Annotated in this window: 36 protein-coding genes and 1 pseudogene; 28 read left to right on the forward strand and 9 right to left on the reverse strand. The window is 38.2% G+C overall.

Going from position 1 to position 42,372, the window contains the following annotated elements:
- The 8 genes from obgE to Q0L68_RS00710 form a co-directional block, all read left to right on the forward strand.
- A partial coding sequence (gene obgE, locus Q0L68_RS00675; RefSeq protein WP_296697939.1) for a GTPase ObgE occupies positions 1-920 on the forward strand: 920 nt, incomplete at its 5' end.
- Between the two features lie 75 nt (positions 921-995).
- A complete protein-coding gene (locus Q0L68_RS00680) occupies positions 996-1,562 on the forward strand; it encodes a nucleotide exchange factor GrpE (RefSeq protein WP_296697942.1) in 567 nt (188 codons plus the stop codon).
- 6 nt (positions 1,563-1,568) lie between these two features.
- Positions 1,569-2,681: a molecular chaperone DnaJ gene (dnaJ, locus tag Q0L68_RS00685; RefSeq protein WP_296697945.1), complete on the forward strand. Its 1,113-nt coding sequence runs from the start codon at positions 1,569-1,571 to the stop codon at positions 2,679-2,681.
- Positions 2,682-2,762: 81 nt separating this feature from the next.
- Positions 2,763-3,650, forward strand: coding sequence for a hypothetical protein (locus Q0L68_RS00690; RefSeq protein WP_296697948.1), 888 nt, complete (start codon positions 2,763-2,765; stop codon positions 3,648-3,650).
- A 12-nt stretch (positions 3,651-3,662) separates the two neighbouring features.
- Entirely contained in the window at positions 3,663-4,556 is an 894-nt protein-coding gene (locus Q0L68_RS00695; protein WP_296697953.1) for an ABC transporter ATP-binding protein, read from the forward strand.
- Complete coding sequence (locus Q0L68_RS00700; protein ID WP_296697956.1) at positions 4,549-5,856, forward strand: ABC transporter permease; 1,308 nt, start codon at positions 4,549-4,551, stop codon at positions 5,854-5,856. The genes Q0L68_RS00695 and Q0L68_RS00700 overlap by 8 nt, the downstream gene beginning before the upstream one ends.
- Before the next feature lie 226 nt (positions 5,857-6,082).
- Positions 6,083-7,318 carry an ATP-binding protein gene (locus Q0L68_RS00705; protein WP_296697958.1) on the forward strand — a complete coding sequence of 412 codons (1,236 nt, stop codon included), beginning with the start codon at positions 6,083-6,085 and terminating at the stop codon, positions 7,316-7,318.
- A 208-nt stretch (positions 7,319-7,526) separates the two neighbouring features.
- The gene (locus Q0L68_RS00710) at positions 7,527-9,107 is read left to right on the forward strand and encodes a peptide chain release factor 3 (RefSeq protein WP_296697960.1); all 1,581 of its coding nucleotides are present in this window, start codon (positions 7,527-7,529) and stop codon (positions 9,105-9,107) included.
- 38 nt (positions 9,108-9,145) lie between these two features.
- On the opposite strand, the gene ade is transcribed toward Q0L68_RS00710, so the two are convergent.
- Entirely contained in the window at positions 9,146-10,771 is a 1,626-nt protein-coding gene (gene ade, locus Q0L68_RS00715; RefSeq protein ID WP_296697963.1) for an adenine deaminase, read from the reverse strand.
- Positions 10,772-10,902: 131 nt separating this feature from the next.
- Between ade and cmk the strand changes: the two genes are divergently transcribed.
- The 9 genes from cmk to Q0L68_RS00760 all read left to right on the forward strand — a co-directional run bounded on the left by cmk (position 10,903) and on the right by Q0L68_RS00760 (position 18,671).
- A complete protein-coding gene (gene cmk, locus Q0L68_RS00720) occupies positions 10,903-11,610 on the forward strand; it encodes a (d)CMP kinase (RefSeq protein ID WP_296698032.1) in 708 nt (235 codons plus the stop codon).
- On the forward strand, positions 11,591-12,487 hold the full coding sequence (locus Q0L68_RS00725; protein ID WP_296698035.1) for a 4-hydroxy-3-methylbut-2-enyl diphosphate reductase: 897 nt from the start codon (positions 11,591-11,593) through the stop codon (positions 12,485-12,487). Before cmk ends, Q0L68_RS00725 begins: the two co-directional genes overlap by 20 nt.
- Before the next feature lie 137 nt (positions 12,488-12,624).
- Entirely contained in the window at positions 12,625-13,977 is a 1,353-nt protein-coding gene (locus tag Q0L68_RS00730; protein ID WP_296697965.1) for a Na(+)-translocating NADH-quinone reductase subunit A, read from the forward strand.
- Between the two features lie 5 nt (positions 13,978-13,982).
- The gene (locus Q0L68_RS00735) at positions 13,983-15,200 is read left to right on the forward strand and encodes an NADH:ubiquinone reductase (Na(+)-transporting) subunit B (RefSeq protein WP_296697968.1); all 1,218 of its coding nucleotides are present in this window, start codon (positions 13,983-13,985) and stop codon (positions 15,198-15,200) included.
- Positions 15,187-15,951, forward strand: a complete 765-nt coding sequence (gene nqrC, locus Q0L68_RS00740; protein ID WP_296697973.1) for an NADH:ubiquinone reductase (Na(+)-transporting) subunit C — start codon at positions 15,187-15,189, stop codon at positions 15,949-15,951. The genes Q0L68_RS00735 and nqrC overlap by 14 nt, the downstream gene beginning before the upstream one ends.
- Before the next feature lie 30 nt (positions 15,952-15,981).
- On the forward strand, positions 15,982-16,665 hold the full coding sequence (locus Q0L68_RS00745; RefSeq protein WP_296697976.1) for an NADH:ubiquinone reductase (Na(+)-transporting) subunit D: 684 nt from the start codon (positions 15,982-15,984) through the stop codon (positions 16,663-16,665).
- 16 nt (positions 16,666-16,681) lie between these two features.
- Positions 16,682-17,293, forward strand: coding sequence for an NADH:ubiquinone reductase (Na(+)-transporting) subunit E (nqrE, locus tag Q0L68_RS00750; RefSeq protein ID WP_296697979.1), 612 nt, complete (start codon positions 16,682-16,684; stop codon positions 17,291-17,293).
- A gap of 122 nt (positions 17,294-17,415) precedes the next feature.
- Positions 17,416-18,039, forward strand: coding sequence for a DUF1080 domain-containing protein (locus tag Q0L68_RS00755; RefSeq protein ID WP_296697981.1), 624 nt, complete (start codon positions 17,416-17,418; stop codon positions 18,037-18,039).
- A 77-nt stretch (positions 18,040-18,116) separates the two neighbouring features.
- Positions 18,117-18,671, forward strand: a complete 555-nt coding sequence (locus Q0L68_RS00760) for a DUF502 domain-containing protein (RefSeq protein ID WP_296697984.1) — start codon at positions 18,117-18,119, stop codon at positions 18,669-18,671.
- A 35-nt stretch (positions 18,672-18,706) separates the two neighbouring features.
- On the opposite strand, the gene selD is transcribed toward Q0L68_RS00760, so the two are convergent.
- From selD to Q0L68_RS00795, 7 genes are all read right to left on the reverse strand, one after another.
- Entirely contained in the window at positions 18,707-19,747 is a 1,041-nt protein-coding gene (gene selD, locus Q0L68_RS00765) for a selenide, water dikinase SelD (protein WP_296697986.1), read from the reverse strand.
- A complete protein-coding gene (mnmH, locus tag Q0L68_RS00770; protein ID WP_296697989.1) occupies positions 19,719-20,774 on the reverse strand; it encodes a tRNA 2-selenouridine(34) synthase MnmH in 1,056 nt (351 codons plus the stop codon). The genes selD and mnmH overlap by 29 nt, the downstream gene beginning before the upstream one ends.
- Before the next feature lie 65 nt (positions 20,775-20,839).
- Complete coding sequence (trxA, locus tag Q0L68_RS00775; RefSeq protein ID WP_296697990.1) at positions 20,840-21,160, reverse strand: thioredoxin; 321 nt, start codon at positions 21,158-21,160, stop codon at positions 20,840-20,842.
- Between the two features lie 129 nt (positions 21,161-21,289).
- A complete protein-coding gene (dnaE, locus tag Q0L68_RS00780) occupies positions 21,290-25,576 on the reverse strand; it encodes a DNA polymerase III subunit alpha (protein ID WP_296697992.1) in 4,287 nt (1,428 codons plus the stop codon).
- Between the two features lie 215 nt (positions 25,577-25,791).
- On the reverse strand, positions 25,792-26,436 hold the full coding sequence (gene rsmG / locus Q0L68_RS00785; protein WP_296697993.1) for a 16S rRNA (guanine(527)-N(7))-methyltransferase RsmG: 645 nt from the start codon (positions 26,434-26,436) through the stop codon (positions 25,792-25,794).
- Entirely contained in the window at positions 26,436-27,047 is a 612-nt protein-coding gene (locus tag Q0L68_RS00790; RefSeq protein ID WP_296697995.1) for a sigma-70 family RNA polymerase sigma factor, read from the reverse strand. The genes rsmG and Q0L68_RS00790 overlap by 1 nt, the downstream gene beginning before the upstream one ends.
- Entirely contained in the window at positions 27,038-28,174 is a 1,137-nt protein-coding gene (locus Q0L68_RS00795; RefSeq protein ID WP_296697998.1) for a glycosyltransferase, read from the reverse strand. Before Q0L68_RS00795 ends, Q0L68_RS00790 begins: the two co-directional genes overlap by 10 nt.
- A gap of 122 nt (positions 28,175-28,296) precedes the next feature.
- On the opposite strand from Q0L68_RS00795, the gene tgt reads away from it, so the two are divergent.
- From tgt to Q0L68_RS00810, 3 genes are read left to right on the forward strand one after another with little or no spacing between them, the layout of a single operon-like run.
- Entirely contained in the window at positions 28,297-29,427 is a 1,131-nt protein-coding gene (gene tgt, locus Q0L68_RS00800; protein ID WP_296698000.1) for a tRNA guanosine(34) transglycosylase Tgt, read from the forward strand.
- Positions 29,428-29,430: 3 nt separating this feature from the next.
- On the forward strand, positions 29,431-30,504 hold the full coding sequence (locus Q0L68_RS00805) for an LptF/LptG family permease (RefSeq protein ID WP_296698002.1): 1,074 nt from the start codon (positions 29,431-29,433) through the stop codon (positions 30,502-30,504).
- Entirely contained in the window at positions 30,505-31,419 is a 915-nt protein-coding gene (locus Q0L68_RS00810; protein ID WP_296698005.1) for an EamA family transporter, read from the forward strand.
- Positions 31,420-31,432: 13 nt separating this feature from the next.
- Here Q0L68_RS00810 and ispE read toward each other — a convergent pair whose 3' ends face one another.
- The gene (ispE, locus tag Q0L68_RS00815) at positions 31,433-32,242 is read right to left on the reverse strand and encodes a 4-(cytidine 5'-diphospho)-2-C-methyl-D-erythritol kinase (protein WP_296698008.1); all 810 of its coding nucleotides are present in this window, start codon (positions 32,240-32,242) and stop codon (positions 31,433-31,435) included.
- A gap of 528 nt (positions 32,243-32,770) precedes the next feature.
- Between ispE and ilvD the strand changes: the two genes are divergently transcribed.
- The 8 genes and pseudogenes from ilvD to Q0L68_RS00855 all read left to right on the forward strand — a co-directional run.
- Entirely contained in the window at positions 32,771-34,450 is a 1,680-nt protein-coding gene (gene ilvD, locus Q0L68_RS00820; protein WP_296698011.1) for a dihydroxy-acid dehydratase, read from the forward strand.
- Positions 34,451-34,454: 4 nt separating this feature from the next.
- Positions 34,455-36,149: a biosynthetic-type acetolactate synthase large subunit gene (ilvB, locus tag Q0L68_RS00825; RefSeq protein WP_296698014.1), complete on the forward strand. Its 1,695-nt coding sequence runs from the start codon at positions 34,455-34,457 to the stop codon at positions 36,147-36,149.
- 9 nt (positions 36,150-36,158) lie between these two features.
- A complete protein-coding gene (gene ilvN / locus Q0L68_RS00830; RefSeq protein ID WP_296698018.1) occupies positions 36,159-36,659 on the forward strand; it encodes an acetolactate synthase small subunit in 501 nt (166 codons plus the stop codon).
- A gap of 180 nt (positions 36,660-36,839) precedes the next feature.
- Positions 36,840-37,883 (forward strand): ketol-acid reductoisomerase, encoded by a 1,044-nt coding sequence (gene ilvC / locus Q0L68_RS00835; RefSeq protein ID WP_296698021.1) that lies wholly within the window; start codon positions 36,840-36,842, stop codon positions 37,881-37,883.
- Between the two features lie 18 nt (positions 37,884-37,901).
- A complete protein-coding gene (locus Q0L68_RS00840; RefSeq protein ID WP_296698023.1) occupies positions 37,902-39,410 on the forward strand; it encodes a 2-isopropylmalate synthase in 1,509 nt (502 codons plus the stop codon).
- 4 nt (positions 39,411-39,414) lie between these two features.
- Positions 39,415-40,821, forward strand: a complete 1,407-nt coding sequence (gene leuC, locus Q0L68_RS00845) for a 3-isopropylmalate dehydratase large subunit (protein WP_296698026.1) — start codon at positions 39,415-39,417, stop codon at positions 40,819-40,821.
- Between the two features lie 12 nt (positions 40,822-40,833).
- Positions 40,834-41,424, forward strand: a complete 591-nt coding sequence (gene leuD, locus Q0L68_RS00850; RefSeq protein WP_296698029.1) for a 3-isopropylmalate dehydratase small subunit — start codon at positions 40,834-40,836, stop codon at positions 41,422-41,424.
- Between the two features lie 6 nt (positions 41,425-41,430).
- Positions 41,431-42,372: pseudogene (locus Q0L68_RS00855) on the forward strand (2-isopropylmalate synthase); the annotation flags it as partial.

Raw genomic sequence — 42,372 nt, forward strand, 5'->3', positions numbered from 1 at the left:
TCAGGAGAGAGAAGCATGTACCTAAAGGTGGTCCCGATGGTGGTGATGGTGGTCGAGGTGGTCATATCATACTTCGAGGTAATTCCCAACATTGGACTTTACTGCATTTGAAATATAAAAAGCATGTAATTGCTGATTCGGGAAAAGGGGGGGAAGGTGGCAGAAGATCGGGGGCAGATGGAAAAGATATGATTCTGGATGTACCATTGGGGACAGTAGCTAAAGATGCCGAAACTGGTGAAAAGCGATGTGAAATCACAGAAGATGGGCAGGAAGTGATTTTAACTAAAGGAGGGAGAGGTGGTTTAGGTAATGACCATTTCAAAACTTCAACAAATCAAGCCCCTCATTATGCTCAACCAGGAGAAGAAGGTATTGAAGAATGGATCATCCTTGAATTAAAACTTCTGGCGGATGTTGGATTGGTAGGTTTTCCAAATGCTGGTAAAAGCACTTTACTTTCATCTATTTCAGCAGCAAAACCGGAAATCGGAGACTATCCGTTTACAACATTGGTTCCTAATCTTGGTGTGGTCAGTTATAGAGACGATATGTCTTTTGTTATGGCAGATATCCCGGGAATTATAGAAGGGGCTTCGGAAGGAAAAGGACTTGGAATTCGCTTTTTAAGACATATTGAAAGAAATTCTATTTTATTATTTATGATTCCAGCAGATGCGCCAAGTATTAGAGAACAATATTCTGTTTTGCTTGCGGAACTTGAAAAATACAATCCCGAATTATTAGATAAGCAAAGATTGCTGGCAGTTTCAAAAGTGGACATGTTAGATGAGGAATTAATGAAAGAAATGGAGGCCGACTTGCCAGAAGGAATTCCAAGTGTGTTTATTTCTTCTGTCAGTCAATATAACTTAGACAAATTGAAAGATCTTATTTGGCAGGCAATCCACCGTTCCTAAGGTGTCAGATTGTCAGTTAGATCAGGATGGCAAAAATATTGTTGAAAGGGTTATGCCAACTATCGAAAAGCTAAAATGAAAAATAAAAACGAAGTGGATAAGGAATTAGACCAAACTGAGGAGCAATTAGTCCAAGATACTCCTGAGGCTACAGAAACTATGGATGAATCTATTAAAGAGGAAGAGGTTTCTGCCGAAGAGAAACTTGCTCGAGAAGTTGCTGATCTAAAAGAAAAATATTTGCGATTATATTCTGATTTCGAAAATTTCAGAAAAAGGAGTTCGAGAGAAAGATTAGATCTAATTACGACCGCTTCAGAAGAAGTTCTAAGAGATTTGATTCCAGTAGTCGATGATTTTGAAAGAGCGATCAAAGTAAGTGAAAATCAAGAACAGGGAGAGAAAAATAAAGAGGGGAATCTACTGATTTTTCATAAATTATTAAGAATTCTTGAAAGCAAAGGACTTAAGCAGATGGATGACCTAATCGGGAAACCATTTGATGCAGATACTCAAGAAGCTATCACACAAGTTCCTGCTCCGAGTGATGAGTTGAAAGGAAAGGTAATAGATGTTGTAGAAAAAGGTTATACGCTAGGTGATAAAGTAGTGCGTTATGCCAAAGTAGTAACAGGAGCTTAAAGAATTATGGCAAAAAGAGATTATTACGAAGTATTGGGTGTTTCAAAATCTGCTTCTGCAGAAGAGATTAAGAAAGCATATAGAAAGCTTGCTATTAAATACCATCCGGATAAAAACCCTGATAATGCTGAAGCAGAAGATAAATTTAAAGAGGCAGCTGAAGCCTATGAAGTCTTAAGTAACCAAGAAAAACGTCAAAGATATGATCAGTTCGGTCATCAGGGCATGTCTGGAAACGGAGGCTTTGGAGGAGGCGGTATGAACATGGAAGATATCTTCTCTCAATTTGGTGATATTTTTGGAGGAGGTGGCTTTGGTTCATTCTTTGGCGGAGCTGGTGGAGGCGGAGGCCGAAGAACTAAAAAAGGAACAAACCTTCGCGTAAAACTTAAATTGTCTCTTGCTGAAGTTGCCAACGGAGTTGAAAAGAAAATCAAAGTAAAAAGACATGTAGTAGCTGCTGGGGTAACTTTCAAAAATTGCTCAACCTGTCAGGGATCTGGGCAAATTAAGAAGGTAGTAAATACGATGCTTGGTCAAATGGTATCCGCGAGTACTTGTTCAGTTTGCGGGGGCAGCGGTCAAATAGTCGATAAAAAGCCTGCTGAAGCAGATGCTAGGGGTTTAGTTATAAAAGAAGAAGTCATTTCTATTAATATCCCAGGAGGTGTTGCTGAGGGAATGCAATTGAGCATGTCTGGAAAAGGCAATGAAATTCCTGGAGGAATAGCTGGAGACCTTTTGATTGTAATAGAGGAGATCGAAGATGAAATACTTCAAAGAGACGGTAATAATGTCATATTTGACTTATTTGTTTCTTTCGTAGATGCTGCTTTAGGATCTTCCATTGAAGTTCCGACTATCGATGGTAAAGTAAAAATAAAAATTGATCCAGGAACACAGAGTGGCAAGATGCTTCGCTTGAAAGGAAAAGGAATTAAAGATATTAACGGTTACAGTAAAGGTGATCAATTAATTATGGTCAATGTTTGGACACCAACTCAATTGTCCCGAGATGAGAGAGAAACACTGGAGAGCCTAAGAGAATCTGATAACTTTAGACCCGATCCAGGGAAATCAGACAAATCTTTCTTCGATAAAATGAAAGAGTTTTTCTAAAATTATAAATTAGCCGGAATCAATTCTGGCTTTTTTTATATTTTTAAAAACCTTTTTAAAGTCGCCTCGTAACCTATCGGTATGCTTAGAAAATTGTGTCTACTGTTTCTGGGAGTTATTGGATGTGTAGGTGTGAGTAAGGCACAGCTGGTGAAAGAGTTCAAAATAAGTGAGAAAAAGGGGTATGAGGTCGTACATCTCATGTTTTCTTCTTACAAAAGTACAACTCTGGTCAAGCGAATTAGATCCATGGAACCACTATATGTTCATGGTCACCTTCAAAAAACAAATATCCTCCCAGTATTTTCTTATGAGATAAAAAATAATATTCTTGAATCTACCTTAGAGCATAAAAATGTAGAATCAGATAATCTGGGAAAAAGTATTACTTCTAAAATCTTCTCTGGAAATAGTTCTGATTTTGACCATACCTGGGATTTGGGTTTAGCTTCAAATTTTGTTTATAACCTGGATTTCAATTTGGGTATGGGTAAAACTGAAATAGATTTAGCCCAGTTACCAATAAGTAATCTTAAGGTTCATAGTGCCAGTGCTGATATCCTGATTAATTATGGATCTAAAGATCCGAATCAAGTTCAAATGGATACTTTATTGGTAACCCTCAATATGGGTACCATTGAGATCGATGATGCCAATTACACCAATGCTTCAAAGATGATTTTTGAAGTCAATTATGGCTCCCTTAATTTAAATTTTTCAGACGGAATGCCATCCATGTGTCATGTCATTGCAGCTGTAGGAGCAGGGTCTCTTAATTTGAACTTACCTGATGAATCTTATCCGATCAAGATTCGAATGAAAACTACGGCCATGTGTAGGACAACTCTACCGAAATATCTCAAAACTATCGACAAACACACTTATATTACCAAAGGATATAAAGAATCTGACCCTAGATTGCTAGAACTTATTCTGGATGTAGGAGTCGGTTCTTTGACGATAGAATAGTTTTTTGGCTCTATGCTTCAAATAAAGAACCTCAATAAATCTTACGGACCAAATAAAGCACTTAGTCAAATTGACTTAGATGTGCCAAAAGGAGTGATCTTTGGATTGTTAGGTCCTAATGGTGCGGGTAAGACAACTTTGATCAGAATAATCAATCAAATTATTGAAGGGGATTCAGGTGAGATTTATTTAAATAACGAAGTTTTAAACCCTTCTCATATTTCCAAAATTGGATATTTGCCCGAAGAAAGGGGCTTATATAAAAAAATGAAGGTCTGGGATCAGTTGATTTATTTTGCCAGGCTCAAAGGTCTGAGTCATTCAGAAGCAAAAGCTAAAATAAATTATTGGTTAGAAAAACTGGAAATAAGTTCCTGGAAGGAAAAAAAGATTGAGGATCTATCGAAAGGAATGGCTCAAAAGGTTCAGTTTATCTCTACCGTCATCCATGAACCTCCCTTACTTATTTTGGATGAACCTTTTTCTGGTTTTGATCCAGTAAATGCTGAATTAATAAAAAATGAAATTCTGGAATTAAAAGAAACCGGAACTACGGTAATTTTAAGTACACACCGGATGGAGTCAGTAGAGCTTCTTTGTGATCAAGTGGCAATGATTAATCGGTCAAAAAAAATCTTGGATGGAACAATTCGTCAAGTAAAGAAAAGCTTTAGACCAGAGGTATACTGCGTCACATTGGGCGATCTGAAACAGTTAATTCCACAAGAGTGGATTGCAAAAGAAGATGAAGATAATTATACGTTTACTTTGCCATTGAGTGGCAAAAGCCCAAATGAATTGCTAAGTGAATTGATGCAATATGGAGAAGTGAAGCAATTTAAAGAAGTGGTACCAACAATGGAGGAAATTTTTATTCATCAAGTTAAGAACAACCAAAATGGATAAAATTTGGCTGGTTATTCAAAGGGAATACTTGGCAAGGGTTAAAAAGAAGTCATTTCTGTTAGCCACTTTGATCACTCCTTTAATATTTCCCGCAATCATGGGAGTATTTGTTTGGATTTCTTTGGAAGATAAGAGCTCTCAGGCTTTGAGAATTATTGAAGTTGTGGATGAAAACAAAATGTTTTTCCTAGAAAGCTCCGAGCAATATGCCTTCTCTTTTTCTGATACCAACTTGGAAGAAGGTAAAAAGATGGTACTAGATGGGAATCGATATGGATTTCTTTACATCCCTGAATTTAATTTGGAGGATCCTTCCGGGATAGTTTTTTACGGAGAGGATAATCCAAGCATCAACTTAATCTCCTATTTGGAAAATAATCTCGGGAAGAAGATTGAAGAACAGCGTTTATTTGAGAGTGGAATAGATCCGAAAATCATTAATGAAGTTCGTACGAGGGTGGGAATAAAGTCTATCACATTAGATGATCAAGGTGAGGAAACAGTTAATGACGCTACAGTAAATTATGCGCTAGGCTTTCTCACCGGTATTTTGATTTACATTTTCATTTTCGTTTATGGTAATCAAATCATGCAGGGTGTGATTGAAGAGAAATCTAGCAGGATTGTGGAAATTCTTGTCTCCTCATTGAAACCTTTTCAACTGATGCTTGGGAAAATTGTTGGAATTGGAGCAGTGGGATTAACTCAATTTTTGATTTGGGTTTTATTGATAGGAACACTTTCAACAATTGTCATTGGATATCTTGGGATGCAAATGCCACAACAAACAGCGATGGAAATGGCAAACCCTGAATTCACCAATAGTATGCCTCAAAGTGATGTTTCAGAAATATTACAGGTTATTTCGGGTATAGATTTTTTGGGACTAGTACTAAGTTTCTTGTTTTATTTCCTTGGAGGCTATCTTCTTTATGGAGCTTTATTTGCAGCTATCGGTTCGGCAGTGGAGGCTCCTTCTGAAGCGCAGCAATTTATGTTTCCGGTCACTATTCCATTAATTGTTGCATATATGGGGTTATTTGTTTTTGTTTTAAACGACCCAGATAGCAACACATCATTTTGGCTTTCTGTGATCCCCTTAACATCCCCAATTGCGATGATGGGAAGAATCAGCTATGGGGTTCCTTGGACTGATTTAGCCCTTTCCATGTCCTTGTTGATCGGAGGGTTTTTATTTACGACATGGATGGCTGGGAAAATTTATAGAATTGGTATCCTGATGCATGGAACAAAACCTTCCTACAAGGTCCTTTGGAAATGGATAAGAACAAGCCAATAAGCAATAATGAATCAAAAAACCTCTTATAGTATTAAAAAAAATGAGGTTTTTTTAGAGCAAAATTACTTTCAGTATTGATTCCGATGAAAGTCCATTTTTTTAGCTTGATGTATTAAAGCTTAAATTGAAAAATAGACTAATTTAGGTGCCAGTGTATTATTTGATTGAAAGGACTATACGATCTTTCAGTTTGCGCAGTTGGTAACTTTAGTACTTTATTTAAAGAATGAAAAATCGTTTCCAAGATCTAACTACACTTGACCTTTATAAGAACAGAAAACAAGTAAAATGGCTTGTGGTTTTTGTTTCGATTATAATTGGAGGCGGATCTATATTGTATACCAATATTCTTGTGGAGGAACTTAGAGAGCGGGAGAGGCGACAAATTGAGTTACTTTCATCCGCTTTGGAGTATGCTGCATCAACCGCTGAAAACCTCACTTTTATTAATCAGGAAATTATTCAGCAAAATTATTCCATACCAATCATTATGGTGGATGCAGCCGGAGAACCTATTGAATTCAGAAATATTATTTTCAAAGCAAATGCAAATAATGAGGACTCGGTTAAAACCTTAACTTCAGAGTTAGCTGAAATGATGGAAGAATACGAGCCAATACTTCTTCGTGAGGCAGATATACAAGTTTATTATAGAAATTCAGAACTGCTTACAAATTTGAAATACTACCCCTATGTTCAATTAGCAGTTATATTGTTATTTGGGGTATTAGCTTATACTCTTTTTAATCAAAGTAAAATTTCAGAGCAAAATCGCGTTTGGGCAGGTCTTACGAAAGAAACTGCCCATCAATTGGGTACTCCAATTGCTTCCTTGATGGCTTGGATTGACTATTTGAGAAACTCTCCTGTTTGGGAAGAAAACAAGGAAATCATCTCAGAAATGGATAAAGATGTGGTGAAACTGAGGATGGTAACGGAGCGTTTTAGCAGTATTGGAAGTAAGCCGGTAATACAGCCTGAAAACCTCTTTTATAGTCTGGAAGAGACCGTCAATTACCTACGGCCCAGGATTTCTACCAAAGTTGATATGAAAATCAATTCCGATTCCAAAGATTTGGAGGCTATGATGAACAAACCACTCTTTGAATGGGTCATCGAAAATATCTGCAAGAATGCCGTTGATGCCATGAAAGGCAAAGGTTCTATAAGCATTGACGTAATTCAGGATTCGGATAAGTTTGTGATTGTAGATATCACAGATACCGGCAAAGGAATGGAGAAGAAAATGTACAAGAAAGTCTTTAATCCTGGATTTTCTACTCGTCAGCGGGGTTGGGGCTTAGGTTTAACTCTTGCCAAAAGAATAATCGAAGGATATCATGGAGGTAAAATTTTCGTCAAGCACTCAGAACTAGGTGTTGGGACAACATTCCGAATCGTCTTGCATAGTACTATTGAAGGTGCTTCACAGTTTGTGACAGAAGGAATCTTGGAATATTAAGGATTTACGATTTCGGATCTACGATTTACGAAATCTTTGATAGAGTTAACCAACAACTATTATCCTGAGCTTTTTGAAGAAATCGAATAAAGATAATATTAAAGGCAAAGATTGAGGTGCCAATTGAACTCGTAAATCCAAATTCGTAATTCGTGAATTCTTTCCACCTATTTTTTCCCTACCTTTGCCCCCTAATTTGACACCTCCGATGAGTTTGAAAGAAGAAATCCAGAAGCGTAGAACCTTTGCTATTATTGCTCACCCTGATGCAGGAAAGACTACTTTGACTGAAAAGTTGTTGCTTTTTGGTGGAGCAATCCAAACAGCCGGCGCAGTGAAATCGAATAAAATCGATACTGCAACCAAATCAGATTGGATGGCAATTGAGAAGCAAAGAGGTATTTCTGTAGCTACCTCGGTGATGGGTTTCGAATACAAAGACGTTAAAATCAATTTACTTGATACTCCTGGTCACCAGGACTTTGCGGAAGATACTTACAGGACTTTGACCGCGGTCGATTCAGTAATTATGGTAATCGACTGTGTGAAAGGGGTGGAGATGCAGACAGAAAAACTAATGGAAGTTTGCCGGATGAGAAATACACCTGTCATCTGTTTTATCAACAAATTAGATAGAGAAGGTCGAGATCCCTACGAACTGATTGAAGAAGTGGAGCAGAAGTTGAATATTCAATGTCATCCACTTTCTTGGCCAATTGGGATGGGGAAAAGTTTCAAAGGTGTTTATAATCTATTCGATCATAAGCTCAATCTTTTTACTCCTTCCCAAAGAAAGCTGAGCGATGTACGTCAAGAATTTGAAGATGTTCAAGATCCAGCGTTGGATGAGTTGATTGGGAAGAGCTTTGCAAATCAGCTTCGTGAAGATGTGGAATTGATTGAAGGAGTTTATCCTGAATTTGATACGAGGGAGTATTTGGAAGGAAAAGTTGCTCCAGTTTTCTTTGGCTCCGCTGTGAATAATTTCGGGATCAATGAGATGCTGGATACCTTTATCAAAATTGCTCCAGCTCCAAAAAGTAGAAATACTGAAGATCGTGAAGTGATGCCGGATGAAAAGAAATTCTCTGGCTTTATTTTTAAGATCCACGCCAATATGGATCCAAATCACCGAAATAGAATTGCATTCTTAAGAATCTGTTCTGGGAAATTTGAAAGAAATAAACCTTACAATCACGTTCGTGGGCCAAAGCCTTTGCGCTTCTCCAATGTAACCCAGTTTATGGCTCAAGATAAAGAAATGATCGACGAGGCATTTCCTGGTGATATTGTAGGTCTTTACGATACCGGGAATCTGAAAATAGGCGATACGCTGACAGAAGGAGAAAATATGCAGTTTGTTGGTATTCCTAGTTTCTCACCGGAAATTTTCCGGGAAGTGGTAAACAAAGATGCTATGAAAACCAAGCAATTGGAAAAAGGTCTTCAGCAATTGATGGAGGAAGGAGTAGCGCAATTGTTCACCTTCGATATGGGTTCCAGAAAAGTGGTTGGGACAGTCGGGCAACTTCAGTTTGAAGTAATCCAGTTCCGATTGAAAAACGAATACAATGCTACCGTAGAGTTTCACCCGATGAACCTGTACAAAGCTTGCTGGATCACAAGCAAGGACAAAAAGCAACTGGAAGAATTTGTCCGCTCCAAAAACCGTCACATCGCTCATGACAAAGATGGCAAGCTGGTCTTTATGGCTGAGTCAAAAGCTTGGCTTCAGATGGTCATGGATAATTATCCTGAGATAGAGTTCCATTTCACTTCGGATATTTGATAATGAACCCTCCATGTTTTCAAGATCTGGAGGGTTTTTTACTTGTAGAAAATATCCGCAAACTCAAACCTCTGCCCATTAAACAATCCCTTATCACTCAATTTCAAATCAGGAATCACCAGCAGAGCCATAAAGCTCAACGTCATAAAAGGGGAGTTCAGGGTCGAACCCATACTTTTGGCAAGTCTATCGATTCGCGTGTAGGCTGAAGCTACTTCATATCCATCCGAATCAGACATGATTCCTCCTACTGGAAGTGGAAGGATTTCTTCATGATCTCCATATACAGCAGATACGCCTCCTTTTGCTTCAATGATTAAATTGACCGCTATGCAGATGGACTCATCGTCGATTCCTACGGCAATGATATTATGAGAGTCATGTCCGACAGAGGAGGCGATGGCTCCAGTCTTCAGCCCAAAGTTTTTGATAAATGCCACAGCGGGTGGCGCGTCCTGATAGCGGTTCACCACAGTGATTTTCAAGATATCTTCTGCAGGATTTGATGTTGCAAATCTATCTTTGATCAGGATTTTTCCTGAGATTTCTGGTGTGATCAATTGCCCGTCCAAAGCTTCGATGACTCTTATTTTGGAGCTGGTTGCTTTGAGCTGAAAGTCTTGAGGTTTCTTAAGTGAAGTATGGAAATTGTTGATGACCTCATTTTTAATAGACTTTATCAACGTCTTTCCATTCTCAGCTACTTTCTCACCTTCAATAAATGTGTTGATGACTTGAAAATCTTTCAAGTCTTTCACCAAAATAAAATCAGCAGCATCGCCTTCTCTCAATTGCCCAACTTCTAAAGAATAATGTTCGATAGGAGTCAAGCAAGCTGCTTTCAATACATTAAAAACATTTTTACCCTTTGCGACAGCCCTCGAAGCCAACTCATTGATATGGGAAACAGCCAGATTGTCGGGATGCTTATCATCCGAACAAAACATAATCAGCTCAGGAAACTCATCGATTAAATCGATCAGAGCGTCAAAGTTTTTAGCTGCGGAACCTTCACGGATAGCGATTTTCATTCCTAGCTTAAGTTTTCCTAAAGCTTCCTCATAGGTAAAACATTCATGATCTGTACTTGGACCAGCACTGACATATTTCTCTGCTAAATCACCTTTGAGCCCTGGAGCATGTCCGTCTATAGGTTTGCCGTATTTCTTAGAGATTCGAATCTTCTCCATCACAAGTTCATCCCGATTTACCGTCCCCGGCCAATTCATCATTTCTGCCAAGTAATGAATCTCGGGGCGAGACATCAAATTTTCGATTTCAGTAGTATTGATTTCTCCCCCGGCCGTTTCAAAAGGTGTTGCAGGAACGCAGGAAGGTGCTCCGAAGTAGAATTTGAATGGAACTTGCTTCCCGTTTTCTATCATATATTCCACGCCTTGCATGCCACAAACATTGGCTATTTCATGTGGATCAGAGACTGTTGCTACAGTTCCATGAACAACAGCAAGCCTTGCGAATTCCGAAGGAACAAGCATTGAACTCTCCACATGTACGTGAGCATCGATAAACCCGGGCATTAGGAAAGGAAGATTTTCATCTTTCTCTATTGGATTGATTTTTAGAATCTTTCCTTCTTTAATTTCTATTGAGGCTGTATAAATGGAATTTTTGGGGATGTCAACTAGCTGACCTATGATAATCATGGAATGGATTTTAAAAATTCCTCAAAAGAACCTTACAATTCTAGAGGACTTTGGGCATCTGAGGATTCGTTTAGATTAAAACTACTATATTTGTGCCTGAAATAAAAAGCGGAATTAAGCAAGTTTTTTGGATGGGTAAAATCGTCATTGCAATTGATGGATATTCAGGATGTGGTAAGAGTTCGACCGCTAAGGCAGTTGCTAAAGATCTCGGGTACACTTATATTGATTCTGGAGCAATGTATAGAGCTGTCACTCTACATTTTTTAAATAATCTTGTAACTCTTTCTAATCCAAAAGAAATTGAAAAGGCTTTGAAGAGTTTGGAAATCTCCTTTCATATAAATCCAGATTCAGGTAAACAAGAGACCTATTTAAATGGTTTGAATGTTGAAGAAGAGATAAGAAAGATGAAAATTTCATCAAAAGTAAGTGAGGTTGCAGCGGTCAAAGAAGTTCGTAAGGAATTAGTTGCTCAGCAGCAGCGTTTGGGAAAAAATAAGGCAGTGGTGATGGATGGTAGAGATATTGGTTCAGTTGTGTTTCCCAGTGCAGAATTAAAAGTATTTATGAGTGCAGATTTACTTACCCGAGCAGGAAGAAGACAACAAGAACTTCAGGAAAAGGGGGAGATAGTCGATTTAGAAGAAATAAAAAATAACCTGTCGGAAAGAGATCGTATAGATTCGTCCCGTAAAGAAAGCCCATTGATCAAAGTTTCCGATGCCATCGAAATTGACACGAGTAATTTAACATTTAAAGATCAAGTTGCCCAAATAGTCAATAAGGCGAAGCAAATCATTGAAAAAGAAAAAAGCTATGCAGGTAACCATCGATAAAAATTCAGGTTATTGTTTCGGAGTAGAATTCGCCATTAAAATGGCTGAAGATGAAATGGAGCAGAGCGAAAAGTTGTATTGCCTTGGTGATATTGTTCATAACGATATGGAGGTAAAACGCTTAAGTGAAAAAGGTCTAATTGTGATCGATAGGGAGAAATTGCAAGAATTAAATGATTGCAAAGTCTTGATTCGTGCCCATGGTGAGCCACCTGAAACTTACAAAACTGCAATAGAAAATAATATCGAGTTGATCGATGCTTCTTGTCCAGTTGTATTAAAGCTACAGCATAGAGTGAAAACGGCATTTGACCGAATGGAAAGAGAAAATGGGCAGATAGTTATTTACGGCAAGAAAGGGCATGCGGAAGTAATAGGTCTAACAGGTCAAACATTAGAGAAGGCAGTAGTCGTGATGGAAGAAAGTGATTTAGATAAAATTGACTACCATAAACCTGTCACTTTATTCAGTCAGACAACAAAAAGTACGAAAGGATTTTATGAATTATCCGGGAAAATTGAAGAAAGACTCAAAAATTCTAATTCGGATTTAGAAGAAGTATCATTTAATGCAAATGATTCTATTTGTCGCCAAGTTTCGAATAGAGAACCTCAGCTACAAAAATTTGCACAGGAAAATGATGTAATACTTTTTGTCTCTGGCAAAAAGAGTTCAAATGGAAAGGCTTTATATCAAGTTTGTTTAAATGAGAATAAAAGAAGTTATTTTATTGAAAATGAGACAGAAATAAATCCTGATTGGTTTCTACCAGAAGATAATGTTGGTGTTTGTGGTGCCACTTCAACGCCAATGTGGTTGATGGAACAAGTCAAATCTCATTTAGAATCAATTGAAAAAAATGCTTTGCCGATCTGATTCATATATTGCCTTCAGAAATAATTGGCAACCATTCTATTAAAAAGTGAAACATAATATCTCAGATACCCCCTAAATAAAAATTGTATTTATTAGATTTGGGGCGTTTTTCAAAGGCTCATAGTTCAAAAACAGATATGTCTAAAATAGTGAAGCTTAAGAAGGGTTTTGATATCAAACTGGTGGGAAAGGCTAATCAGGAGTTAGCTGATTTCGCTCCAGCTCAAACCTTCGCAATTAAGCCGACGGACTTTATTGGTCTTCAAAGACCTAAAGTACTTGTCAACGAAGGAGATACCGTAAAGGCCGGTACTCCCATCATGTTCGATAAAGCCATGGATCAGGTTATCTATGCTTCTCCAGTATCTGGTGAGGTGGTAGAAATCAAAAGAGGTGAAAAAAGAAAGCTTCTTGAAATAAAGATTCTTGCAGATCAAACTGTTTCTCATGAAAATCTTGGTAAAGCGGACTTAACATCCCTTGATAGAGATGCATTAGTCTCAAAAATTGCCTCAAGTGGTATTTGGCCTAACATAATCCAAAGACCATTTGGTATCGTGGCCAATCCAGAAGATACTCCTAAGGCGATTTTCGTATCCGGTTTTGATACACATCCATTAGCTCCGGATTTTGGCTTTGCTCTTAAAGGTGAAGAAAAATACTTTCAGGCAGGTATTGATGCTCTTGCAAAACTAACTACTGGTAAAGTACATCTTAATTTAGATGGAGAAATACCAGCACCGTCAGTATTTGCAAATGTCAATAATGCTGAGATAAATAAATTTTTTGGTCCGCATCCAGCTGGAAACGTAGGTGTACAAATTCATCACTTAGACCCTATTAATAAGGGGGAGCTCGTTTGGACTGTTAATCCTTTTGGTGTTGTTCAAATAGGGAAGCTTCTTTTGGAAGGTGTTTATGATTCCTCAAAATTGGTTGCTTTAACTGGTTCAGAACTGACGAAAGCAGCTTATGTGAAAACGTACTCAGGAGCTTGTGTTTCTTCTTTTGTTAAAGGAAATCTAAACTCAGGTCATGTGAGAGTGGTTTCTGGGAATGTTTTAACGGGAGAGAAAATTTCGTTGGATGGATTCCTCGGATTCTATCATCACCAGATCACTGTGATTCCTGAAGGAGATTATTATGAGTTCTTAGGTTGGGCCTTACCTAGCAAAAGATTGAGCTTTCACAGAGCACTTGGATTATTGTCATTCTTGAATCCTAAAAAGGAGCATGTGATGGATTCAAATGCACGAGGTGAAGAAAGAGCATTTGTACAAACTGGTGTTTTTGAATCAGTAACACCAATGGATATTCTCCCTGTTTATTTATTGAAAGCCATTATGGCTGAAGATTTCGATGAAATGGAAGAGTTGGGTATCTATGAGATTGTAGAAGAAGATTTGGCACTTTGTGAATTTGTGGATGTTTCTAAACACCCAGTGCAGCAAATGGTTAGAAAAGGTATAGAATTAATCCAATACAGTTAATCCATATGAAGTTTCTAAGAGATTTGATGGACAAGCAGAAACCTCTTTTTCAAAAAGGGGGAAAGCTTGAAAACCTATATTATTTATTTGAGGCTGGCGAGACATTTCTTTTCAGTCCAAATCACACGACAGGAATCAAAGGAGCACAAGTTAAAGATGCCATTGACCTGAAGCGAATGATGATCACAGTTGTGATCGCTATGATCCCTTGTTTGTTATTTGGGATGTATAATACCGGACACCAACATTTGCTTGCCACTGGTGGTACTGCAGGTTTATGGGAGAATTTTGGAGAAAAATTAGGGACCGGAGCATTATTGGTTCTGCCGATAGTTATTGTTGCTTATGCAGCAGGAGGTTTGGTAGAAGCTATTTTTGCTGTAATCAGAAAACATCCCATTAACGAAGGTTTCTTAGTTACAGGAATGTTGATTCCTTTAGTAGTGCCTGCTACCACACCTTTATGGCAAGTTGCATTAGCCACAGTGTTTGCTGTGGTTATAGCAAAGGAAGTATTTGGTGGTACAGGAATGAACGTTTTGAACGTAGCAATGACCGCAAGAGCATTCTTGTACTTTGCATATCCAGCACAAATTTCCGGAGACCAAGTATGGACTTACTTAGGTGATGCCGCAGCAGTGGATGGTTTTTCTGGAGCAACAGCTCTTTCTGTAGCTTACACAGCTGGTGTAGAAGGTACTCAAACAGTAGTACAGGCTCTGGCCGCTCACAACACGGCATTAGGAGCAGATTTATTCAGCTTTGGTAATATGTTTATCGGATGGATCCCAGGATCTATTGGGGAAACTTCTACTTTGATGGCATTGGTGGGAGCTTTGATTTTGATTGCTACTGGAGTTGCTAGTTGGAAAATTATTGTATCTGGATTTGCAGGAGCTTACATCATGGGAGCTGTGATGAATCTTTTGGCAGTAAATGAATATATGGCAATGCCACCTCAGTATCACTGGGTAATGGGTGGTTTAGCATTCGGTATCGTCTTTATGGCAACTGACCCTGTATCCGCTGCACAAACAGAAACTGGAAAGTGGATTTATGGATTATTGATTGGTTTCCTGACCGTAATAATAAGAGTAACAAATCCAGCCTATCCAGAAGGAATCATGCTTGCAGTACTGTTTATGAATGTATTTGCTCCGCTGATTGATTATTATGTAGTAAAAGCTAACAAAACAAGGAGGTTACAACGTGCAACAGTCTAACGCTTATATCATTACTTTTTCTGTTATCCTAACAGTAGTTTTAGGTTTATTGCTTTCTGGTACAGCTCAATTGCTAGGACCAAGACAGCAAGAGGCCATTGCTTTGGATAAGAAAAAGCAAATTCTTGGAGCTGTAATCAGTGGTGATGAAATTGCTGCTATGTCTCCTCAAGAAGTAAATGACTACTATGGTAGCCATATTGGTGCTACTGTGGTTGATATCAATGGAAAAGAAGTTACTGAACAAGGCGGTGTAGCAGTGTCTGCAGAAAATGTAGATGTGGCTAAGAATTATAAAAAACCAGCTGAAGAAAGACTTTATCCTGTTTTTATTTACCATGAAGAAGGTGATGCTTCTGCTGTGAAATCATACATTTTACCACTTTATGGTGCAGGACTTTGGGATGCAATCTGGGGCTACCTAGCTTTGGATACAGACATGAATACTGTAGGAGGTGTAACTTTTGCACACGCTGGTGAAACTCCTGGATTAGGAGCTAGGATTACAACACCTGAAGTTCAAGCTAGATACCAAGGAAAAGAAATCTTTGATGACTCTGGTGAGCTGATAGGAGTACAGATGCAAAAAGGAGAAGGAAAAGATTATTCTTCTGAGCCTCATAAAATTGACGGTATGTCCGGAGCAACTATTACTGGCACAGGAGTTAATAACATGGTAAAAAACTACCTAAGTCATTATAAGGCTTACATAGAGTCTAAAAAATCTTCTTCGGCAGTAGCCGCACTTTAACCGAAACTCAACTCACTGAAATTAATCAATATGAGTGCTGAAACATTAGAAAAGGCAATTGAAAAGAAACCCGCTGAGGCATTACTTTCCAAACGCCGAAAAAAATTAGTCACTGATCCACTAGTAGATGAAAATCCAATTACCATTCAGGTTTTGGGAATTTGTTCTGCTTTAGCAGTAACGACACAGATGAAGCCAACTTTGGTAATGGCTATCTCTGTTATATTCGTTGTTGCAATGTCAAACTTCGTGATCTCTGTCATGAGGAATACCATTCCTTCACGGGTACGTATCATTGTTCAACTTGCAGTAGTAGCCACATTGGTAACTCTTGTAAGTGAGGTCTTGAAAGCTTTTGCTTATGATATGTACAAAGAACTTTCGGTATTCGTTGGATTGATCATTACCAACTGTATTGTAATGGGTAGACTTGAGGCATTTGCATTAGGAAATAAACCTTACGATTCTGTTTTAGATGGTTTAGGATCTGCCTTAGGTTATTCTTGGATAATCTTAGCAGTAGCTTTTTTCAGAGAACTTTGGGGATCAGGGTCTGTATTCGGTATTCCTGTATTTGACACCATTTCAGGTATTTTCGGTCCCGATTTCAAATTGGCTACTAATGGCCTAATGGTTTCTCCGGTAGGTGCATTTATCATCTTAGGTCTGATCATTTGGGTACAGCGTACCAAGACAGGATATGTAGAACACTAAAAACCAGCATAGAAAAATGGAATTATTTAGTTTAGGAATTCGGTCGATCTTTATCGACAATATGGTTTTCGCTTACTTCCTTGGAATGTGTTCTTTCCTTGCAGTTTCGAAAAAAGTAAGTACAGCCATCGGTTTGGGTGCTGCAGTTATCTTCGTTTTGACTGTTACCGTTCCGGTAAACTGGTTATTGAATGAATATGTATTGAAAGAAGGAGCTCTATCTTGGGCGATGGCAGATCTAGCATCTGTGGATCTTTCTTTCTTAAGATTCATCATGTTTATTGCAATTATTGCTGCTATGGTACAGTTGGTGGAAATGGTTGTTGAGAAATTTGCTCCAGCACTTTATGGCGCATTGGGTATTTTCCTTCCATTGATCGCTGTAAACTGTGCGATTTTGGGTGGATCTTTATTCATGGCTCAGAGAGATTATACGTTAGCAGAAGCTAGTGTCTATGGTTTTGGATCTGGAACTGGTTTTTGTTTAGCTATTGTAGCTCTTGCTGCGATCAGAGAAAAATTGAAGTACTCAAATGTCCCTAATGGATTGAAAGGGCTTGGTATAACTATGCTTTTGACTGGACTTATGGGAATCGCGTTTATGTCCTTCATGGGAATTGATTTATAATGGCCTGTCGTTTATATTATAAAAAACCCGAAGAAGTAATTCTTCGGGTTTTTGTTTTTAGTTAATAGTGTTTTTTAAGGAATAGAATTAAATTTCAATTATAACCCATAAATACTGTTACTATGAAAAATATATTTTCACTAATTGCCTGTTTTTTTGTTTCCTTATCGCTTTCAGCCCAAAGTGGAGAATGGATAGAACTTTTCAACGGAAAGAATTTTGAGGGATGGAAAATTTCTGAAAACCCAGCATCCTTTTCGATCGCAGACGGGGTTCTAAAAGTTAATGGTCCCAGAGGCCACATGTTTTACGAAGGCGCAGTAGGTGATCATGATTTTAATAATTTTGAATTGCAAGTGGAATTGAAAACCATGCCTCAGGCCAATTCCGGGATTTTTATTCATACCGCATTTCAGGAAAATGGATGGCCAAGTATCGGTCATGAAATTCAAGTAAACCAGAGTCATGGTGACTGGAGAAAGACTGGAAGTGTTTATTCTTTCAAGGATGTAAGAGAAACTTTTGTTAATGATGATGAATGGTACACGGAAACGATTATTGTAAAAGGTGATCAAGTGACTGTGCTGATAAATGGAAAAGTAATCAATGAATATGATGAAAGTGAAGATAGAGAAGGTGACCTTGGCACCAAAAAATTAGATCATGGTACGGTTGCTCTTCAGGCTCATGACCCTAATTCCGTGGTTTACTACAAAAGCGTAAAAGTTAAAATCCTTCCTGACTAATTATCTCTTAAAAATTTCTTCTGGTAGCAAAATCCTGATTATAATTGAGCAATAATCAGGATTTTAAATTTATACCTATGGCTTTCACATACAAGCGTATTCTCTCTTATTTCTTGAGAGGTCTATTATTTGTTACCCCAGTAGTGGTGACCATTTATATTATTTTCCAGACCATTCTTTTTTTAGATAACCTGATACCTGTTCCGATTCCTGGAATTGGGATTTTGATGGTCTTGGCCCTGATTACTTTTGTTGGATATTTGGCAAGCTTGTTCTTCGCAAAACCTCTTTTTGATTGGCTGGAAAGAGGCTTAATCAAGATTCCTTTGGTGAATCTTATTTATACCAGCATCAAAGATTTAATGGGGGCATTTGTAGGAGATAAGAAAAAATTTTCTTCTCCGGTGAAAGTGCAGATCAGCGATACCCTGATGAGACTGGGTTTTATCACCCAAGATGATATGACTGTGGTGGGAGAATCTGACATGGTAGCTGTTTATTTTCCCCATAGCTACAATGTCTCTGGTAATGTATTCTTGGTACCCAAAGATAAAGTAACTCCTCTGGTAGGCGTGAAAAGCTCCGATGTAATGAAATTTATGGTAAGTGGAGGAGTTTCGCCTCTTGGATAATAAATGCAAAACAGGACCTGTCGAAAATTCTGTTCCTAAATTACTTCCACCACAAACTCTCCTTTTTCTGCAAAATTCCCTATTTTCCAGATTACCTGGCCTTGCTGCTTCATAGCTTCTTCAAACCATGTTTGGTTTTCAGGGTCAACTGCCAGCATTAACCCTCCACTGGTTTGTGGATCGCACAGTTTCACCAGATCCATTCCTACTACACCCTTTGTCTTAGCGCTGTAAGCATTCCAGTTTCTATAGGTATTATCGGGAAAGATAAACTGATTGATATATTCCTGAATCCCTTCGATCAAGGGAAGTTTATGTAATTCTATTTCTGCAGAAACTTCTGCAGCTTCACACATTTCTGTAAGGTGACCAAGTAATCCAAATCCAGTCACATCAGTCATTGCATGTACTTCTTCGTGATTTCCTATGATTTCGCCTATCGAATTTAATCTACAGGCGGTATCCAGCAAATTGAGATAATCTTGCTCTTTGATTTTTTGCCTTTTTAAGGCAGTTGCCAAAACTCCGATTCCCAATGGTTTGGTCAGGTAAATAATATCTCCGGCTTTTGCTCCTTTGTTGGTTTTGATTTTTCTGGGATGAACAATGCCATTGACAGATAAACCGAAAATCGGGTCTTTGGCAGCAATGGAGTGCCCTCCTGCAAGTTCTATCCCAGTGGCTTTACAAATACTTTTTGCACCTTCCATAACTTTTGCAGCGAGTTCTGGAGAAAGCTTCTCGACAGGCCAGCTTAAAATAGCATTGGCAAAAACAGGTTTTCCGCCCATGGCATACACATCTGAAATTGCATTAGCTGCAGCGATTCTTCCAAAATCAAAAGGGTCATCTACAATCGGAGTGAAAAAGTCCACGGTATTAATAAATGCGATATCTTCCGAAACCTGATAAACAGCCGCATCATCTTTCCCTGAATTTCCTACCAAAAGATTTGGGTCGGCTTGAGAAAATGATCCACTGGCGGAAAGGATTTGGTCAAGAATAGCAGGAGCAATTTTGCATCCACAACCTGAGCCTTCACTCCATTCAGTGAGTCGAGTTGGTGAGTTTTCCATCAAATTGGTTTTTTGTTTTCAATAAAAATTGACACGATTCCAGTAGGTCAATTCCTGTTAAATCAAGAACCTTAACCGAATTTGAATCATGCCTTTCCAAGTCAAATTGGTACGTTTTGTCATAATAGATTAAAAGATTTGCAATCCATGACTGATGATTGCCATTAATGATATCTTCGATTGCCTCTGTAGTCCTTAGACCACCCAATTTCTTCTTTAATCTATTTACCGCAGCAATAAGCTCTTCTTTTGGCAGAAATGAATATTCTTCCTCGATCAATTGAATTCTTTCTTCTTCCGACTTTCTGATATCTATCAAAGGAGACTTAGACATTAACTCAAAGAATTGATCGTTAATGATGATTCTTCCAATTCTCCTACTTTCATTTTCTATCCAAATTACTTTATCCGGATCATTCAAGCGAAGTTCCTCCGCCATTAAATTTTCAAATTGCTCGACACTCGGCTGTGGCTTTTGACCAATGGCACCAAAAGCAGAGCCTTTATGATTGGCTAGATCTTCTAAATCCAGAATTTGTTCTCCTAATTCCCTTAACTTTTGAAGGAGTTTGGTCTTTCCAACACCCGTTTTACCCCCCAATAAAAGTAATTTCCAATTCTTCCGAACCTCCTCAAATGTAAAAGCCCTATAGGTTTTATAACCTCCATCCAATCTATATACTTCAAAACCTATCATGCTCAGAAGCCAAGATAAAATTTGACTCCTCATTCCTCCTCTCCAACAGTAAACGATTATTTTACCTAATGGAAACTTCTTAAGGGCATCTTTCTGGATGGCATGAAATCTAGGTCCAACTAATTCAAAACCTTTTAAAGTGGCTTCTAATGAGCCTTTTTCTTTATAAAGTGTGCCCACAATAATCCGTTCCTCATTGCTTAATATAGGAATGTTAAAGGCGTTTGGTATATGGCTTTGCAAAAATTCTCCTTCACTTCTCGCATCAACTATTGGAAACTGCTTTCGCAAAGACCAGAATTCTTCCAGAGAAATTAGTTTTTCATTCATCGAAGCATCAAGATAAAAAAAAGCCGCAAGGAATTCCTTGCGGCTTTACTGATATTCTTTTTGAATTAAAGTTGTGCGTCTAGTTTTTGTGCCAAAACTGATTTTGGAACAGCGCCAACTTGTTTATCTACAATTTGACCTCCTTTAAAGAACAAAAGAGTAGGAATAGATCTGATTCCAAAAGCTTGAGCTACGGAAGGGTTTGCATCTACATCTACTTTACCTATAACGGCTTTCCCGTCATAATCACCAGCTAACTCTTCTACCACAGGACCGATCATTTTACAAGGCCCACACCACTCTGCCCAGAAATCAACCAAGATTGGCTGTTCGGATTTAATTATTTCTTCAAAGTTAGCATCAGTGATTTCAATTGCTTTTCCCATTGTATTCTTAGTTTAATTATTCTTATTTCCCAAATATATGAGCAAAAGCTGATTAGAGAATAATAAGTTCCGGTGGAGTTAAATTTTTTGTCTATTGCTCATTGAGAAAATTTATAATAATCTGTTTTATTAGATCACTTTATAAATTACTTCTGGGATTTCTTTCAATTCCTGAATCATCGCAGCACTTGGATCTACGGCAAATTTCTTTGAAAATAATTCCAAAGTTATATTCTCCTTTCTATCAACTACATCAAAATAAAGTTTTGCATCTCCTTTATATTTCTCAATAATCGCTTCTAGTTTTTCCATGAGATCCAAGGTCAAATCGTCTAAATCTATATTCACTCGAAGGCCTTTAATCATCTTACCACGCACTTCGCTAAGTAACATGATATTTGTAATCTTAAACTCCAATTCATTTTCTGCCCATTTCTTGGCTACAACTTGGCCAGTTAAAAACAAGAACCAACCTGTCATGAAGTATTCTTTGAATTTGACGTAATCCTCCCCAAAAAGGAAAAACGTAAATCCTCCATGGTAATCCTCCATAGAAAGTGTACCAAAAGGTTTACCATTTTTAGTGGTACGATGGGCAAAACTGCTCACAGAACCTGCGATTTTTAGTTCTTTCTTGTTCTTTAAACTTTCCAGATCGTTTAGTTCCGGAAGATTAACATTTGTGAAGGATTCGATTTCCAATCGGTATTGGTCCAAGGGATGGCCAGAGATATATAGTCCTACTACCTCTTTTTCGATATTAAGCTGCTGTAATTGGGAAAAAGGTTCCATCGGTGCCACAGAAGGCAAAGGAATATCCATACTTCCAGAGCTTCCTCCAAATAAACTTACCTGTGCACTTTCCTCTTCCTGCTGTACTTTTTGAGCGTATTTAGTCGCTTTTTCAATAAGCGTAAGATCTCCATCCGGAGCTTCAAGGTATAGCCTACGATGATGTTCCTTGAAACAATCAAAGCCACCGGCCATAGCCAGAGCCTCCATGGTTTTTTTATTGAGGGCTTTTGTGCTTACCCTTTTTGCAAATTCAAAAATATTCTTGAAAGGTCCGTTTGCCTCTCGTTCTTTTATGATTTCGTCTACAGCTGCAGAGCCAGCACCTTTTATGGCTGCCATCCCAAATCGAATTTCTCCAGCGGCATTTACAGTAAATCCATTTTTTGATTCATTAACATCTGGTCCTAAAACAGGAATACCAGCACGTTTACACTCTTCCATGAAAAACGTCACTTGGGAGATGTCGTTCATGTTATTGCTCAAAACAGAAGCGAGATATTCTGCTGGGTAATGCGCTTTCAGATAGGCTGTTTGATAGGCAATCCAAGCATAACATGTCGAATGTGACTTGTTAAATGCATAAGAGGCAAAGGCTTCCCAGTCACTCCATATTTTGGAAAGCTTTTTAGCGTCATGGCCCTTGGCAGAAGCTTGTTCGATAAATTTTGGCTTCATTTTATCCAAAACATCTTTTTGCTTTTTACCCATTGCTTTACGCAAAACATCAGCTTCCCCTTTTGTGAAGCCGGCCAGTTTTTGCGATAAAAGCATTACCTGTTCCTGATAAACAGTGATACCATAAGTTTCTTCCAGATATTCTTGCATGTCGTCCAAATCATACTCAATTGGCTCTGTACCATGCTTTCTTTTAATAAAAGATGGAATATATGCTAAAGGCCCTGGTCGATACAAGGCATTCATGGCAATCAAATCTGCGAAAACTGTGGGTTTCAGTTCGCGCATATATTTCTGCATCCCAGCAGATTCATATTGGAAAATGCCAACCGTTTCTCCTCTTTGAAAAAGCTCATAGGTTTTCTCATCATCTATTGGAAATTGGTCTGCATCTAACTCTATTCCGTGACGCTCTTTTACGATTCGAATTGCGGTCTTGATTAAGGTCAGGGTTTTTAATCCCAAAAAGTCCATTTTCAATAGACCGGCTGATTCAACCACTGAGTTGTCAAACTGGGTGCAAACCATATCTGAATCTTTTGCCAGAGCTACAGGAACGAAATTGGTGATGTCATCCGGTGTAATAATTACCCCACAGGCATGGATTCCAAGATTTCTAACGGATCCTTCAAGCATAGTTGCTTGATTGATAGTCTTTGATAAATCATCCTGTCCTTTTGATATTCGAATCAATTCATCGGCTTTGGCAATTAATTCCCCTTGTCCTTTCAGTTTATCAGAAAGTGCAGCTCTATTTCCCGCCAAATTAAAAAGTGCTTTTAATTTTATGTCGGGTACCAGATTTGCTAATCTTCCAGCTTCAGCAAGTGGCAAATTCAAAACTCGAGCGGTATCACGAATGGCAGATTTTGCGGCCATGGTACCATAGGTGATGATTTGAGCAACTTGATTGGAACCGTATTTTTTGATGACATAGTCAATTACAGAACCTCTTCCTTCATCATCAAAGTCAATATCTATATCAGGTAATGAAACCCGATCTGGATTTAGGAATCTCTCAAAAAGTAAATTGTATTCTATTGGGTCAATGTTGGTGATACCAGTACAATAAGCAACAGCGGATCCTGCTGCAGATCCACGGCCAGGTCCTACGGAAACCCCCATTTTTCGAGCCTCTACTATGAAGTCTTGGACAATTAGGAAATAACCTGGGTATCCGGTGTTTTGGATTGTAGCCAGCTCAAAGTCTAACCTCTCTTGTATTTCAGGCGTGATTTCTTTGTAGCGTTTTTTTGCTCCTTCATAAGTTAAATGCCTTAAGAATGCATTTTCTCCCCGTTTTCCACCATCTATTTCATCTTCAGGATTTTTGAATTCCTCAGGTATTTCAAAAGCCGGCAGAAGAACCTCTCTTGCAAGTTTATAGCCCTCAATTTTCTCTGAAATTTCATTTGTGCATTCTATGGCTTCCGGTAGATCAGCAAAGAGTTTTTTCATTTCATCAGGACTTTTGATATAGAATTCATCATTTGGAAAACCATATCTAAATTCCCTTCCACGCTTCCCTATGTATTTTTTAGGTTTTTCTACGAGTTCGCCATCTTTCACACAGAGTAAAACATCGTGGGCTTTTGCATCGAGTTTTTCTGTATAGTAAGAGTTGTTGGCCGCGAAATATTTAACCTCATGTTTTTTGGCAAACTCTAATAAAACTTCATTTACTTTTTCCTCCTCTGGAATGCCATGCCGATTTAGTTCAACATAAAAATCCTCACCGAATTGATCTTTCCACCAAAGGAATGCTTCCTCAGCTTGTGTCTCTCCTACGTTTAAAATCAGAAATGGGATTTCTCCCCAGAGTCCTCCGGTAGTTGCAATCAGGTTTTCCTTATACTGAACCAAAACCTCTCTGTCAATCCGTGGTACATAGTAAAAGCCTTCTATATTAGCATAGGAAGCAAGTTTTGCCAAGTTGTGATAACCAGCTTTATTTTTTGCAAGTAGAACAGTTTGAAAACCGTCATCTTTGTTTGATTTATTTTTTCTGTCTCTACAGAGATTGAATTCACAACCTAAAATAGGTTTGATTTCATTTCCCATTGCCTCTTTCACAAAGTGAAAAGCTCCCATCATATTGCCATGGTCTGTCATTGCTATAGCAGTCATTCCGAGAGATTTTGCTCTGCCTACTAAAGCTTGTATTTCCGAAGTTGCCTGCAGTACAGAATATTGGCTATGAACATGAAGATGTGTAAATGGGGTATCTGTCAGGTCTGAAATGTCTGCTTTACCAGCTTGCTTCAGTACATCTTTGGCAGCAGCTTTTTGTAAATCTTTTACTTGTGCAAAGTTTGCTTCTTCTAATTTTGGTGCCTCATATACAACTTCCTTGAGGGAAACTCCCGAAATGGGAGGTTGTATACCCTGAGTGATCAAGCCAAAGAAACATTTTGCAGTAGCGTCCACATCATATGCCGCATCATGGGCATCACCAAATCCTTTTCCAAAAAGTTTCTGATGAAGCTCTGTTAACGTCGGCCATTTGAATTTACCTCCACGACCGCCCGGAAGAGCACAGAAATCTGTTGAAATGTCTTTGGTATCTAAGGGGTCTGCTGTCAAAGGCATAGTGGCCTCTGCCCTAATATATTCTGAACCTACCACATTGATATCAAACTCAATATTATGTCCAACCAAATAATTGGCTTTTTGTACATCCCCTTCAAATACACCTAAAATCTGCTTTAGGTCATGCCCTTCTTTTAATGCTCTTTTAGTGGAAATCCCATGTACTTTTTCAGCATTGTAAGGGATCGTGAATCCTTCAGGACGAATGATATAATTATGATTGGATATTAAATTCCCCTTTGCATCATGAAGCTGCCAAGCCAACTGAACGAGGCGAGGCCAATTGTCCACATCGGACATTGGAGCATTATAATCACGGGGTAGACCGGTGGTCTCGGTATCAAAAATTAAATACATACAACTTTGGGATTGGGACTTCAAATTAGAACTAATCTCCGAAAGGAGACAAGAGTACTGGGGCTAATTGTCGGGAAAAAAGGAAAAATATTTGATCATAATTCCAACCTTAGCTGAGAGGTCAATTGGAAAGCCAGATCTGAAAGATTATTAACAGAGAGAATGAATAATAGATTTTAGATTCCTATGTCAAAAATCAGAAATCTAAAATTGAATTATCGCTTGTCTTCCCAAGGCATGTAAACGACCTTCTTGGTCTCAAAAAAATCTTCTTTGAAATAGTCCTCTAAATGGTAAACCACATAAGATTTCCCTAGTTCCTCCATTTCTTCATCTACTTCTCCACCCTTTAAATAAAGAATTCCATTTGGATATTCATTGATGTCCTCTTTGCGAATTTTGTTTTTAACCCAAGGGTAAAAATTGATCATTCGGGTGACAGCTCTGCTGACAACAAAGTCATATTTTCGAACTAGTTCCTCTGCCCTGGCTTGTTGTGCTTCGACATTTGTTAACTTCAATTGTTTTACAACATCCTTTACAACAGTTATTTTCTTTCCAATAGAGTCAACTAAATGAAAATGGGTGTCTGGAAATAAAATGGCTAGTGGAATCCCAGGAAAACCACCCCCTGTTCCAATATCCAAAATCTTAGTCCCTGGCTGAAACTGCATCACTTTAGAAATTCCCAATGAATGTAAAACATGATGAATATAGAATTGATCCATATCCTTGCGGCTGATTACATTGATTTTGGAATTCCAATCGGAGTAGAGATCTTCTAGTTTCTTGAATTGTTCAACTTGCCTTTCACTTAAGTTTGGAAAGTAGGACTGAATGATTTCAACGCCTGGATTCATTAGATATGTTTTTCTTTACCGGCAGCAATTTCATATAAAAGTTCTCTGGATCTATGAAGCTGAGCTTTAACAGTTCCAAGAGGTTTTTCTAGTTCTTGGGCGATTTCTTCGTAAGATAATTCATCGAAATATCTGAGCTGGACAAGTTTTCTATATTTTGCAGGGAGCTTGTCTACAAATATTCTTACCATCTCGATTCGCTGAGTTCTTATATATTCGTCCTGGGGATTGTTATCATCATCTTCAACATCAATGTTGACAGAATTTCCACCATCATCAGTCAGCGTGTTATTCAAACTCATGGTCTTGAGCTTTTTCTTACGGATAAAGTCGATCGTATTGTTTGTAGCAATTCTAAAAAGCCAAGTACTGAAAGTATAGTCTTTTTTGAATCGCTCTAGGTTTTTAAATGCTTTAGCAAATGCCTCCATTGTCAGATCCTCGGCATCATCGGCGTCTCGGATCATTTTCAAGATCATGAAATAAACGGCTTTTTTATACCGCTTCATCAAGCTGGCATAGGCTTGCTGATCTTTGTCCTGAACCGCTTTATCGATTAATGCAAAGTCCTCTAATGCTTTGTTTGAAAAACCTCTTTCGTTTATTTCCATTGAATATCTTTTGCCTGATGGGAAATGGTTCCTAAAACCCAAAAGTAACCTAAATACAAGAAATCATGTATCCAGGTATTTTTTGGTGATTGAGTCCCCTGGATCTTTTTACTAGCTGACGCAAAAATGCTGACAACTATTACAGACCTTAATAGAATAATACCAAAAACAATTAAAAATTGTTCCCAACTCTGATCAATTCCGAAATAAAATAGTAATCCAATACCTGCTATCCAGAATAAAGCATGTGAAAATGAGAAAAATCCAATTTTTTGTTTGTCTCCAGATCGATAATACCTTCCAGCATGGAGGTGTCTCTTTTTCTGCACCAAATATTCTTTATAAGTATTTTTAGGTTTTGAGGTCGTGTTTGCCTCAGGGTCTAAAACTATAGCGGTATTTTTACCAGTAGCATATTGATTTACGAATAAATCATCATCACCGCCGTTTATATGCCAAAATCCCCTAAACGCTTTCACTTCCATAAAGAAGTTTTTACGGTAACAAAGGTTTCTGCCTACTCCCATAAAAGGAGCTTTCCATAATCCAAATGACATGTAGTATAAGGCAGTCATTAAAGTTTCGAATTGAATCCAATTATTTAGAAATCCTTTGGCTTTTTCATACCCGGAAAAACCTATTGCAAAAGTTTTTCCTTCTTGACGCACTGGTGTAGTCATTTTTCTGATCCATTGATCAGAATTTGGAACACAATCAGCATCAGTTAATAAAATGATATCATTTTTAGAAACTTTTATCCCTAATGTGATTGCAAACTTTTTTGCCGTTACATGGCTAGGAGTGTACTTGATAGTGACAGATCTTAATCTTGGATAGATGTTCATCATTTCCTCGAGAAGCCTCTTGGTTCTGTCGGTCGATCTATCATTAACAATCATCACATCAAAGTTGGGATAATCCTGTTCGAAAAGTCTAGGTATTAGTGTTTTAAGGTTTTGGAATTCATTATGAGCTGAAATTAAAACAGTAACCCCTTCTTCTTTTTGGGGATCTGATTGAGCCTTTTTAGGCTTAGAAAAAGCAGTACGGCCAAATATAACAATCAGGTAAATGACCTGAATCAATATTCCTATACCGAAGAAAAACCAAAGTAAAAATAGGCCCATAGGTCAGTTTTGCTGGGCAAATATAAAATCAAATTCAGCAACTCATTTAAGAATAAGCGTATATTTTTGTACCCTGTATCTTTCAAATTGAAGATTGGTTCTATCAATCTTCGTTTTAACTTATGAAGTTTACCCTATCTCATCAAGATTCTAAAAGTAAAGCCAGAGCTGGAGTTGTAAAAACTGACCATGGAGAAATAGAAACGCCGATTTTCATGCCTGTGGGAACAGCTGGATCTGTGAAGGCAGTTCATCAAAGAGAGTTACTGTATGATGTTAAGGCTGAAATAATACTTGGTAATACATATCACCTCTATCTGCGTCCCGGATTAAATGTATTAGAAAAGGCTGGAGGTCTGCATAAATTTAATGGTTGGTCGAAACCGATTCTTACAGATAGTGGAGGATATCAGGTTTTTTCTCTTTCTGGAACCAGAAAAATAAAAGAAGATGGTGTGATGTTTAAATCTCATATAGATGGATCTAAACATCATTTTACGCCAGAAAATGTTATGGATATTCAGAGATCCATTGGAGCTGATATCATCATGGCTTTTGATGAGTGTACACCTTATCCTTGTGAATATGGATATGCTCGTGAATCCATGGAAATGACCCATAGGTGGTTGAACCGCTGTATTGAGCGTTTTGATTCCACAGAAGGAAAATATGGTTATAACCAGACGTTATTTCCAATTGTGCAGGGATCCGTTTATAAAGATTTGAGAAAGCAAAGTGCGGAATTTATTGCCTCCACCAATCAAGAAGGAAATGCGATCGGTGGGCTCTCTGTAGGAGAACCTGCTGAGATGATGTATGAAATGACCGAATTAGTGACTGATATTCTTCCATCTGAAAAACCAAGATATCTTATGGGAGTAGGGACTCCCGCAAATATTTTAGAATGCATTGCCTTGGGTGTCGACATGTTTGATTGTGTCATGCCAACAAGGAATGCACGAAATGGGATGTTATTTACTTCAGAGGGAATTATCAATATTCGAAATGAAAAGTGGAAAGAAGATTTTTCTGCAATTGATCCTGCGATTGGAGGACATGTAAGTACCTTTTATTCCAAGGCATATTTGAGACATCTGGTAATCAGCAAAGAGATTTTGGCAGCCCAAATTGCCAGTATTCATAACCTAAGTTTTTATCTTTGGCTAGTAAAACAAGCCAGAGAACATATCCTTGCTGGAGATTTTGCCGTTTGGAAAGATCAAATGGTCAAGAAAGTAAGTACCAGACTCTAATTCATGAAACTTCTCGATAAGCTAATCATAAAGGATTTTTTAAAAACCTACTTCTTCGTAGTAGTGATGTTGATCCTGATTGTATTGGTGTTGGATTTTACAGAAAAGAACGATACTTATATCAGGAATTCTGTTCCTTCAAGAGAGGTTTTGAAATACATGGGAAACTATGGGTTGTATTTGAATAATCTTCTGACACCAATTACCGTTTTTATTTCGGTGATTTTCATTACCTCTAAAATGGCTGGAAGGACAGAGATTATTGCCATTTTGAGTAGTGGGGTTAGTTTTCCCAGACTTTTAAGACCCTTTATTTTTGCGGCGATGATGATTGGAGGGGTTAGTTTCCTGTTAAATGGCTGGGTTTTGCCGGTTGCAACTGAAGGTGTCACAAAATTCAGGATTACCTATTTAGAAAAAACTAAAACATCCACAGACCCAAATATTCATATTAAAGTTGGACCAGATTCTTATGCCTATTTGAGTAGATTTTACAAGACTGGAAATACGGGGTATCAATTTACCCTCGAAACCATAAGAGATGGTGAATTACTTGCAAAGCTGTCTTCTGATAGGATTGAATGGGATACTGCCAAAAATGCTTGGACCTTAAGAAATTGGCGACTTAGAGAATTGAAGGATAGGAAGGAAATTTATACAGTTGGAGAGAAACTCGACACGACTTTATCGATTACTCCTCAGGATTTTGACCTTCCAAGCAATCACCATGAAACTTTGAAATTGCCTGAATTAGGAAGACAAATTAGAATTCTTGAAGATAGGGGCGCTGACAACGTAGCATTCTATAAAATTGAGAGATATGTAAGGTTTATGTCTCCATTTGCTGCAATAATATTGACTTTTATAGGGGTAATTATGTCTGCCCGCAAAACTCGAGGAGGCTCAGGCTTTCAGATTGCGATGGGATTTTTATTGGCATTTATTTATATCTTACTCTTTATTCTTTCTAGAACCTTTGCAGAAAATGGAGCTGAGTTTCCGATTTTCGCAGTCTGGCTTCCCAATATTATTTTTGCTTTGACTGGATTGGTTTTATATAAAACTGTACCTCGCTAAATGACAGGTTCAATCAAGGATTACCTGATGCTTCATTTTATAGTTCTGATATGGGGTTTTACTGCCATTTTAGGATTACTGATCAGTTTACCTTCTATCGAACTAGTTTTCTACAGAACCTTGATCGCTTCTATAGGTGTAGCATTTCTTTTTCTATTTAAAAAAGAATCGCTGCTTATTGCTCCAAAGGATATGCTGAAGGTAACTGCAACAGGCCTTATCATCTCGGTTCACTGGATTCTTTTCTTTTGGTCTGCAAGAGTTTCAACTGCTTCTGTTTGCCTAGCCGGGATGGCTACCACTTCACTTTGGACGGCTTTTGTTGAGCCTGTTTTCAATAAATCTAAAGTAAAATGGTATGAAGTAGCTTTAGGTTTAATGGTGATTTCAGGGCTTTTAGTCATTTTTAGTTTTGAAAGCGGCTATTGGCTAGGGCTTTTTATGGCCTTGGCCTCAGCGTTTTTGGCCGCAGTATTTTCTGTTATCAATGGAAGATTAACCCAAAAGCATAGTCCTTATCAGATTACTTTTTATGAAATGGCAGGAGCCTGTTTTTTTTCAGCCTTATTTATGCCCATTTATTCTCAATTCATAAGTCAGGATGGACTAAAAATGAATTGGGAAGGCAATGATTGGTTTTGGCTATTAATTCTTGGAGGTGTTTGTACCGTTTACGCTTTTTCGGTGTCAGTTGAACTTATGAAAAGGTTGTCTGTCTTTACAATTAACCTGACCATTAATTTAGAGCCGGTTTATGGAATTATTTTAGCTGTTCTGGTTTTTGGGGAAAGTGAAAAAATGACGCCTCAGTTTTACCTTGGAACTTCCATTATCTTGGTTTCAGTCTTATCATATCCAGTTTTTAATTATTTCAATAGGAGGAGAAAATCCAAAAGGATGTCAGGAATCAATTAAGTTTTATTTCGACTTACAGCATGGCTTCGAAAACAAAATAGTCTTTATCCCAATTCATTTTCTTCGGAACATTCTCAAATAAACCAAAAACGGAAGATCCTGAACCCGACATGGAGGCATAATAAGCGCCATTTAGATAGAGTTTGTTTTTGATGGCCTCAATCTCTGGGTGATTATGAAAAATGCTGGCTTCGAAGTCATTTATAAGCTCATTTTTCCATCTTGTTTTATCGCTTAAAACCGCTTCTAGTTTTGACTTTGGCGGAGCTGGAGTTACTCCTGCATAGGCTTCTTTAGTGCCAATGTGTATACCAGGATTAATTAAAATTAAGTGCGTCCCTCTCAGATCAAGGGATATTTTTTCTAATATCTCACCTCTCCCTTTTGCTATTTTAGGTGTGTTTTCTATAAAAAAGGGACAATCACTACCAAGAGTAGAAGCGTATTCTTCCAGAAAGAAATCATCTAAAATCAAGTCAAAAAGGTTATTCATTAAATTCAATGAAAAAGCGGCATCAGCGGATCCACCTCCTAATCCTGCTCCCATAGGGATATTTTTATGTAGGTGAATGTCTACATTTGGTAGATTTGAGAAATCCTTTTTTAGCAATTGATAAGCTTTCAGGATCAAATTATCTTTAGAGTCTCCAGGAATTAAAAGGCCAGTTGAATTCCAAGAAGATTTTTTGTTGTTTACGATAATTTCCAAAGCATCAAAAAGCGGAATGGGGTACATGCAAGTTTCTATTTCGTGATAACCATCATTTCTTTTCGAAGTAATGTGGAGGCCTAAATTGATCTTGGCATTTGGAAAGCAAATCATAAGGTTGAATTGGATTTGCTCAAAAATAGAAGTTTATTATTATGCTTAATCATGTTTATTAATTTTTAGATTTTTCCCAAATCTCCATTCTTTTTGAAAGAAATGTTGCTTTGAGTAGATTCTCTTAAATAGATGTATGAGATTTTTAATTTTTTTTGCCAATAATTGAAATCAGTACAAAATTTTGAATTTTGAAAAAACGGCAAATCTATTTGTTAAAAAAGGGTGTATATTGAAGCATTATTAGAATAAAAAATTATAAAAATTGATTTTACTTATATAAAATATATCACAATTGCTCATCAAGTAAAATTAAATATTGTAAGTCTGAATTTTCAGTTTTAAGTTTGTCTTGTAATAAAAATCGAATTAAAGAAAACTTCGACATAACTATGTATAAAGTAGTCATTTTGCTAAGCTTAATTATTCTCATTGGATGTTAAAAGTGAGGCACTAGACTATTTATAATGAATTAACGAAATCTAAAGTGCCTCACTAAACCTGAGGCACTTTTTTTTACACACCAATATGACCCTGAAAAAACACAGTTGGGAAATCAGCGAGAATCCAGAGCATCCAGCCGGAATGGCTATGTTGTACGCTACGGGTATGAGCGACAAAAAGATGAAACAGCCTTTTGTGGGGATAGCAAGTTGTGGCTATGAAAGTAATCCCTGCAATATGCATCTCAATGACTTTGCCGGTCTGATCAAAGCCTCCTCTCAGGAGCATGATCTGACCGGTTTAGTTTTTAATACCATTGGTATATCCGATGGAACATCAATGGGTACACTTGGGATGCGCTATTCTCTGGTTTCCAGAGAAATCATTGCAGATTCTATTGAGTCTTTTATTATAGGTCACTCCTTTGATGCATGCATTGCTGTCGCCGGTTGTGATAAAAATATGCCGGGTGCTTTGATGGGGATGATCCGTACCAATCGTCCTTCAATTTTACTTTATGGCGGGACAATTGCTTCCGGGCATTATAAAGGGGAAAAATTGAATATTGTTTCAGCTTTCGAAGCTTTTGGTAAGCGTGTTAATGGAAATATTTCGGACGAAGATTATGATGGCGTGATCCGAAATGCATGCCCTGGAAAAGGTGCTTGTGGAGGTATGTATACCGCTAATACTATGTCATCTGCCATAGAAGCAATGGGTATGTCCCTGCCTTATTCAGCTTCTTATCCGGCAAATTCCCCAGAGAAGCTGAGAGAGTGTGCTGAGGTAAATAAATACATGAAGATTCTTTTAGAAAAGGATATCAAACCAAGCGATATTATTTCCAGAAAGAGTATTGAAAATGCTGTGACTTGCGTGATAGCACTTGGAGGAAGTACAAATGCAGTAATGCATATCATTGCGATAGCAAGAACTGCAGGGGTAGATTTTACAATTGAAGATTTTAAGGAGATAAATGCTAAAACTCCAATGATAGGTGATTTTAAGCCATCAGGTAAGTTTATGATGGAGGATCTTCATGAGCAAGGTGGTCTGCCGGCCTTTATGAAATATATGCTAGATAAAGGGTTTTTACATGGAGGTTGTATGACAGTTACTGGAAAAACTTTGGCAGAAAACCTTGAAAACATAGAGGCTATTACACCTTCTTTGGTCAATGTAATTCATCCTTTAGAAAAACCTATTAAGGCCACGGGACACTTATGCGTGCTTTCAGGAAATCTTGCCCCGGAAGGAGCAGTTGCGAAAATCACAGGAAAAGAAGGGAGTTCCTTTACAGGCCCAGCGCATGTATTTGATTCCGAGCAGGATGCAAATGATGCGATCAGAGACCATAAAATAGAAAAAGGTGAAGTAATTGTAATAAGAAATATTGGACCAAAAGGTGGTCCAGGAATGCCAGAAATGTTAAAGCCTACTTCCATGATTATTGGAGCAGGGCTTGGATCTGATGTGGCATTAATTACGGATGGCAGATTTTCCGGTGGTACACATGGTTTCGTTGTGGGACATGTTACTCCTGAAGCATTTAGCGGAGGTCCGATAGGATTAGTAGAGAACGGAGACGTCATTACTATTGATGCAGATAATTTAAAACTTTCTGTTGCAGTTTCAGATGAAGAGTTTTCAGAAAGAAAGAAAACCTGGAAACCAAAAGAAATTTCTGATTTACAGGGTACATTGAAAAAATACAATAAACTTGTTGCCACAGCATCTGAAGGTTGCGTGACAGATAAATTTTAAGCCTATGAAAGACTTGATGATTCGAGGAGCCGATATCGTAGTCAAAACACTCATAGAGGAGAATGCCGAAATCATATTCGGATATCCTGGAGGGGCGATTATGCCAGTGTATGATGCGCTGTATGATTACCACGATAAAATTAAACATGTCCTTACACGTCATGAGCAAGGAGCTATACATGCTGCCCAAGGATATGCTAGAGTTTCAGGGAAAGTCGGAGTTTGTTTGGCTACATCTGGACCAGGAGCAACAAATTTGATTACAGGTTTGGCTGATGCCCTGATAGATAGCACACCTTTAGTATGTATTACTGGCCAAGTGGCGGCGCATTTGTTGGGAACTGATGCTTTTCAGGAAACAGATATGGTGGGGATCTCCATGCCATGTACAAAGTGGAATATTCAGGTTAGATCCGCTGAAGAAATAGCCCCCGCAATTGCGAAAGCATTTTTCATTGCCAGATCGGGTAGGCCGGGCCCTGTTTTAATTGACATTACAAAAAATGCACAAACTGATTTTGGCGAATTTAATTATGTGCCATGTTTAGGTTTTAGGTCTTATCAGACAAAAATTGAAATAAATAGAGATGATGTACAAAAAGCAGCAGAAGTAATCGATGCTGCTGAAAGGCCATATGTTTTATTTGGTCAAGGTGTCGTTTTGGGAAAAGCAGAAACTGAGTTTAAAGCTTTTTTGGATAAAACAGGAATTCCCGCGGCATCAACTCTTTTAGGATCTGGAGCACTTCCACAAGATCATCCAAATTTTGTAGGAAAGCTTGGGATGCATGGAAACTATGCACCTAACCTATTGACAAACCAATGTGATGTATTAATTGCTGTGGGGATGAGGTTTGATGATCGCGTAACAGGGGATGTGAAGCGATATGCCAAGCAGGCTAAAATCATTCATTTAGAGCTTGACCCAGCAGAAATCAGTAAAACAGTAAAATCTCATTATTCCATTCTGGGTGATTGTAAAGATAGTTTAGCATTATTGACAGAAGCAGTTTCTCAAAATTCTCATGAAGAATGGTTGGAGAAGTTCCGAGAATTGGAAAGAGAGGAGAATGCAGCTGTTGTTCAGCATGATATTACTCCTACCAAAGTTGGGCTTACCATGGGAGAGGTAATTCATCAAGTAAACCAGTATAAAGCAGATGATGCAGTCTTGGTAACTGATGTGGGTCAGCATCAAATGATTGCATGGAGGTATTTCAATTATAAAAAGTCACGTACACAAGTAACTTCAGGTGGTTTGGGTACAATGGGCTTTGCATTACCTGCAGCACTCGGTGCTCAAATGTTTGATTTTTCAAGACAGGTAGTTTGTGTGGTTGGAGACGGAGGGATTCAAATGACTATTCAAGAATTTGGAACAATCATGCAAACTAAAGCTCCTGTAAAAGTAATCCTGCTCAATAATAATTATTTGGGTATGGTGAGACAATGGCAGCAAATGTTCTTTGATAAACGCTATTCATTTACCGAATTGGATAATCCTGATTTTGTGAAAATTGCAGAAGCTTATGGTATTAAATCTCAAAAAATCTCAGATAGATCTGATTTAAATGAAGCAATTGAGGATATGTTAATACATGATGGACCGTACTTCTTGGAAGTGGTGGTTGAAAAGGAAGACAATGTTTTCCCAATGATCGCAACGGGCTGTTCAGTAGAAGAGGTAAGATTAAGTTAACACCAGCCTATGAAACGTTACACTATTTTTGTGATTACCGAAAACTTTATCGGTATTCTCAACCGCATCACGATCATCTTTACAAGAAGAGGTATCAACATTGATGCGCTTACTGCCTCTGAGAGCAGAATTGAAGGTATTCACCGAATCACGATTGAGGTAACTGCCAGTGAGGATTCGGTTATCCAATTAGTTAATCAGATTGAAAAAATCATTGATGTGATCAAGGCATTTTATCATGAGGATGACGGAGTGGTGTATCAAGAGATCGCCTTGTATAAAATTCCAGTTTCCAAACTGGACGGAGGACTTGAGAAAATCATTCGGCAGCATAATGCAAAAATAATAGCTGCAGAACCAGACTTTGTGGTACTTGAGTTGTCTGGACATAAAGAACAGACACAGGAGCTTCTCGAAATTCTTAAAGGATATGGACTCTTGGAATTCGCCAGGTCTGGAAGAGTAGCCGTAGCCAAAAGAATGCATACAATAGATAGTTACGTAAAATAAAATAAATCAAACCTATGAAATCGAGGTGTGCCAAAGACTTCTTGGAAGCTTCTTTGTTCATTTAGATTCCATGAGATCATCAAACAAATAATAAACTCATGAAATGGGTATTTGGGTAATAGGGGTGGTTTATTGCCATCCTGAAAACTCGAAAACCATTTATAATCAAATTTTAAGCACATGAAATTAAAATTCGGCACAGTAGAAGAGAATGTAGTTACCAGAGAAGAATTTCCTTTGGAAAAAGCTAGAGAAGTTCTAAAAGATGAAGTTATCGCAGTTTTAGGATATGGAGTTCAAGGGCCAGGTCAAGCTTTAAACCTTAAAGACAATGGTTTTAATGTAATTGTAGGCCAAAGAAAAGGTTCTAAAACTTGGGACAAGGCGGTTGCAGATGGCTGGGTACCAGGAGAAACTTTGTTTGAGCTGGAGGAAGCTTGTGAAAAAGGCACAATCCTTCAATTCCTTCTTTCTGATGCAGGTCAAATCGCTCTTTGGCCAACGGTTAAAAAACACTTAACTCCAGGTAAAGCATTGTATTTCTCTCATGGATTTGGAGTAACATACAAAGACAAAACAGGAATTATTCCACCTCCAGATGTAGACGTTATTTTGGTAGCTCCAAAAGGCTCTGGAACGTCCTTGAGAAGAATGTTTGTAGAAGGAAGAGGATTGAATTCTTCTTTTGCAATTTATCAGGATGGAACTGGCAAGGCAAAAGATAGAGTTATAGCTTTGGGTATCGGAGTTGGATCTGGATATTTATTTGAAACAGATTTCTACAGAGAAGTTACTTCTGATTTAACAGGAGAAAGAGGTACCTTGATGGGAGCTATTCAAGGTATTTTTGCAGCTCAATACGATGTATTGAGAGCAAATGGGCATACGCCATCAGAAGCTTTTAATGAGACAGTAGAAGAATTAACCCAATCTTTAATGCCACTAGTGGCAGAAAATGGAATGGATTGGATGTATGCTAATTGTTCAACCACTGCTCAAAGAGGTGCTTTAGACTGGTGGAAACCATTTAGAGATGCTACCAAACCAGTTTTCGAGGAATTATATAATAGTGTAAAATCAGGTAAAGAAGCTCAGAAGTCTATTGATTCAAATTCAAAAGATGATTACAGAGTGAAATTGGAAGCAGAATTGAAAGAATTACGAGATTCTGAAATGTGGCAGGCAGGTGCTGTCGTAAGACAATTGAGACCAGAGAACAATTAAACCTAAAACACAAGAAAAATGAGTGAAAAGCTATGGATATTTGATACAACCCTGAGAGATGGGGAGCAAGTGCCAGGGTGTCAGCTTAATACCCAGGAGAAAATTGTGGTGGCTAAAGCTTTGGAAGAACTAGGAGTAGATATTATTGAAGCTGGTTTTCCAATTTCAAGTCCAGGTGATTTTAACTCGGTAGTAGAAATTTCAAAAGCAGTTTCAAACCCTATCATTTGTGCCCTTTCAAGAGCAGTTGAGAAAGATATCGAAGTAGCAGCCCAGGCACTTAAGTATGCAAAGAAAGGTAGGATCCATACTGGAATCGGTGTGTCTCCTTACCATATCCAATATAAACTTCGGTCCACGCCTGAAGATATAATCAAGCGTGGAGTTGCAGCAGTTAAGTTTGCAAAGAAGTTTGTGGAAGATGTGGAGTTCTACGCAGAAGATGCAGGTCGCTCGGAGCCGGATTTCCTTTGTAAAATAATTGAAGAAGTAATCAAAGCAGGGGCAACTGTGGTAAATATCCCTGATACCACGGGATATTGTTTGCCTGAACAATACGGTGCAATTATTTCGAACTTGAAAAATAATGTCCCAAATATTGATAAAGCGATTATTGCTACGCATTGTCATAATGATTTGGGAATGGCAACAGCCAATACGGTTGCAGGTGTCCAAAAAGGTGCGCGACAAGTAGAAGTAACCATCAATGGAATAGGCGAAAGAGCAGGTAATACCTCCATGGAGGAAGTAGTAATGGCTATAAAGTGTCACAAGGATATACCTGTTCATACTGATATCGTCACTCCAAGAATTTACAAAACAAGTCGTTTGGTTTCTAAATTGATGAATATGCCTGTTCAACCCAATAAGGCGATTGTAGGGAGAAATGCTTTTGCGCATTCTTCTGGCATCCACCAAGATGGGGTTTTGAAGCATAGAGAAAATTATGAGATCATCGATCCAAAAGAAGTAGGTGTAGACGCGTCTACAATAGTCTTGACAGCAAGATCCGGTAGAGCTGCATTGAAGCATCATTTAGATGCTTTGGGTGTTGAACTAGAAGGGGAAGCTTTACGAGAAGTTTATGAATCTTTCTTGATACTTGCAGATAGCAAAAGAGATATTGGTAGAAAAGATCTGATGGGACTGGTAGGTAAGTTTTTGGAGGAATCAAATTTCATTGAACTTGGAACGGTTACTTATTCTTCGAATGGCACCATTCAAGCGAAAGTTTCCTTGACTATTGGAGATGAACCTTATACTGCTACTTCTCAAGGAAACGGCCCTGTTGATGCAGTACTAAAAGCAATTGACAAAATCGTTAAGCCTCAGGTGGATCTTGAAGAATTTTTGATACAGGCCATTACTCATGGTAGTGATGATGTAGCAAAAGTCCATATGAGATTAATCAAAGGGGATAAACCTTATTACGGATTTTCATCCAACACAGACATAGTATTGGCTTCTGCACAAGCTTTTGTCGATGCTCTAAACAAAATACCAGTCAAAGAATATACGACTGCATAAAATCATGGAAAAGACTACATTATTTGATAAAATCTGGGATGCTCACGTAGTGAAATCGGTTCCAGGTGGACCAGATGTGTTCTTCATTGATAAACATTTTATCCATGAAGTAACTTCACCGGTTGCATTCCTGAATTTGGAAAAACGCGGTGTGACAGTAAAATACCCTCATCGTACTATTGCTACTCCAGATCATAACGTTCCTACTATTCATCAGGATCAGACGATTAAAGACAAACTTTCCCGCATGCAAGTGGAGAGGTTACGTGATAATTGTAAAAAATATGGGATTGAATTACATGATTTAGGTTCTGCTCATCACGGTATTGTTCACGTAATCGGACCAGAGTTGGGGATTACTCAACCGGGAATAACAATTGTCTGTGGAGATAGTCATACTTCCACTCATGGAGCTTTCGGTGCAATAGCATTTGGAATTGGTACATCTGAAGTGGAAATGGTTTTAGCAACGCAATGTATCATGCAGTCTAAGCCAAAGAAAATGAGAATCACCATTGATGGTGTGCTGGGAGCCGGTGTTACTTCTAAAGACATTATTCTTTACATCATTGCAAAAATTTCTGCAGCTGGAGCTACAGGTTATTTTGTGGAATATGCTGGTTCGGCAATACGAGGCCTTTCCATGGAAGCTAGAATGACCATTTGCAATATGTCAATTGAGATGGGTGCAAGAGGTGGTTTGATAGCTCCGGATGAAACGACTTTCAACTACCTGAAAGGCAAACAATATTCTCCATCTGGTGAAGCTTGGGATCAGGCTGTAGCAGAATGGTCTAAATTGAAAACAGACGATGGAGCAGTTTTCGATAAAGAATATACGTTTGATGCAGCTGATATCGAACCAATGATAACCTATGGTACAAATCCTGGAATGGGAATCAAAGTCAAAGGTAATATCCCAACCACAGAGGGTATGGAAGGTAGTAACAAAACTTCTTACCTGAAATCATTGGAATACATGGGCTTTGCTCCTGGAGAACCAGTGAAAGGAAAGAAAGTGGATTACGTTTTCGTTGGTTCTTGTACGAACGGTCGAATCGAGGACATTCGCTCTGTTGCAGCTTTTGTTAAAGGGCATAAGAAAGCAGATAACATCACTGCTTGGATTGTTCCAGGATCTAAAGAAGTGGAAAAAATGGCTCATGAAGAAGGATTGGTAAAGATCCTTGAAGAGGCAGGATTTGAATTAAGACAACCGGGATGTTCTGCTTGTCTTGCGATGAATGACGATAAAATTCCATCTGGCAAGTATGCAGTTTCTACTTCAAATAGAAACTTTGAGGGTCGTCAGGGACCTGGAGCAAGAACCATGCTCGCATCTCCTTTGACTGTTGCAGCAGTTGCTGTAACTGGTATGATTACAGATCCTCGAGAAGTATTTCAATCCTAAAAAGAAAAGAAAATGGCGTACGATAAATTTACTGTTTTGACGAGTACTGCAGTTCCATTGCCAGCGGAAAATGTAGATACTGACCAAATTATCCCTGCTCGTTTTTTGAAAGCGACGGAGCGCGAAGGGTTTGGAGATAACCTTTTCCGAGACTGGAGATACGATGTGGAAGGAAATCCTAAAAAGGATTTTGTTTTAAATGATCCCACTTTCTCTGGTAAAATTTTAGTTGCAGGAAAGAATTTTGGATCAGGATCGAGTCGAGAACACGCAGTTTGGGCTATTTATGATTATGGATTTAGATGCGTTGTTTCAAGCTTCTTTGCTGATATCTTCAAAAATAACTGTCTGAATATTGGTGTTTTGCCAGTGACAGTTTCTCCTGAGTTTGCTGATAAATTATTGGATTCAATCACAAAAGATCCTTCTACAGAAATTGAAGTAAGTATTCCTGCTCAAACAATCACACTTCTTGCAACTGGGCAATCAGAATCATTTGATATTAATTCTTACAAAAAGGATAACATGCAGAATGGTTTTGATGATATCGACTACTTACTAAATATGGAGTCTGAGATCGACGAGTTTGAAAAAACGAGATAAAATTTGATGAATCATCAGAGACGCATAGAAATAATGGATACAACCCTGAGGGATGGTGAACAAACCTCAGGCGTTTCCTTTTTGCCTTCTGAAAAGCTACAGATTGCTAAATTACTTTTGGAGGAACTCCGGGTAGATAGAATCGAGGTAGCATCGGCTCGCGTTTCTGACGGTGAGCTGGAGGGAGTACAAAAAATCACCCATTGGGCAGCTGAAAAAGGCTATTTAGATCGTGTGGAGGTTTTGGGTTTTGTAGATACTCCTGCATCTGTTAACTGGCTGATTCAAGCTGGTGCCAAAGTAATGAATCTTTTGACTAAAGGTTCATTAAATCATCTGACACATCAGCTCAAGAAGACTCAAGAGCAGCATTTTTCTGATATTGCCCAAAGTATTGCACATGCTCAGGAAAACGGGATAGATGTCAATATCTATCTTGAAGACTGGAGTAATGGGATGCGGAATTCAAAAGATTACACAATGGATCTTATTGAATTTCTTTCAAAACAACCAGTGAAGCGAATCATGCTTCCGGATACCTTGGGTCTGCTTTCTCCTGAGGAAACCAAAATCTACATCGGAGAAATAACAAACAAATATCCCTCCGTCCACTTTGATTTTCATGCACACAACGATTACGATCTTTCTGTGGCCAACGTCATGGAAGCAATTTTGAATGGAATTTCTGGAATTCATACCACCGTAAACGGTTTGGGGGAAAGAGCTGGTAATGCACCATTGGAATCAGTGATCGCAGTAATCAAAGATTTTACTGATTTGGATATCAATATCCATGAACAGAAAATCTACCGAGTAAGCAAACTAGTGGAGCAATTCTCTGGTCAACATATTCCCGCAAATAAACCTGTAGTAGGTGAAAATGTATTTACGCAGACTGCCGGTATCCATGCGGATGGAGACAACAAAAAGAACCTTTATTTCAATGAT

This window comes from Algoriphagus sp., from assembly GCF_024642405.1.
Taxonomy (GTDB): domain Bacteria; phylum Bacteroidota; class Bacteroidia; order Cytophagales; family Cyclobacteriaceae; genus Algoriphagus.

Coding starts and splice junctions, on each gene's coding strand:
- Q0L68_RS00745 (WP_296697976.1), top strand. CDS start 15,982: ATGAGTGCTGAAACATTAGAAAAGGCAATTGAAAAGAAACCCGCTGAG.
- ade (WP_296697963.1), bottom strand. CDS start 10,771: ATGATTATCATAGGTCAGCTAGTTGACATCCCCAAAAATTCCATTTAT.
- nqrE (WP_296697979.1), top strand. CDS start 16,682: ATGGAATTATTTAGTTTAGGAATTCGGTCGATCTTTATCGACAATATG.
- Q0L68_RS00805 (WP_296698002.1), top strand. CDS start 29,431: ATGAAACTTCTCGATAAGCTAATCATAAAGGATTTTTTAAAAACCTAC.
- selD (WP_296697986.1), bottom strand. CDS start 19,747: ATGGAAAACTCACCAACTCGACTCACTGAATGGAGTGAAGGCTCAGGT.
- Q0L68_RS00730 (WP_296697965.1), top strand. CDS start 12,625: ATGTCTAAAATAGTGAAGCTTAAGAAGGGTTTTGATATCAAACTGGTG.
- Q0L68_RS00795 (WP_296697998.1), bottom strand. CDS start 28,174: ATGGGCCTATTTTTACTTTGGTTTTTCTTCGGTATAGGAATATTGATT.
- ispE (WP_296698008.1), bottom strand. CDS start 32,242: ATGATTTGCTTTCCAAATGCCAAGATCAATTTAGGCCTCCACATTACT.
- rsmG (WP_296697993.1), bottom strand. CDS start 26,436: ATGAATCCAGGCGTTGAAATCATTCAGTCCTACTTTCCAAACTTAAGT.
- leuC (WP_296698026.1), top strand. CDS start 39,415: ATGGAAAAGACTACATTATTTGATAAAATCTGGGATGCTCACGTAGTG.
- Q0L68_RS00700 (WP_296697956.1), top strand. CDS start 4,549: ATGGATAAAATTTGGCTGGTTATTCAAAGGGAATACTTGGCAAGGGTT.
- leuD (WP_296698029.1), top strand. CDS start 40,834: ATGGCGTACGATAAATTTACTGTTTTGACGAGTACTGCAGTTCCATTG.
- Q0L68_RS00735 (WP_296697968.1), top strand. CDS start 13,983: ATGAAGTTTCTAAGAGATTTGATGGACAAGCAGAAACCTCTTTTTCAA.
- Q0L68_RS00755 (WP_296697981.1), top strand. CDS start 17,416: ATGAAAAATATATTTTCACTAATTGCCTGTTTTTTTGTTTCCTTATCG.
- dnaE (WP_296697992.1), bottom strand. CDS start 25,576: ATGTATTTAATTTTTGATACCGAGACCACCGGTCTACCCCGTGATTAT.
- Q0L68_RS00810 (WP_296698005.1), top strand. CDS start 30,505: ATGACAGGTTCAATCAAGGATTACCTGATGCTTCATTTTATAGTTCTG.
- Q0L68_RS00705 (WP_296697958.1), top strand. CDS start 6,083: ATGAAAAATCGTTTCCAAGATCTAACTACACTTGACCTTTATAAGAAC.
- ilvC (WP_296698021.1), top strand. CDS start 36,840: ATGAAATTAAAATTCGGCACAGTAGAAGAGAATGTAGTTACCAGAGAA.
- Q0L68_RS00690 (WP_296697948.1), top strand. CDS start 2,763: ATGCTTAGAAAATTGTGTCTACTGTTTCTGGGAGTTATTGGATGTGTA.
- Q0L68_RS00760 (WP_296697984.1), top strand. CDS start 18,117: ATGGCTTTCACATACAAGCGTATTCTCTCTTATTTCTTGAGAGGTCTA.
- Q0L68_RS00840 (WP_296698023.1), top strand. CDS start 37,902: ATGAGTGAAAAGCTATGGATATTTGATACAACCCTGAGAGATGGGGAG.
- Q0L68_RS00680 (WP_296697942.1), top strand. CDS start 996: ATGAAAAATAAAAACGAAGTGGATAAGGAATTAGACCAAACTGAGGAG.
- dnaJ (WP_296697945.1), top strand. CDS start 1,569: ATGGCAAAAAGAGATTATTACGAAGTATTGGGTGTTTCAAAATCTGCT.
- tgt (WP_296698000.1), top strand. CDS start 28,297: ATGAAGTTTACCCTATCTCATCAAGATTCTAAAAGTAAAGCCAGAGCT.
- Q0L68_RS00725 (WP_296698035.1), top strand. CDS start 11,591: ATGCAGGTAACCATCGATAAAAATTCAGGTTATTGTTTCGGAGTAGAA.
- Q0L68_RS00695 (WP_296697953.1), top strand. CDS start 3,663: ATGCTTCAAATAAAGAACCTCAATAAATCTTACGGACCAAATAAAGCA.
- Q0L68_RS00790 (WP_296697995.1), bottom strand. CDS start 27,047: ATGGAAATAAACGAAAGAGGTTTTTCAAACAAAGCATTAGAGGACTTT.
- mnmH (WP_296697989.1), bottom strand. CDS start 20,774: ATGAATGAAAAACTAATTTCTCTGGAAGAATTCTGGTCTTTGCGAAAG.
- ilvB (WP_296698014.1), top strand. CDS start 34,455: ATGAAAGACTTGATGATTCGAGGAGCCGATATCGTAGTCAAAACACTC.
- trxA (WP_296697990.1), bottom strand. CDS start 21,160: ATGGGAAAAGCAATTGAAATCACTGATGCTAACTTTGAAGAAATAATT.
- cmk (WP_296698032.1), top strand. CDS start 10,903: ATGGGTAAAATCGTCATTGCAATTGATGGATATTCAGGATGTGGTAAG.
- ilvD (WP_296698011.1), top strand. CDS start 32,771: ATGACCCTGAAAAAACACAGTTGGGAAATCAGCGAGAATCCAGAGCAT.
- ilvN (WP_296698018.1), top strand. CDS start 36,159: ATGAAACGTTACACTATTTTTGTGATTACCGAAAACTTTATCGGTATT.
- Q0L68_RS00710 (WP_296697960.1), top strand. CDS start 7,527: ATGAGTTTGAAAGAAGAAATCCAGAAGCGTAGAACCTTTGCTATTATT.